The organism is Streptococcus sp. 2154, assembly GCF_013277255.1.
GTDB lineage: Bacteria > Bacillota > Bacilli > Lactobacillales > Streptococcaceae > Streptococcus > Streptococcus pseudopneumoniae.
Window position 1 is genome coordinate 8990 of the sequence record NZ_VMMK01000042.1, and the last position, 48547, is coordinate 57536.

General features: G+C 40.3%; 44 protein-coding genes, 3 tRNA genes, 1 other RNA gene and 1 pseudogene. 6 read left to right on the forward strand and 43 right to left on the reverse strand.

All coding sequences use genetic code 11. The features are described from left to right. Positions 1-112 precede the first annotated feature (112 nt). The 5 genes from HT693_RS07885 to HT693_RS07905 form a co-directional block, all read right to left on the reverse strand. On the reverse strand, positions 113-2416 hold the full coding sequence (locus HT693_RS07885; RefSeq protein ID WP_138704863.1) for a DNA translocase FtsK: 2304 nt from the start codon (positions 2414-2416) through the stop codon (positions 113-115). A 138-nt stretch (positions 2417-2554) separates the two neighbouring features. Continuing rightward, positions 2555-3334 carry a hypothetical protein gene (locus HT693_RS07890; RefSeq protein WP_001021165.1) on the reverse strand — a complete coding sequence of 260 codons (780 nt, stop codon included), beginning with the start codon at positions 3332-3334 and terminating at the stop codon, positions 2555-2557. A gap of 131 nt (positions 3335-3465) precedes the next feature. Beyond that, positions 3466-5418 carry a fructose-specific PTS transporter subunit EIIC gene (locus HT693_RS07895; protein ID WP_138704278.1) on the reverse strand — a complete coding sequence of 651 codons (1953 nt, stop codon included), beginning with the start codon at positions 5416-5418 and terminating at the stop codon, positions 3466-3468. After that, the gene (gene pfkB / locus HT693_RS07900) at positions 5415-6326 is read right to left on the reverse strand and encodes a 1-phosphofructokinase (protein WP_138704279.1); all 912 of its coding nucleotides are present in this window, start codon (positions 6324-6326) and stop codon (positions 5415-5417) included. The genes HT693_RS07895 and pfkB overlap by 4 nt, the downstream gene beginning before the upstream one ends. Beyond that, positions 6323-7063 (reverse strand): DeoR/GlpR family DNA-binding transcription regulator, encoded by a 741-nt coding sequence (locus tag HT693_RS07905; RefSeq protein WP_000920625.1) that lies wholly within the window; start codon positions 7061-7063, stop codon positions 6323-6325. The genes pfkB and HT693_RS07905 overlap by 4 nt, the downstream gene beginning before the upstream one ends. A 161-nt stretch (positions 7064-7224) precedes the next feature. Between HT693_RS07905 and HT693_RS07910 the strand changes: the two genes are divergently transcribed. Next, a tRNA-Ser gene (locus tag HT693_RS07910) sits at positions 7225-7312 on the forward strand. Between the two features lie 171 nt (positions 7313-7483). On the opposite strand, the gene ssrA is transcribed toward HT693_RS07910, so the two are convergent. Together ssrA and cozE are read right to left on the reverse strand one after the other, a co-directional pair. Then, positions 7484-7831: a transfer-messenger RNA gene (gene ssrA / locus HT693_RS07915) on the reverse strand. Between the two features lie 645 nt (positions 7832-8476). Then, positions 8477-9586, reverse strand: coding sequence for a cell elongation protein CozE (gene cozE, locus HT693_RS07920; RefSeq protein WP_050276847.1), 1110 nt, complete (start codon positions 9584-9586; stop codon positions 8477-8479). Positions 9587-9688: 102 nt separating this feature from the next. On the opposite strand from cozE, the gene pbp3 reads away from it, so the two are divergent. Further along, positions 9689-10930, forward strand: coding sequence for a D-alanyl-D-alanine carboxypeptidase PBP3 (gene pbp3 / locus HT693_RS07925; RefSeq protein ID WP_000719169.1), 1242 nt, complete (start codon positions 9689-9691; stop codon positions 10928-10930). Positions 10931-11156: 226 nt separating this feature from the next. Here pbp3 and sufB read toward each other — a convergent pair whose 3' ends face one another. The 26 genes and pseudogenes from sufB to parE all read right to left on the reverse strand — a co-directional run bounded on the left by sufB (position 11157) and on the right by parE (position 35877). Beyond that, positions 11157-12569, reverse strand: coding sequence for a Fe-S cluster assembly protein SufB (sufB, locus tag HT693_RS07930; protein ID WP_000797052.1), 1413 nt, complete (start codon positions 12567-12569; stop codon positions 11157-11159). A 57-nt stretch (positions 12570-12626) separates the two neighbouring features. Beyond that, the gene (sufU, locus tag HT693_RS07935; protein WP_138704864.1) at positions 12627-13067 is read right to left on the reverse strand and encodes a Fe-S cluster assembly sulfur transfer protein SufU; all 441 of its coding nucleotides are present in this window, start codon (positions 13065-13067) and stop codon (positions 12627-12629) included. Next, positions 13054-14280 carry a cysteine desulfurase gene (locus HT693_RS07940; protein ID WP_050207857.1) on the reverse strand — a complete coding sequence of 409 codons (1227 nt, stop codon included), beginning with the start codon at positions 14278-14280 and terminating at the stop codon, positions 13054-13056. Before HT693_RS07940 ends, sufU begins: the two co-directional genes overlap by 14 nt. Before the next feature lie 10 nt (positions 14281-14290). Further along, positions 14291-15553, reverse strand: coding sequence for a Fe-S cluster assembly protein SufD (gene sufD, locus HT693_RS07945; RefSeq protein WP_100104063.1), 1263 nt, complete (start codon positions 15551-15553; stop codon positions 14291-14293). A gap of 27 nt (positions 15554-15580) precedes the next feature. Then, a complete protein-coding gene (sufC, locus tag HT693_RS07950) occupies positions 15581-16351 on the reverse strand; it encodes a Fe-S cluster assembly ATPase SufC (protein WP_000114489.1) in 771 nt (256 codons plus the stop codon). Positions 16352-16615: 264 nt separating this feature from the next. Beyond that, on the reverse strand, positions 16616-16810 hold the full coding sequence (locus HT693_RS07955; RefSeq protein ID WP_001041547.1) for a DUF3272 domain-containing protein: 195 nt from the start codon (positions 16808-16810) through the stop codon (positions 16616-16618). Between the two features lie 27 nt (positions 16811-16837). Then, positions 16838-18493 (reverse strand): DNA polymerase III subunit gamma/tau, encoded by a 1656-nt coding sequence (gene dnaX / locus HT693_RS07960; protein ID WP_100104062.1) that lies wholly within the window; start codon positions 18491-18493, stop codon positions 16838-16840. Next, positions 18493-18990, reverse strand: coding sequence for a GAF domain-containing protein (locus HT693_RS07965; protein ID WP_023940982.1), 498 nt, complete (start codon positions 18988-18990; stop codon positions 18493-18495). Before HT693_RS07965 ends, dnaX begins: the two co-directional genes overlap by 1 nt. An 86-nt stretch (positions 18991-19076) precedes the next feature. Next, the gene (gene rpsA / locus HT693_RS07970; protein ID WP_001001629.1) at positions 19077-20279 is read right to left on the reverse strand and encodes a 30S ribosomal protein S1; all 1203 of its coding nucleotides are present in this window, start codon (positions 20277-20279) and stop codon (positions 19077-19079) included. A 162-nt stretch (positions 20280-20441) separates the two neighbouring features. Beyond that, positions 20442-20513 (reverse strand) — tRNA-Gln (locus HT693_RS07975). A gap of 9 nt (positions 20514-20522) precedes the next feature. Continuing rightward, positions 20523-20603: transfer RNA gene (locus tag HT693_RS07980), tRNA-Tyr, on the reverse strand. 49 nt (positions 20604-20652) lie between these two features. Beyond that, entirely contained in the window at positions 20653-20883 is a 231-nt protein-coding gene (locus HT693_RS07985) for a DUF2969 domain-containing protein (protein ID WP_033683467.1), read from the reverse strand. A 167-nt stretch (positions 20884-21050) separates the two neighbouring features. Next, on the reverse strand, positions 21051-21695 hold the full coding sequence (pcp, locus tag HT693_RS07990) for a pyroglutamyl-peptidase I (protein ID WP_000699369.1): 645 nt from the start codon (positions 21693-21695) through the stop codon (positions 21051-21053). Between the two features lie 14 nt (positions 21696-21709). Then, on the reverse strand, positions 21710-22633 hold the full coding sequence (locus tag HT693_RS07995) for a DUF979 domain-containing protein (protein WP_172925096.1): 924 nt from the start codon (positions 22631-22633) through the stop codon (positions 21710-21712). Further along, complete coding sequence (locus tag HT693_RS08000; RefSeq protein WP_000454773.1) at positions 22630-23319, reverse strand: DUF969 domain-containing protein; 690 nt, start codon at positions 23317-23319, stop codon at positions 22630-22632. The genes HT693_RS07995 and HT693_RS08000 overlap by 4 nt, the downstream gene beginning before the upstream one ends. Positions 23320-23383: 64 nt before the next feature. Beyond that, positions 23384-24088, reverse strand: a complete 705-nt coding sequence (locus HT693_RS08005; protein ID WP_138704865.1) for a peptide ABC transporter substrate-binding protein — start codon at positions 24086-24088, stop codon at positions 23384-23386. A gap of 55 nt (positions 24089-24143) precedes the next feature. Then, entirely contained in the window at positions 24144-25166 is a 1023-nt protein-coding gene (locus HT693_RS08010; RefSeq protein ID WP_000219014.1) for a branched-chain amino acid aminotransferase, read from the reverse strand. A 129-nt stretch (positions 25167-25295) separates the two neighbouring features. Continuing rightward, entirely contained in the window at positions 25296-27767 is a 2472-nt protein-coding gene (gene parC / locus HT693_RS08015; RefSeq protein WP_138704866.1) for a DNA topoisomerase IV subunit A, read from the reverse strand. A gap of 378 nt (positions 27768-28145) precedes the next feature. After that, entirely contained in the window at positions 28146-28706 is a 561-nt protein-coding gene (locus HT693_RS08020) for a GTP pyrophosphokinase (protein ID WP_138704867.1), read from the reverse strand. Next, positions 28703-29563 (reverse strand): aminoglycoside 6-adenylyltransferase, encoded by an 861-nt coding sequence (locus tag HT693_RS08025; protein ID WP_138704868.1) that lies wholly within the window; start codon positions 29561-29563, stop codon positions 28703-28705. Before HT693_RS08025 ends, HT693_RS08020 begins: the two co-directional genes overlap by 4 nt. 64 nt (positions 29564-29627) lie before the next feature. Continuing rightward, complete coding sequence (locus tag HT693_RS08030; RefSeq protein WP_050261457.1) at positions 29628-30230, reverse strand: Fic family protein; 603 nt, start codon at positions 30228-30230, stop codon at positions 29628-29630. A 12-nt stretch (positions 30231-30242) separates the two neighbouring features. Continuing rightward, positions 30243-30584 (reverse strand): hypothetical protein, encoded by a 342-nt coding sequence (locus HT693_RS08035; protein ID WP_000428283.1) that lies wholly within the window; start codon positions 30582-30584, stop codon positions 30243-30245. A 149-nt stretch (positions 30585-30733) separates the two neighbouring features. Then, on the reverse strand, positions 30734-31273 hold the full coding sequence (locus HT693_RS08040) for a restriction endonuclease subunit S (protein WP_237701467.1): 540 nt from the start codon (positions 31271-31273) through the stop codon (positions 30734-30736). Further along, the gene (locus tag HT693_RS08045) at positions 31224-31874 is read right to left on the reverse strand and encodes a restriction endonuclease subunit S (RefSeq protein ID WP_172925097.1); all 651 of its coding nucleotides are present in this window, start codon (positions 31872-31874) and stop codon (positions 31224-31226) included. Before HT693_RS08045 ends, HT693_RS08040 begins: the two co-directional genes overlap by 50 nt. Before the next feature lie 17 nt (positions 31875-31891). Then, positions 31892-33919: pseudogene (locus HT693_RS08050) on the reverse strand (N-6 DNA methylase). A 14-nt stretch (positions 33920-33933) separates the two neighbouring features. After that, the gene (gene parE / locus HT693_RS08055; RefSeq protein ID WP_138704869.1) at positions 33934-35877 is read right to left on the reverse strand and encodes a DNA topoisomerase IV subunit B; all 1944 of its coding nucleotides are present in this window, start codon (positions 35875-35877) and stop codon (positions 33934-33936) included. 135 nt (positions 35878-36012) lie between these two features. Here parE and plsY point away from each other — a divergent pair, with 135 nt between their 5' ends. Further along, the gene (gene plsY, locus HT693_RS08060; RefSeq protein WP_138704870.1) at positions 36013-36654 is read left to right on the forward strand and encodes a glycerol-3-phosphate 1-O-acyltransferase PlsY; all 642 of its coding nucleotides are present in this window, start codon (positions 36013-36015) and stop codon (positions 36652-36654) included. 33 nt (positions 36655-36687) lie between these two features. Here plsY and HT693_RS08065 read toward each other — a convergent pair whose 3' ends face one another. The 9 genes from HT693_RS08065 to HT693_RS08105 form a co-directional block, all read right to left on the reverse strand. Next, a complete protein-coding gene (locus HT693_RS08065; protein WP_050261461.1) occupies positions 36688-37644 on the reverse strand; it encodes an ABC transporter permease in 957 nt (318 codons plus the stop codon). A gap of 2 nt (positions 37645-37646) precedes the next feature. Then, positions 37647-38705, reverse strand: a complete 1059-nt coding sequence (locus tag HT693_RS08070; RefSeq protein ID WP_138704871.1) for an ABC transporter permease — start codon at positions 38703-38705, stop codon at positions 37647-37649. Then, positions 38698-40233, reverse strand: a complete 1536-nt coding sequence (locus HT693_RS08075; RefSeq protein ID WP_172925098.1) for an ABC transporter ATP-binding protein — start codon at positions 40231-40233, stop codon at positions 38698-38700. The genes HT693_RS08070 and HT693_RS08075 overlap by 8 nt, the downstream gene beginning before the upstream one ends. Before the next feature lie 143 nt (positions 40234-40376). Continuing rightward, entirely contained in the window at positions 40377-41429 is a 1053-nt protein-coding gene (locus tag HT693_RS08080) for a BMP family protein (protein ID WP_055387419.1), read from the reverse strand. A gap of 89 nt (positions 41430-41518) precedes the next feature. Then, the gene (locus HT693_RS08085; protein ID WP_000246089.1) at positions 41519-41908 is read right to left on the reverse strand and encodes a cytidine deaminase; all 390 of its coding nucleotides are present in this window, start codon (positions 41906-41908) and stop codon (positions 41519-41521) included. After that, positions 41895-42557, reverse strand: coding sequence for a deoxyribose-phosphate aldolase (gene deoC / locus HT693_RS08090; protein WP_119943141.1), 663 nt, complete (start codon positions 42555-42557; stop codon positions 41895-41897). Before deoC ends, HT693_RS08085 begins: the two co-directional genes overlap by 14 nt. 19 nt (positions 42558-42576) lie before the next feature. Next, positions 42577-43854: a pyrimidine-nucleoside phosphorylase gene (locus HT693_RS08095; RefSeq protein ID WP_119943139.1), complete on the reverse strand. Its 1278-nt coding sequence runs from the start codon at positions 43852-43854 to the stop codon at positions 42577-42579. Then, positions 43851-44441: a class I SAM-dependent methyltransferase gene (locus HT693_RS08100; RefSeq protein ID WP_119943137.1), complete on the reverse strand. Its 591-nt coding sequence runs from the start codon at positions 44439-44441 to the stop codon at positions 43851-43853. Before HT693_RS08100 ends, HT693_RS08095 begins: the two co-directional genes overlap by 4 nt. Before the next feature lie 215 nt (positions 44442-44656). Next, positions 44657-45046, reverse strand: coding sequence for a hypothetical protein (locus HT693_RS08105; protein WP_119919808.1), 390 nt, complete (start codon positions 45044-45046; stop codon positions 44657-44659). A gap of 199 nt (positions 45047-45245) precedes the next feature. Here HT693_RS08105 and coaA point away from each other — a divergent pair, with 199 nt between their 5' ends. From coaA to HT693_RS08120, 3 genes are all read left to right on the forward strand, one after another. Further along, positions 45246-46166, forward strand: coding sequence for a type I pantothenate kinase (coaA, locus tag HT693_RS08110; RefSeq protein ID WP_119943135.1), 921 nt, complete (start codon positions 45246-45248; stop codon positions 46164-46166). Between the two features lie 67 nt (positions 46167-46233). Continuing rightward, a complete protein-coding gene (gene rpsT / locus HT693_RS08115) occupies positions 46234-46470 on the forward strand; it encodes a 30S ribosomal protein S20 (RefSeq protein ID WP_001274000.1) in 237 nt (78 codons plus the stop codon). Between the two features lie 52 nt (positions 46471-46522). Then, complete coding sequence (locus HT693_RS08120; protein ID WP_000684199.1) at positions 46523-47035, forward strand: DNA topology modulation protein; 513 nt, start codon at positions 46523-46525, stop codon at positions 47033-47035. Between the two features lie 94 nt (positions 47036-47129). Here HT693_RS08120 and deoD read toward each other — a convergent pair whose 3' ends face one another. Continuing rightward, complete coding sequence (gene deoD / locus HT693_RS08125) at positions 47130-47840, reverse strand: purine-nucleoside phosphorylase (RefSeq protein ID WP_031243322.1); 711 nt, start codon at positions 47838-47840, stop codon at positions 47130-47132. Positions 47841-48547: the final 707 nt, after the last annotated feature.

Consider the following 48547-nt stretch of genomic DNA (forward strand, 5'->3'; position numbering starts at 1 on the left):
CATATATACGGCAAGGCGAAGCTGACGTGGTTTGAAGAGATTTTCGAAGAGTATAAAAGTAATCAATAGCCAATAAAATAGCTCCCTCCAAACTTGGAAAGAAGCTATTTTTTTATTGTTGCAATACTTTTCTTGGCTTGGTACCTTCAGCTGGACCAATGACACCTGCCATCTCAAGCTCTTCCATGAGACGGGTCGCACGGTTAAATCCAACTGATAAACGACGCTGAATCATAGATGCACTGGCTTTCTGGGTCTCAATGACTAGAGCTTTAGCTTCTTCAAAGAGCGGATCACCACCAGATTCACCATCTGAAAATTCTCCGTCATTTTCAGAAACTTCTCCCGGATCAAAACTCTCATCGTAGTCCGCATCAGCCTGAGCCTTGATGAAGTTTACGATGCGTTCAACATCATCATCCGAGATAAAGGAGCCTTGGAGACGAACAGGGTGATTTTCATCGATTGGTTTAAAGAGCATATCTCCACGTCCAAGCAGCTTCTCAGCTCCATTTTCATCCAAGATAGTACGGGAGTCTGTCCCTGATGAAACCGCAAATGCGACACGAGATGGGACATTGGCTTTGATTAGACCAGAGATGACATCAACAGATGGACGCTGGGTTGCAAGAATCATGTGGATACCTGCAGCACGTGCCTTCTGTCCAAGACGAATAATGGTATCTTCCACTTCCTTGCTGGCCACCATCATAAGGTCAGCCAGCTCATCAACAATCACGACAATGAGCGGTAGCGGAATCTGCTTGTACTCAGACTGGGCATTGAACTCTTCTACCTTGGCATTAAAGCCTGCAATATTCCGAACTCCCACCTTGGCAAAGAGTTCATAACGATTTTCCATTTCATCCACAACCTTTTGCAGGGCCTTGCTAGCCTTGCGTGGATTGGTCACAACTGGAATCAAGAGATGAGGAATGTCATTGTAAACAGACAACTCAACCATCTTAGGGTCCACCATCATAAATTTAACTTGATCAGGTCTCGCCTTCATGAGGATGCTAGCGATAATGCCGTTAACAGCTACTGACTTCCCAGAACCCGTTGAACCTGCGACGAGCAAGTGGGGCATTTTAGAAAGGTCAAAAGCTCTTGCGGTGCCATTAACCGCCTTTCCTAGAGGAATTTCCAAGAGATTTTCTGCTTTCGTTTGAGATTGTTCCCATAGTTCGCGGAAAGAAACTGTCGCAATCTCAGAGTTAGGTACCTCAATTCCCACTAAAGATTTCCCTGGGATAGGTGCTTCGATTCGGACATCCTTAGCAGCCAAGGCTAGAGCGAGGTCATCTGCTAGATTGGAAATGCGGTTGACCCTTACACCTACTGCTGGCTTAACTTCATACTTGGTCACTGATGGCCCAATTTCGGCTCGTTCAACCGTTACCTTGATACCAAAGCTAGCAAAGGTTTCTTCTAGGATTTTGATGTTTTCACGAACGATTTTCTTCTCTTTAGACTGGTCTTTAGGTTTATCAGGGGCAAAGAGTTGTAAGCTTGGAAGTTTGTATTCGAGGGCTTCCTTTGCTGAAAAATCGACCTGAACATCTTCGTCATCAGAGCCATCTTCCTGTTCAGGGAATTCAAGTTCAGGTTGAGGCAGGATGATTTCTGGTTCCACCCGCTCTTCTTCTGAAAAAGGTGAAACGTCAAGCACAACATCTGCTGTCAGAATTTCACCCGTTTCCATATCAACAGGAGGCATATCGAGTAAAGCTTTTTCAGCCTCTTCTTTTTCTAATCTAGCCTCTTCCTCAGCCTTTTGGCGAGCTTTTTCTTCTTGTTTAACAAAGCATTCCTCTTTTCGACGCTCATGTCCTTCCCTCCATTTTGCAAATCCTCTACTGAAAAATTCAGCAATATCGTAAACAGACCAAGGACTGACTAGGAGGGCACCCACTAAAATCAAGATAGAACCAATAAAGTAAGTGCCGATATTTGAAAAGAGAAAGGCGGTTGGAATATAAAGAGCGACCCCGATCAAGCCCCCTCCAGCAAAACTGGTCGTTCGAAAACCAGTCAAATCCGTCACAACCTGAGCCATGGTTCCTTTTAGAACGGACTTATCCAAACCATATTTCCAAACCAAGTAGGCCTCAAAAATCAAGAGCAAGCCAGCAAATATGGTGAAAAATCCTGATAAGAGTCCTTCCTGTTTTCGTATCCACTTGAAAAAGAAGAGATAGATCAATAGGGCAAATATTGCCAGATAAGCTAGACTACCCACCAACAAGCGAATTAAATTGTAAAGAGTGATACCTGCAGCTCCTAATTTAAAAGCTGCGAAAATCAATAAAATCGCGATTCCCAACGAAATCAACATCCGTTGGATCGCTTCTTTTCTCTCGAGTTCTGCTTTAGACGGTCTCCGTCTTGTTTTACTTGTATTCTTGTTTGCCATTTTTCTATTATACCATATTTCACAGGCATTTCGAAAAGAGAAAAAGACTGCACCAAACGGTCCAATCTTCTTTATCATGATTATATTCAAAGTAATTGTTATTATATTTAAATAAGCAAAGTCTCAAAGTTTAGATTTTTAAGATTTCACTTCGAAATTTGTATTTTTTATTTCTTGTTTTCTATCTATTTCCCTATCCGCAACTTCCCAAACACAATCGAAATGTTTTTCCATCATAGAAATGAAATCTATTTCATCATTATTAGTTTTAAAAAAGTCATCTTTTTTAGTAGTTTTACGTTCACCTATCAACACAAAATTGGTCTCCCAATTATATGGAGGCAGAGTAACTCTTAAAAAAGCCTTTGTCATCTTCATATTTTTCTTTTTTTTATAAACCAACATAAACGGCAAACGATATTGTGTTGAATAATAGCGAATTTCCATTTGTCCACTTTCTACATATTTACTATATTTTTTAGTCACATCTTCAATTTCGATACTAATATTTGTGTCAGACTTTCGCAACCCTTCTTTATCCTCAAGTTTCTCTAAATCTGATAAAAAATTGGTATAGATCTGAGAACACAAAAAACGAATTTTCATTCCATTATTCATAGCATTCTCTAATACAGTTCTATTTTCCGAAAAAAAATCAATACCTGATATAAAAAGTAAATCCAATCTTTTAGTATTTTTACATAACTTTTTAATCTCTCTAGTCGAATGCTTTTTCTTTGCCACTACACCTTTAAATCCATACGATTTCATTTCTTCTGCAATACGAAAATCTCTTGTAATTTTTTTCGTCACTAAGTAACCAAAACCACCGATTATTCCAGAAGCTAATAGAGCTGATAAAATTGATTCTACTATCTTCTTCCAATCCAAATCCAGAATAAATTCAATTATATTCATTTAAAATACTCTCATTATGTTTTTTCATTTCTATGAGTTTTATTTTAGAATATCATTCAAAAACTTGTTTGTCAAATTCTTTAAAAAAGACTGCACCAAACGGTCCAATCTTTTTATTTTCTATCTAATTTTTATGCTTGTGGTTTGCGTAGGTAACCATAAACCACACCACTTACGATTGCTCCTACCAAGACAGCAACGAGGTAAAGGAGGGCATTTGAAGTAAGGGCAATAACGAAGATTCCTCCGTGTGGCGCCATGAGTTTGATACCAGTAAGACCAACGAGACCTCCTGCTACTGCTGAACCAAGAATGAAACTTGGAATCGCACGAGCTGGGTCAGCTGCACCAAACGGAATCGCTCCCTCAGTGATAAATGACAAGCCCATGATGATATTCGTCAAACCAGAGTTGCGTTCTTCCTTGGTAAATTTATCTTTGAAAAGAAGCGTTGCGACAAAGATTGCAAGTGGTGGCACCATTCCTCCAGCCATAACTGCTGCCATGGCTACAGAACCACCTGAAGAAACAGTCGCTGCAAGCGTACCTGTACCAAAGACATAAGCCGCTTTGTTAACTGGTCCACCCATGTCAACAGCCATCATTCCACCAAGGACGATACCAAGAAGGACAGCTGAACCGCCTCCAAGACCGCCTAGGAAGTCATTCATAGCAGTGTTGATTGCCGCCATCGGGATATTCACAGCTAGCATGACAAATCCAGTCAAGATCGTTCCAAGAAGTGGCAAGAGAAGGATTGATTTAGCACCTTCAAGTGAACGAGGAACTTTAACGTATTTCTTGATAGCAAGAACCAATGCACCTGCGATAAATCCTCCCACAAGGGCACCTAGGAAACCAGATGATACACCTGCAAGAGTTGAAGTTGCTTCACCACCTGCGGCATAAGGGATCTTACCAAAGGCAAACCCTTCTTTGGCAATAGCACCAGCCACGAAACCAGCTACCAAACCTGGTTTTTCAGCAATAGAATAGGCAACATAACCTGCAAAGACTGGAAGCATCAAACCAAAGGCAGCTCCACCAATTTTCATGAACATAGAAGCTAGTTCATGGTAGGAACCAAGATTACCAAGGTTTTCATTTGGAACGCCCAAAGCACCGTCAATCAAGAAGGCAAGGGCAATCATGATACCACCACCAATAACGAATGGCAACATTTGAGATACACCACTCATCAAGTGTTTGTAGAAGGCACCACCAAGGCTTTGTTTTTCGTTAGAGGCTGTTGCGGCTTTGGCACCATTAGCGGCACGGTAGATTTCAGCATCCCCAGAAAGAGCCAAGTTAATCAGCTCTTCTGTTTTACGGATACCGTCAGCAACTGGACGATTGATCAATGGTTTGCCATCGAAACGATCCATTTCAACTGCCTTGTCTGCTGCGATGATAACAGCTTTAGCCTTACGGATGTCCTCTGATGTTAGTTGGTTCCCAACACCGCTGGCACCGTTGGTTTCGACCTTGATACCAACCCCCATTTCAGCAGCCACTTTTTGAAGGGCTTCTTGGGCCATGTAAGTGTGGGCAATACCTGTCGTACAAGCTGTAACAGCCACGATAAAGTCACCAGAGTTATTGGCAGGTACTTGAACAGGTTCCTCAGTTTTTTCTGAAGCTTTGTCAAAAAGTTCGATGACTTGATCAGCTGATGTTGCTTGACGAAGTTTGTCAGCAAAACCGTCTTTCATCAAGTATTGAGACAATTCTGCCAAGGCTGCCAAGTGAGTGTCATTGGCACCTTCTGGAGCCGCAATCATGAAGAAGAGGTCTGTTGGTTGTCCGTCCAAGCTCTCATAATCAACACCCTTATTTGACTTAGCAAATAGAACTGTCGCTTCTTTGACAGCAGCGTTTTTGCTGTGAGGCATTGCGATACCGTCACCCAAACCAGTAGAAGTCAAGGCTTCACGCGCCAAAATGCCTTCTTTAAAAGTTTCAAAATCTGTTACATAACCGTGGTCTGTCAAATTTTTAATCATCTCGTCGATGACAGCTGTTTTTTCAGTTGCCTGCAAATCCAGCAACATGACATCTTTTCTCAATAAGTCTTGAATTTTCATCGTTTTTCTACCTCAACTTTTTCATATGTTTCTTTAATAAATTCTGCTGTTGCCAAATCATCTGAGAAGGTGGTTGCCGTTCCGCAAGCCACTCCCCATTTGAAGGCTTCTACTGCGTCTTTGGATTTGACAAATTCACCTGTGAATCCGGCAACCATTGAATCACCAGCTCCAACTGAATTTTTAACTGTTCCCTTGATAGGTTTGGCAAAGTAAGCTCCCCCAGATGTTACCAGAAGGGCACCATCACCAGCCATAGAGATAATGACGTTTTGAGCACCTTTAGCCAGTAACTCACGAGCATATTTCTCAATTTGGTCCAAACTTTCGAGTTTAACCCCAAAAATCGCTCCAAGTTCATGATTGTTTGGTTTAACCAAAAGTGGCTGATAGTCCAAACTATCAATCAAGGTCTGTCCTTCAAAATCGCAAACCACCTGCGCACCAGTCTGACGGGTCAAGGAAATCAAATCCTTATAGATAACATTGCCTAGATTTTTAGCACTTGAACCAGCAAAGACAACTGTATCATCTGCAGTCAAGCTAGATAAAATAGCTTTCAATTCTTCTAGCTGAGCTGGTTCAACAGTTGGACCCCTTCCGTTGATTTCTGTTTCCTGGTCTGCTTTTATCTTAACATTGATACGAGTATCTTCTGCCACTTGGACAAAACGTGTCTCAATTTTTTCCTCTGCCAAAGTATCTGTGATAAATTTACCAGTAAAGCCACCGATAAATCCAGTCGCAGTATTGGGAATATCCAAGCGTTTCAAGACACGGCTAACATTGATTCCTTTCCCACCAGCAAACTTATCATCACTGTCCATACGATTGACACTACCGACTTGAACTTGGTCCAAACGCACAATATAGTCAATAGATGGATTGAGTGTGACTGTATAAATCATACTTCTATTACCTCCGTTTTTTCCTTAATAGCCTGCAAAAGCTCATGCCCTTGACTTGTGATAACGATAGCTCGTTTGAGCGGTGCTACCTTGGCAAAGCAAGTTTGTCCAATTTTTGACGAATCCACCAAGACGTAGGTCTGCTTGGCATTCTCCAAAATAGCTCTTTTCACAGCTCCCTCCTCCATATCAGGAGTCGTATAATAGCCATCGTCAACACCATTCATTCCGATAAAGGCACGGTCAAAGTGCAATTGGTTAATCTGGTTAAGAGCAACGCCCCCGATACTAGCATCTGTCGCCGTCTTGACGTTTCCTCCAACCATGACAATTGGAATCTGCTTTTCAACCAACTGAGCGGCATGGTGAATGGAGTTGGTCACAACTGTAACATTCTTATTGACCAATTCATGAATCAAAAAAGCAGTTGTTGTTCCAGCATCGATAAAGATGACATCTTTTTCTTTAATGAGAGAGGCTGCTTTCTGAGCCAGCAACTTCTTTTCTTGAAGGTTTTTGACAGATTTTTCTTGAATGGTTTCTTCTTCCTGTAAGGAGTGGGGGAGTTCTGCTCCACCATGCACACGACGAAGCTTGTTTTCCGCTTCCAACTCATCCAAGTCTCTTCGAACCGTTGATTCTGACGTTTCTAGCAAACTAACTAATTTTTCAAGAGCAACTACATGATGTTGATTTAACTCCTCTAAAATCAGTTGCTTACGCTCTGTTTTTAACACTGAATCACCTCCTGTTATCGTTTACACCATTCATTCTATCATACTTTTTTTCAAAGTCAAGCACTTTTTATCATTTTCCTTCAAATTCTGTCATTTTTCTTATTTACAGAATTTTTATTGCAAGATAAGGACCTTTATGGTAGACTATTTAAGTAAGTATTGGAAGATTACTCAAGAGGCTTAAGAGGCCGTGTTGGAAACGCGGTAGGCGTGTAATAGCGTGCGTGGGTTCGAATCCCATGTCTTCCGTGGAAAAAAGATTATTTTTAGGATGCGACAAATGTTGTATCCTTTTTTCTATCCTTTTTTAAAATAGGGTCTGTTTGTGACTCCCTTTTTAGCAAAAGAATGCAAAGGAATACCAAAGATAAAAATAAAAAACGTTGATTTAACAACGTTTTACCAAGGAATGCAAAGGAATAATGGAGCCGGTGGGAGTCGAACCCACGTCCAAACACCTGCCAACATATTTGTCTACAACCATAGGTTATGTATTATTTTAACAGCCCCTCGACACATAACTCAAGTCTAGAAACTGCGAGTCTATCAATCTCTTATCAAGCCGCTAGACAAGGCTTAATCGTATCTCGCTAATAATAAGACCTGTCATTGAACACGAGCAATCCAAATCGGGTCACGCCTGCTGGTTTTTAGGCAGCTAGAGCGTAAGAAGTGTTATTTTTTGCAGTTATATTTAACTGAGCGTTTACGTCGCCACACGAGTCGCAAAATATGCCTCATAATGCCTGTCGAATCCGTAACGACCCCAAAAGACAATAAAACTATTATACCTTATCTAACACAAAAATGCAAAAAGAAATCACATACCTAAAAAAGATACTATTCGAGAAATTTAGCAAACTGGGAGACTAACTACAACTTTCTCAGTGCATAACTTTACGATTATGAATAGAACTTACGAAATCCAATTAACACATACCTAAGATGAAGCTATCTGTTTTGAAGAAATTCACGAAGAGAATTATTCTAAAATACTTTCAGATGAGAATTTTCCTACTCTCTTTGTTTCAATTCATTTGAGTTTAAAAACAATAAAATCAATCCTTATATTATTCGGACTACTTTTCACTTATTGCACCAAAATATAGTAAAATGAAATAAGAATAGGACGAATAGATCAGGACAGTCAAATCGATTTCTAACAATGTTTTAGAATTAGAGGTGTACTATTCTAGTTTCAATCTACTATAAATAGGTTTCATTCGAACTTTAATAGACTATGAAAACCAGTGGAACTTACCCTGACACGGAATTCCACTGGTTTTTTCGATTTTTACCAGATTAACTTCTACTATTTTTAGCTGTGAAAATTAGTTTAGGACTTTAACTTATTTTCAATCTTCTAATCTAAAGGCCACTTCTAGTAAAGAAAAATCAGGGTTCTCCTGACTTTTACTTAGCTAATTCTCTTTCTCGTTCTTTCATTATTTTATGATTTTCATACAAACGGGATAAGAACTTAGAAATTTCTTTTAAGATAGAATAGGTTGGCACTGCGACAATCATTCCAACTACACCATAGATATTGCTTGACAACAAAAGTAAAACTAAAATCGTGATTGGATGAACCTTCATAACACTTCCTACGATTCGAGGATATAAGATATTGCCATCTACCTGCTGAACAACAAGCATATAAATCACTGCAATCAGCATTCTATGGGGATCAGTGAATATATTTGCAATAATCATAGGAATCAAACCAATACTTGGCCCCACATAAGGAATTAAATTGGCTACACCAGAAAAAATAGCAAAAACTAAAGCATATTTTAAACCAATAATACTATAGCCAATATAAGCCAAACAACCTATAATGATTGCGTCAATCGAAACTCCACTAATATAGCGAGCAATCGTCGCATTCAAATTCTTTAATAAGCCTGCAATATGCAAGCGATCCCTCTTTAGAATCGTTCTTTCAAGCATGGGCAAGAATTTATGTCCATCTAGTAAGAAATAAACCAAAAAAACTGGAGTCATAATCAAAATCAAAACAGTACTGATAAGAGCTGACAAGACGCTCCCCACACTATTTGATACGCTATTTAGGATATTTTGAAGAATATCAACATAGGATAAGTTTAACTGCTGAATTGTAGCTTCTACATCCAAATTCTGGAGCGCAGGATAATTAGATAAGTCTATGATTAAGTCTTGTACTCGACTATAAATAGTTTGACTAGATATAATCAAACTAGATAACTGATTAATCAAAATAGGTAAAAGATAGACAACACCTACGACCATTCCCCAGACCAAAGCACACAAGGTAATTAAAATACCAAGCAAACGATTGAGTTTACAGACTTTATTTAAGAAAGTAACAATAGGGTTTGTCAAATAATAAAGAAACCCCCCTAATAAAAATGGAATCATAATTGTATTAAGCACGCTAACAAAAGGGTTAATCAAAGACCCCATCTGTCTCCATAGGTAAAATATGATTGTTAAGAGTAAAATTTCTGTGGTCCAAAAAAATAATTTATTTCTACGAAACATGAGTTACCTCCCTCACTCTATTTTACCATATTTTCAAAAAGCTTAACGGATGAATTATTAAAGCAAGAATATTTTTTTTCTTTATGATAGAATAAGACTACTATGAAAAAAATATTTTTAACTTTATTAACTGTCTCCCTTTTAGGAGGTGCTTCTACTGCTGTTGCTCAAGATTTTACCATTGCCGCTAAACATGCGATTGCTGTTGAGGCAAATACTGGTAAAATTCTCTATGAGAAGGATGCAACGCAACCTGTCGAAATTGCTTCCATAACAAAATTGATTACTGTTTATCTAGTCTATGAAGCTCTGGAAAATGGAAGTATCACACTATCCACCCCAGTAGATATTTCTGATTATCCTTATCAATTGACGACAAATTCTGAAGCCAGTAATGTTCCTATGGAGGCCCGTAATTATACTGTCGAAGAGTTGCTTGAAGCAACTCTGGTATCTAGTGCCAACAGCGCCGCTATTGCCCTAGCTGAGAAAATTGCTGGCTCTGAAAAAAACTTCGTTGATATGATGCGAGCAAAACTCTTGGAATGGGGAATCAAAGATGCCACTGTTGTCAATACAACTGGTCTGAACAACGAGACTCTAGGAGATAATATTTACCCGGGCTCAAAAAAAGATGATGAAAACAAGCTCAGTGCTTATGATGTCGCTATCGTTGCCCGCAACCTCATCAAAAAATACCCACAAGTTTTGGAAATCACCAAAAAACCTTCTTCTACTTTTGATGGGATAACAATCACTTCAACCAACTACATGTTAGAAGGTATGCCTGCTTACCGTGGTGGTTTTGATGGACTGAAAACAGGAACAACAGATAAGGCTGGAGAGTCTTTTGTTGGTACTACTGTCGAAAAAGGCATGAGAGTCATCACAGTTGTTTTAAATGCAGACCATCAAGACAATAATCCTTACGCTCGGTTTACAGCTACATCTTCACTAATGGATTATATTTCTTCTACATTTACACTTCGCAAAATCGTTCAGCAAGGCGATGCCTATCAAGATAGCAAAACCCCTGTACAAGATGGAAAAGAAGATACGGTCACTGCAGTGGCCCCAGAGGATATCTATCTAATTGAACGTGTTGGGAATCAATCTTCCCAATCTGTTCAATTCACACCTGATTCCAAAGCAATCCCAGCACCACTTGAAGCTGGAACAGTGGTTGGCCATTTAACTTACGAAGACAAGGACTTGATCGGTCAAGGTTACATCACCACAGAGCGCCCTAGTTTCGAAATGGTTGCAGACAAGAAAATTGAAAAAGCCTTCTTCTTAAAAGTTTGGTGGAATCAGTTTGTCCGCTTTGTTAACGAGAAATTATAAAAAAATCGCGATTTAAACCGCGATTTTTTTTATTACAAATTCATCTTCAAAGTTCTTGATTTTGAGTAGATCTAATGCTCAATGAAAATCAAAGAGTAAACTAGGAAGCTAGCCGTAGGTTGCTCAAAGCACCGCTTTGAGGTTGTAGATAAAGCTGACGTGGTTTACACTTTGATTTTCGAATAGTATCAAAGTCCTTGATTTTGAGTATATCTAAAATCAAATTTTACCCAACTGACCCTTCCATCTCATAGCTAATCAAACGGTTCAGCTCAACAGCATACTCCATTGGAAGCTCTTTTGTGAAGGGCTCCACAAATCCCATAACAATCATTTCTGTCGCTTCTGATTCTGACAATCCACGACTCATGAGGTAATACAATTGTTCTTCTGAAATCTTAGAAACCTTAGCTTCGTGTTCCAAAGCAACTTGCGAGTTGTGGATTTCATTAAATGGAATAGTATCTGATGCCGACAAGTCATCCATGATAATGGTATCACATTCAATGTGAGAAACAGATTTCTTAGAGTTCTTGTTAAAGGTTACTTGACCACGGTAGTCAACCTTTCCTCCGCCTTTAGCGATGGATTTAGACACGATAGACGAACTGGTATGTGGAGCATTGTGAATCATCTTGGCACCAGTGTCCTGGTGTTGCCCTGCATTAGCAAAGGCAATAGAAAGCATAGTACCACGCGCCCCTTCTCCATCTAGGCAAACAGATGGGTATTTCATGGTTGTTTTGGCACCCAAGTTTCCATCAATCCACTCAACAGTCGCATCTTTCAAGGCTTTGGCACGTTTCGTTACCAAGTTATAGACGTTGTCAGACCAGTTTTGAATGGTTGTATAACGCATATAAGCTCCTTTTAAGGAAAAGATTTCTACAATGGCAGCATGCAAGCTGTTACTTGAATATGTTGGCGCTGTACAACCTTCAACGTAGTGGACACTTGCTCCCTCATCAACGATAATCAAGGTACGTTCAAACTGACCTGTATTTTCGTTGTTGATACGGAAGTAAGTTTGAAGTGGAATATCCACTTTGACCCCTTTTGGTACATAGATAAAGGTTCCACCTGACCATACTGCCGAATTGAGGGCAGCCAACTTATTATCTGTTGGTGGTACCAACTTAGCAAAGTATTGTTTAAACAAATCTGGGTATTCCTTGAGAGCAGAATCCGTATCTGTAAAGATAATACCTAACTTCTCAAATTCTTCCTTCATGTTATGGTAAACTACTTCGGACTCATACTGGGCAGAAGCTCCAGCAAGATAAGCACGTTCAGCTTCTGGAATCCCAATACGTTCAAAGGTTTCTTTAATTTTTTCAGGAACCTCATCCCAGGAACGAGCTGGTTTATCAGATGGTTTTTGGTAGTAGATTAAGTCATCAAAATCAATCTCTGATAAGTCTGCTCCCCAAGTTTGCATGGGCATTTTTTTGAAGGTTTCATAAGACTTCAAACGGAATTCTAACATCCACTCAGGTTCTCCCTTGGCAGCTGATAGTTCACGAATGACATCCTCATTCAATCCTTTTCCTGTCGATAGGACAGGCTCTACATCATCATGGAAACCAAATTTATATTCACCAAGATCAATTGGTTTTGGTTCTACTCTTTCTTCAGCCATAATATCCTTTCTTTCATTCTTCATTTCTACTGATTCATAAGACAAAAGAAGATCGTCTTATTTGTTATCTTGATTTTCAATTGTTTTCTTAAGGGCATTCCAAGCTAGGGTTGCACACTTGATTCGTTGAGGGAATTTAGCAACACCTGACAAGAAGGCTGCGTCTCCAAGACTATCTTGTCTGTCATCTTTTTGCCCTTGAACCATTTCAGAAAAAATGGTCGCAAGTTCTAAAATTTCTTGTTTGGTTTTTCCTAAAACTGCATCTGTCATCATGCTGGCAGAGGCAGTTGAGATGGTACAACCTGAGTTTAGAAAAGCGATATCTTCCAAACGGTCCTCTGCATCAAACTTGACAGAGAGATTGATAACATCCCCACAGGTTGGATTGTTGAGACTGATTTGCTCAGCATCTTCCAAATTCCCTTGGTGATGTGGATTTTTCGAATGGTCCGCTACCACTGCCATATAAAGGCTATCTAGTTTAGAAAGTGCCATTGAAAAACTCCTTTGTCTTTTGTAAGGAATCGACTAGCTTGTCGCAATCTGCCTTGGTATTGTAGATATAAAAACTTGCACGAGCTGTTGCTGAAACTTCCAAATACTGGAGCAAGGGTTGCGCACAATGGTGACCTGCTCGAACAGCAACTCCTTCATAATCCAGAGCCGTCGCGATGTCGTGCGGATGAAGGTCGCCTAGGTTAAAGGCAATGACACCTGAACGTTGAGCCAAGTCCTGCGAACCGTAAATGGTCAATCCTTCAATCGCCTGTAATTTTGGATAGACATATGCAATCAGTTCCTGTTCATGGGCTTCGATGGCATCCATACCAATCTTTTCCAGATAATCCACTGCTGCTGCCAGTCCGATAGCACCTGCCATGTTAGGAGTTCCAGCCTCGAATTTCCAAGGCAATTCCTTCCAACTAGCCGATTGTTCGTAGACGAAATCAATCATCTCGCCGCCAAATTCTATTGGAGACATTTGCTCCAGATACTTTTCTTTGCCGTAAAGGACACCTATCCCAGTCGGACCAGCCATCTTGTGACCTGAAAAGGCAAAGAAGTCCACATCCAAGTCCTGAACATCAATCTTCATATGAGGCGTAGATTGAGCACCATCCACCACCATGATAGCTCCAACTTGGTGGGCCATTTTAGTGATTTCTTTGATCGGATTGACCACACCAAGGACATTTGATGCATGAGCTAGGGAGACAAACTTGACTCTATCAGTCAATTTAGCTCGCAAATCATCCATATCCAGAGCTCCATCCTTGAGATAGACATAGACAAGCTCCGCTCCAGTCTTACGGCAGGCTTCCTGCCAAGGAATGATATTGGAATGGTGTTCCATGACGGAAATCAAAACCTGGTCTCCCTCAGTCAAGACTTCCTCAGCATAACGCGCTACCCAGTTAAGACTGGTTGTCGTTCCTCTGGTAAAGAGAACTTCCTTTGTAGAGTCTGCATTGATAAACTTACGAATGGTTTCACGAGCCGCCTCATAAGAAGCTGTCGCCCTTTCTGCCAAGATATGAACACCACGGTGAACATTGGCATTGTCGTTCTCATAGTAGCGGTTAATCGTTTCAAGAACAGCTAGTGGTTTTTGTGTCGTTGCAGCATTGTCTAAATAGACCAATGGTTCATCGTTGACAATCTGGTCTAAAATTGGAAAATCCTTGCGAATCGCTTCTACATCTAACATAGGCTTCCCCTTAGCGTTTTGACAATTTTTCTTCGATAGTCGCAATCATTTCATCACGAACCTCCTTGACTGGAATCTCAACGATAACGGATCCAAGGAAACCACGAACAACCAAACGCTCTGCAGTTGCCTTATCCAAGCCACGACTCATGAGGTAGTACATGTCTTCTGGATCTACCTGACCGATAGAAGCCGCATGTCCTGCAGTTACGTCATTTTCATCAATCAAAAGAATTGGATTGGCATCTGAACGCGCTTGGTCTGAAAGCATGAGCACACGGCTCTCTTGTTGGGCATCTGCTCCCTTAGCACCCTTGATGATGTGGCCGATACCATTGAAAGTCAAAGTGGCTTTTTCAAGGATAACCCCATGTTGGAGGATATTTCCGATTGAGTTGCAGCCATAGTTCGTTACTCGGGTATCAATCCCTTGTACCTGACGACCACTTGAAAGAGCTACAACTTTCAGGTCAGCATGGCTACCGTTACCAAGCAAGTCACTATCAAAGTCTGCAACGACACTTCCTTCGTTCATGACACCGATTGCCCAGTCAATACTTGCATCGTTGCCTAATTTACCACGACGGCTAATATAGGCAGTAACGTTTTCACCTAGACGGTCGATAGCCGCAAACTTGACTTGAGCACCAGAACGTGCAATGACTTCTACTGTGATATTAGCAGTTGCTTTGGCACTTCCTTCACCGCGTGACTCTAAACGCTCCAGATAACTAATCTTAGAATTTTTACCAGCGATAATCATAATATGCTTGTTAAACGGCACATCGCTATCGCTGTCTTGATAGAAAATCCCTTCGATTGGTTCAGCAATTTCCACGTTATCAGGAATATAGAGAACAGCACCACTATTGAAATAAGCTGTATGGTAGGCTGCCAACTTATCATCGTCATACTTGACAGATGACATGAAGAATTCCTCAACAAGCTCTGGAATTTCTTCTAAAGCTGAGTGGAAGTCTGTAAAGATGATACCCTGTTCAGCCAACTCAACTGGAATTTGCTCAAAAACAGTTTGCGTTCCTACTTGCACCAACTTCAAGTGGTTATCTAGTGCAGTGAAATCTGGAACATTTGCTGATGGCTCGCTTTCTGTAATCGTCCCATCCCCCAGATTCCAACGGTGGAATTTGACACGCTCAATAACTGGTAATTCTAGACTCTCAATCTTATCAAAAGCTTTTTGACGGAGGTCAGCCAACCAGCTTGGTTCAGCGTGCATTTCTGAAAAAAGTTTAATATTTTCTTTAGTCATTTACTTCTCCTAAAAGATACGAGGGAATTACAATTCTTCCTTGTAGTCGTAGCCAAGTTCTTCAGCTAGTTTTGCGTATCCTTCACGCTCCAAACGCGCAGCCAATTCTGGACCACCAGAAAGGACAACACGACCTTCCATCATGACGTGTACCACGTCTGGTGTGATGTAGTTCAAAAGACGTTGGTAGTGAGTGATAATCATAGCACCAAAGCCTTCACCACGCATAGCATTGACACCTTTTGATACGACTTTAAGAGCGTCAATATCAAGACCAGAGTCAATCTCATCCAAAAGGGCAAAAGTTGGTTCCAACATCAAAAGTTGAAGAATTTCATTTCGTTTTTTCTCACCACCAGAGAAACCTTCATTGAGATAACGTTCAGCCATTTCTTCTTTCATGTTGAGCAATTCCATTTTCTCGTCCAACTTAGTGATAAACTCACGAACTGAAATCTTTTCATCATCTTCTTTACCAGCATTCATAGCGGCACGAAGAAACTCAGCATTGGTAATTCCAGGAATTTCAGATGGGTATTGCATAGCAAGGAAAAGTCCCATACGCGCACGCTCATCCACTTCCAACTCAAGGATGTTTACGCCATCAAACAAAACTTCACCTTTGGTTACTTCATAGTTTGGATTTCCCATGATAGCGGCAGAAAGAGTCGATTTACCTGTACCATTTGGTCCCATGATAGCGGCAATTTCTCCTGTTTTCAGGGTCAGGTTCACCCCTTTTAAAATTTCTTTTCCTTCAATCTCAACGTGAAGATCTTTGATTTCTAATACTGACATGATAGTTCCTTTCTTTTTCAAGACCTTTACAGTGCTTACTAGAAACATACTAGTTGTCTCTAGAAAATACGGTAATACTCAATGAAAATCAAAGAGCAAACTAGGAAGCTAGCCGCAGGTTGCTCAAAGTACCGCTTTGAGGTTGCAGATAAAGCTGACGTGGTTTGAAGAGATTTTCGAAGAGTATAAAAGGTCAATAAATATACTTTTATAGTATAACAAAAAAAAGCCTAAAAGGCTTTGATTTTGTCTGGAAGCTGAGGGCTAGTCTTTCCTATTAAAATGCTGATCGATGACATCAACGATTTTGCCCATCACATAACTGACTCGGAAATTTCTGAAGAGTAAAATTGCCCAAAAGGCTGCCATAATATAGCGACCAGTCATCCAAGCTTCATTGAAAAAATAGGTCTCAGCAGCTGTAAACAGCGCCATAATAATAAATTGTTGTTTATTCATAAACTTATTGTATCATGAAATCTTTCTTTAGTCTTCCTCTACCTTCACTTTATCAGCCAAAAATTCAAATCCTTCTGGAATCAGACTTTCTTCTGCTTCTTTTTCAGTTTGAGAAGATTTGGCTTTAGCTGAAAAGGCTGCGCGAACTTCTTTCCATTCCTCCATGGAAATGGCTAAAATCTCAGGTGAAAAACCTGCTGCCTGACTGAGGATGTTACCAAACATGGTGTTAAGATTATCTCGTTTCATGGTTTGACCAGCATTGAAGTTAGACTCAAAAGCAAGAATAGCATGGTGTTCATTGGCCGCAACCGGTTGAGAACCAACTAGCAAAGCCTTATCAGGGCCTCCTAGACTTTCAATTACCTCTCCCCAGGCATTCTGCAAACGAATCAGGTTTTGACGTGCCAAATCAGGATTTTCGACAGCCTCTTGTAAGATAGATTGCACTTTATTGCGATCAACACGATAGACTGTTTTGCCCGTAGCTGGTCGACTAGGAGCCGGTGCAACTTGTTTAGGAACCGCACCTACATTAGAAAGCTCTTGTTTGAGACGTGCAATTTCCTGTCTCAGTGCAGAAATTTCACTTTCAACTGCACCAGAAAGAGCTGGTTCGGGCTTGATTTCCGCCAAACGGATGGTCATCATTTCAGCATAAATCTTGGGCTGCAAACTAGACTTAATATCTGCTAAACTCACTGTCGCTAAGCGAATCATTTCAAACAGATTTTCTTGAGGAAGTGCCAAATTTTCTACAAAGACTGGACTATGATGAGTATTTTCTCCCCCTGTTTGAACAATTAACAAGTCTCTTAAATAGTGCAAAAGGTCGGTCACAAAACGAGTCATGCTCTTACCATTGTCAAAGAGAAGATTTAAGCAAGCTAATGCTTTGGGAACATCCTGCTGGGACAAGGCAGCCACATAATCATCTAAGGCTGATAGGCTAATAGTGCCAGTAATTTCTTCAGAGATGGCAGTCGTCAGCTCATTTCCCTGTGTCAAACTCAGGGCTTGATCCAAAATAGACAAGGCGTCTCGCATTCCACCTTCAGCCCGTCTGGCAATGATTTCCACAGCCTCTGGCTCAGAACTGATATTTTCTTTTTCTAAGATATAGCGGATATGTTCCTTAATATCCTGTGTTTTAATCGATTTAAATTCAAAACGTTGGACACGGGATAGAATAGTCGCAGGAATCTTGTGCAATTCAGTAGTAGCCAAAATAAAGACCACATTCTGTGTTGGCTCTTCCAACGTCTTTAGAAGGGCATTAAAAGCCCCTGTAGACAGCATGTGAACCTCATCTATGATGTAAACCTTATAACGAGCAAGGCTAGGCGCATAGGTAGATTTATCACGAATTTCGCGAATTTCATCCACCCCATTATTAGAGGCTGCATCCATTTCAATGACATCTTCTAAACTACCGTCCGTCACTGCCTGACAAATATAGCAGTTATTACAAGGTTCACCACCCACTTGATTGGGACAGTTCATAGCTTTGGCAAAAATCTTAGCTACACTGGTTTTTCCCGTTCCACGTGGACCAGAAAAAAGATAGGCATGACTTATTTTCTCTTGTTCTACTGCTTGTTTAAGAGTCTTAGCCACAACTTCTTGACCAACCAACTGGGAGAAGTTTTGACTTCTATATTTTCGATAAAGTGCTTGATACATTAAGATTTTTCCCCAAACATTGTAAAGTCCCATGCTGTCTTTTCAAGCAAAATAGCGACAAATTGTTCCAAATAATCTCGATCCATTGCATCGTAATCCTCAATCTCTGAAGAATCCAGATCCAGAACTCCAAGTAGTTGGCCATTCTTCATCATCGGCACCACAATTTCACTTTTAGCTAGACTATCACAAGAAATATAGTTGGGATAGGTCCTTACATCACCAACCAGGACTGTTTCCTGAAAGTGAGCTGCCTCACCACAAACACCCTTACCTAGTGCAATACGGATGCAGGAAACACCTCCTTGGAAGGGACCTAAAACCAATTCCTTTCCATCGAACAGATAAAAGCCTGCAAATACGGTATTAGGAAAACGTGATTTTATGAGAGCACTGGCGTTGGAAAGATTAGCCAAAACATTGGTTTCGCCTTCCAATAGGAAGGACAATTCTTCATTTAACATTTGATAACGTGATTGTTTTTCTGATTTTAACATAGAACTATTATATCAAAAAAGGAGCAGAGACAAAAGAAAAAATCCCTTGTTTAGTAAACAAAGGATTTTGTGAATTTTCAATTTGATTAAAGTTCGATATCACCAAACAAATCAGCCATTGAAAATCCTGTTTGTGTTTCTGGAAGTTCGAAATCACGCTTCTCTTGACGTCTTGGACGACGTGGACGAGCAGCACGTTTTTCTTCTTTTTGTCCTTCTTCTTGAGCTGGACGTTCTTCAAGAGCTTTAATAGAAAGTGATACACGCTCTGCATCTGCGTTAACTTCAAGAACTTTAACTTGAACTTCTTGACCAACTTTAAGAGCTTCTTTTGGATTTTCAATACGTTTGTGTGAAATTTGTGATACGTGAACAAGTCCATCGATACCTGGCAATACTTCAACAAATGCACCGAAGTCAGTCAAACGTTTAACTGTTCCTTCTACTACATCACCTTTAGCCAATTTTTGCTCAACACCATCCCATGGTCCTGGTACTGTTGCTTTAAGTGAAAGTGATACACGTCCTTCTTCTTCGTTAAGATCAAGGATTTTCACTTCAATTTCTTCACCAACAGTTACAACTGATTTTGGTGAAACGTTACGTTCATGTGACAATTCAGTCAAGTGAACCAATCCGTCAACACCACCAAGGTCGATGAAAGCACCGAAACTTGTGATACGAGCAACTTTACCAGTTACAACATCACCAACAGCAAATTTACCAAATACTTCAGCGCGAGCTGCTGCTGTAGCTGCTTCAACAACTTCACGACGTGAAAGGATGAAGCGGTTTTCTTTAGCATCAACTTCTTTGATTTTAGCATCAAATTCTTGACCTACAAAACGCTCAGTGTTACGTACGAAACGAGTATCCAACATTGAAGCTGGGATAAATCCACGAACACCTTCAAATTCTACTGAAAGTCCACCTTTAACGGCACGAGTTCCTTTAACAGTAACAACTTCTTCTTCGCGACCAACAAGTTTGTCCCATGCTTTGCGAGCTTCAAGGCGTTTTTTAGATACAAGGTATGTAACTGTATCAGTATCTTTACCAACTACTTGACGAAGTACAAGAACATCCAATACTTCTCCTACTTTAACAAAGTCATTGATATCTGCATCGCGATCGTTTGTCAATTCGCGAAGAGTCAAGACACCTTCAACACCAGTTCCAGAGATTGCAACGTTAGCTTGAGTCGCATCAACTGTCAATACTTCAGCACTAACAACATCACCAGTCTCAACTTGGCTAACGCTATTTAGCAAATCTTCAAATTCGTTCATCTAAAAAATCCTCCAACAATCAAGTTTTTTCTTAAACTTGACATACTTATAATTTTTTTCCTAAGCACTCGCAAGGACATGTTCATATCATTCACGTCTTTCAATTATAAAAATAAAATACCCTAAGATATTTTGCTTTTTATCTTGATTATTACCTAAGAACTGGGGTAGCTGGATTCGAACCAACGCATGAGGGAGTCAAAGTCCCTTGCCTTACCGCTTGGCTATACCCCATTGATAAAATGGAGAGAGAGGGATTCGAACCCCCGAACCCGAAGGAGCGGATTTACAGTCCGCCGCGTTTAGCCTCTTCGCTATCTCTCCTACAATCAACATGGACTATTATATCATGAAAATTTCAAAAAAACAAGACTTATTTTGCTAAATTATAATTTTCAATCAAAATTTCCACAGCTTTTTCCAATTTTTTATAAAAACTATCGACATTCCCATTCTTTATGATGGCAAATTGTCCATCTAATTCGGCAATTTCTCCGATAATTTTTTTACCAATGGTCAAGGTATAGCCTTCAAAACTGTCTTTTCCTACATTAACTTTGGCATCTGCTACTTGAATTTCAATTTTTTTATCTTTCTTGCTCATTTCATACCTCTCTTCACTTTTTCTATTTTACAAGAAAATCCTAAAACTAGCAAGAAAAAACTCTATATCAGGCTTGTCTGACATAGAGTTTTATGTAAACAACCTTAATCGATTTAGCATAGCTAATAGTTAGTAAACAAGCATAAGTGACTATCCTTTTTAGATTATCAGTGAGTCTCACCACCTACTAACTGCAAATCCTTATCTTTGTAGTCTACAATAGCTTCAATAGCTACCTCTATGCCTCTTACAATATCACATAGACTCATTCCTGCAGTATTCGGCTTATTTACTACTTGTTCCATCATATATGGAATATGCATGAAACCTGCTCTCATATTAGGGAATTTTTTATCCACTAAATAAAGAGCTTGGTACATCAAATGATTGCAAACAAAGGTTCCTGCACTATTGGACACAACTGCTGGAAGTCCCTGTTTTTTAATAGCTTGTACCATCGCTTTGATAGGTAAACTACTAAAATAGGCCGATGCTCCATCAATACGAATCGGTGTATCAATTGGTTGATTGCCTTCGTTATCAGGTATGCGAGCATCATCTTGATTAATAGCCACTCGTTCAGGTGTTAAGCCGGTCCTGCCGCCTGCTTGTCCAATACAAAGTACAGCATCTGGTTGATATCGTAATATTTCTGCCTCTAAAACTTCTGACGACTTATAAAAAACCGTTGGAATTTCTACCCAGCGAACTTCGGCCCCATTAATCTCAGATGGTAATAATTTTACAGCCTCCAAAGCTGGATTAATCTTTTCACCTCCAAAAGGATTAAAACCTGTAACCAATATTTTCATTTTATTTTCCTTTACTAAAATGCGAGAAAGTACATTAAGAATATGTGAATAACAATCATTACTAGAGCAACACCTGCTTGAGCCTTTATAACGCCATTCTGATCTTTCATATCCATCAATGCTGCTGGTAGAGCGTTAAAATTAGCAGCCATTGGGGTCAATAAGGTCCCACAATAACCTGCTGTCATGGCAAGAGCACCAGCCACAATTGGATTAGCTCCCAGAGCAAATACAAAGGGAACTCCAACACCTGCTGTAATAACGGTGAATGCTGCAAAAGCATTTCCCATAATCATTGTGAATAGAACCATTCCAAGAACATAGGCCAAAACTCCTATAAAGCGACTATCTGAAGGAACAATACCGCTAATCAGATGAGAGATAACATCACCAACACCTGCTACAGTAAAAATAGCCCCCAAAGCCCCTAATAATTGGGGAACAATCCCACTTGTTGAAACTTGCTGAGTCATTCGATTGTTTTCTGATAACAGACTCTTAGGGTGACTATTGGTAATCACAAGAACAGAAATTGTAGCAAACGAGGCGGCAAGGCTAATCGAAATCTTGCTAAATTCTGGAATCATTTGCGCTAAGACCAACGCAAGTATTGCCATCAGCATAACTGGAATAAAAATTTTATTTTTCAATCTGTTAGATTCAATATTGGCTTTCATTTCATCTAAGGATGGCAAGGTTCCGATACGGACTTGCTTAAACAATGTTAACAGCGATAATAGGATTACAATAATACCAATACTCATATTTGGCATATAGGAACCACCTATAAACGTAATAGCCAATAGAGTCCAAAATGCAGATGTTCCAAATCGGACTGGGTTTGTTTTATCTTTATAACTACAATAGGCTGTATGGAGAAATTGACAACCAATCACAATATAGGTCAACTCTAATAGTTGCTTTGCCAACTCTGTCATTTTTGTTCTCCTCCCCTAGTCTTTTCTGATGTCAATTTTTTATCAAATAAATAATTATAAATCCCCACTACAATAAGTGTTATAACAGCAACAATAATAGATGCAGAAGCAATCCCTGCATAATTGCTTTCATAGCCTAACTGATCTAATGTTCCCCCTATCAAGAGGACTCCCCCAGCACCTACAAACGTATTTTGAGCAAAGAAATTTCCAAAATTTTCATTCGCAGCTGCACGCGCTTTTATTGTCTCATCTTCAACCTCTGTTAACTTTCTACCTAATTGAGACTCTGCTGCTGCTTCTCCCATAGGTTGAACCAAAGGTCTGACAAACTGAGGGTGTCCTCCTAGACGAATTGAAAAGAAACCAGCTAACTCTCGAATAAAGAAATAAACTGTATAGAAGTTTCCAACTGTCAGACCTTTAATCTTTCGAATCAAATCAATTGATCGTTGCTTGAGTCCAAAGGTTTCTGACAGCCCCACAAGAGGCAAGGTAACCATAAAAATCGTGAGCACTCGCTGATTGCTAAATTCTTTTCCCAAAATCTCCAAAAATTCAACAAGAGAAACACCTGAAACTAAAGCTGTAACCAAACCAGCTAAGACTACTGTTGCAATTGTATCAAACTTTAAAATAAAACCCACAACAATGATTGCTATTCCTATTAGCTTAATCCACTCCATATCAAACTCCTTTATATCCAAAATGACAGTATTTTTAAAATTTTATCAAGAGCAATACCATTCCTTATTTAATGTGTTTTTCTAGTTCTTTTTGGTATTTGCTATTAGATTCCAATTTGTCTTTTTGCCATTTTTTAAGAGCTTCGTCATATTCTTTTGTTGTGACAATATCTTTTTGCAATCTCATTCCTTTAAAGATATATGGATCTCCCTTAATACCAACTTGTGAGTATGGTTTTGAGAATGGCACGACATTACTTACAACTGGAGAACCACCAGATGAAGCTGTTGGCATCAATAATGAACTATCTGTCAACCAAGCTTGAGCTTTAGCATATTTTTCATATCTCTTCTCTAGGTCAGTGGTCTCAGAAACAGCATCTTCTAACAATTTCTTATATTGATCCAAACCAAGTTTAGCGACAACATCCTTATCTTTTCCTTTCGTAATACCAAGGTGTTTCATGGCAGAACCAGATTTTGGATCCATAATATTCAAGTAAGACGCTGGATCTTGATAGCTTGGAGCCCATCCTGTACTGTTCAAATCATAGTCTTTTTGAGAAGGAGCAACATTGCCGTATTTATCATTTTCCATCAAACCATCAATAACATTTCCAATAACGTCTGTCCTCGATGTTCGAGTCGCTATACTGTAGCCCAATGATGCTGGATCCACTGCATATACATAAGAAAATGTTGTCGGTGCATCTGCTTCTTTATCAGTTTTTCCACAAGCCACTAAAATAGCTGACGTGCTCAGGACCACTCCTGCTGTTAAGAGCCACTTTTTCTATTTCATAAAAAATCTCCTTTGGTTTATTTTAATCTACTTTTACAATCCAACCTTCTGGCGCTTCAATATCGCCAAACTGAATACCCGTCAATTCATTATATAATTTACGCGTCACAGGACCTACTTCTGTTTCACTATAGAATACATGGAAATCATCACCATGTTGAATACCTCCAATTGGAGAAATAACCGCTGCTGTACCACAGGCACCTGCCTCTACAAAACGGTCAAGATTATCAATTGGAACATCACCCTCAATAGGAGTTAATCCCAAGCGATGTTCTGCCAAATAAAGCAAGGAATACTTGGTAATAGATGGCAAGATAGATGGACTCAATGGTGTTACAAATTCATTATCAGCTGTAATTCCAAAGAAATTAGCTGATCCGACTTCTTCAATCTTTGTATGAGTTGATGGGTCCAGATAGATAACATCTGAGAAATGGCGTGACTTGGCCATTTTTCCTGGTAAGAGACTTGCAGCATAGTTTCCACCAACCTTAGCCGCACCTGTACCATTTGGTGCTGCACGGTCGTACTCATCCTGAATCAAGAAGTTGGTTGGGACCAAACCACCTTTAAAGTAATTTCCAACTGGCATAGCAAAGATGGTGAAAATGTACTCTTCTGCCGGTTTTACCCCGATAATATCTCCGACACCAATCAAAAGAGGGCGAAGATATAAGGTTCCACCTATTCCGTATGGTGGTACGTATTCTTCATTCGCACGGACAACTGCTTTACAAGCTTCTACAAACATGTCTGTCGGAACTTGTGGCATCAAGAGACGGTCACATGTCCGTTGCAGGCGTTTAGCATTTTCATCAGGACGGAACAGTTGAACACTGCCATCCTTAGTACGATAAGCTTTCAAACCTTCAAATGCTTGTTGTCCATAGTGAAGACTTGGAGAAGACTCTGAAATATGCAAAGTTGCATCCTCTGTAAGCTCTCCTTGATCCCATTGTCCATTTTTGAAATGAGCAAGATAGCGATAAGGTAATTTCATATAGGAAAAACCGAGGTTTTCCCAATCAATCGTTACTGTCATATTCCACTCCTTATTCTAAAAACCTATTTCTTATATTCTACACTATTTTTCTAAAATAGCAAGTATATTTTGTAATTTTCAGAAAATTCCTCCAATAAAAACCATCTTAGAACTGATTCTTCATTTCACTTATTTATCTTCAGTAACTACTTCCTGAAGATAAGCGTCAAAAACTTCTTCATCTGAAATGGTATCGGATATGAAGCTACCGTTGCTGGTTCGTTCTGACAGATTCAAGTCTTGCAATCGGATTTCATAGATTGTTCCTTTGTTGGATTGAACAAGCAGAGTTTGGTCGTTCTCTTCTACCTCTGTACTGAAGAGATCACCTACAAATTCTTGCTCTGCAACTGCACCAGCCAAGAAGACACGATGCGGTTTGTTTTTCAATTCACGCAAGACTTGTAATCCTCGTTTGGCACGGCTGGTTGCTGGAATTTCCTCAATGGAAACACGTTTCAAACTTCCACGCTGGGTCAAGAGGTAGAAGGACGAGGTATTACAGATAAAGGCCGATTGGAGGACATCATCTTCTTTCAGGTTCATAGCCTTGACACCTGCTGCCTTGGCACCAACAACCGGAACCTCTTCAATATTGAAACGCAGTGCATAACCATTTTGACTAACCAAGACAACATCATCTAGTTTAATCGGAGCCACTGCTACAATCTGATCTGTATCGTCTTTGAGCTTAGCATACTTGACAGACTTAGATCTATAGGTCCGCCATGGAGTAAATTCTTTTCGCTCTACCCGTTTGATTTGACCAAGGCGAGTCGCTGCAAAGTAGGTTGTCGCATCGTCAAACTGATCCAGTACTTCCACATAAAGTATTTCTTCATTCGTTTCAAAGTTTGTGATGGTTTGGCTCAGATGCTCTCCGATGTCCTTCCAACGAATATCTGCCAACTCATGGATTGGTCTGTAGATGACATTTCCAAGACTTGTGAACATCAAGAGGTGCTGGGTTGTCTTGGCAGATTGAACAAAAATCAAACGGTCATCATCACGCTTGCCAATTTCTTCCAAGGTGGAAGCCGCAAAGGAACGTGGACTGGTACGCTTGATGTAACCTGCCTTGGTCACGCTGACGTAGGTATCTTCCTCAGCGATAAGACTAGCTGTATCAATCTCAATTGCTTTCGCAGTATCTTCTAAAGAACTCAAACGAGGAGTTGCAAATTTCTTCTTGACCTCACGAAGTTCTTTCTTCATGAGATTGTACATAGTCCTTTCATCACCGATAATAGCCGCCAGCATAGCAATCTTCTCACGAAGCTCTGCTTCTTCTTCCTGCAAGACAACCACATCGGTATTGGTCAAACGGTACAGTTGCAAAGTTACGATAGCCTCAGCCTGTTCTTCCGTAAAATCATAGCTAACTTTGAGGTTTTCCTTGGCGTCCGCCTTATTCTCAGAAGCACGGATAAGAGCAATGACTTCATCCAAAATCGAAATCACACGAATCAAACCTTCGACGATATGGAGACGTTTCTCAGCCTTTTCTTTGTCAAAGCGTGAACGCGCCAAAATCACTTCACGACGGTGGGCGATGTAGCTAGACAAGATTGGAACAATCCCAACCTGACGAGGTGTGAAATTGTCAATCGCCACCATATTAAAGTTGTAGTTGATTTGTAGGTCGGTGTACTTAAATAAGTAGTTGAGAACAAGCTCAGTATTAGCGTCTTTCTTAAGTTCGATAGCGATACGAAGACCATCACGGTCAGACTCATCACGAACCTCAGCAATCCCAGCTACCTTGTTATTAACACGAACATCATCGATTTTCTTGACTAGATTGGCCTTATTGATTTCATAAGGAATCTCAGTAATAACGATTTGTTCCTTACCACCTTTTAGCTTTTCAATTTCAGTCTTGGAACGAACAACCACGCGCCCTTTCCCAGTCTCATAAGCTTTCTTGATTTCATCACGACCCTGAATAATAGCCCCTGTAGGGAAGTCTGGTCCAGGCAAGAATTCCATGAGTTTATCAATCTTTGCAGTTGGGTGGTCAATCATGTAAACTGCAACATCTATGACCTCAGCTAAATTATGGGGAGGAATGTCTGTGGCATAACCAGCCGAAATCCCAGTCGAACCATTGACCAAGAGGTTTGGAAAGGCTGCTGGCAAGACCGTTGGTTCTTTCTCCGTATCGTCAAAGTTCCATGCAAAAGGAACTGTCTTTTTCTCGATATCCTGAAGAAGGTAGCCTGCAATTTCAGACAAACGTGCCTCAGTATAACGCATAGCCGCAGGAGGATCTCCGTCCATAGAACCGTTATTACCGTGCATTTCAACTAGAATCTCACGATTTTTCCAGTTCTGTGACATACGAACCATGGCATCATAGATAGAAGAATCCCCGTGTGGGTGGAAATTCCCCATGATGTTCCCGACTGACTTGGCCGACTTACGGTAGCTCTTGTCAAAAGTATTGCTATCCTTATTCATAGAATAAAGAATACGGCGCTGAACCGGCTTCAACCCATCACGAATATCTGGCAAAGCCCGGTCTTGAATAATATACTTGGAGTAGCGACCAAAGCGCTCTCCCATGATGTCCTCCAGGGACATGTTTTGAATGTTAGACATAGGATATAAAGCCCGTAAAATACCAATTGAAAATAGAAAATTCTTGCAGTTAGCGATGCTCACAAGAGAATTTATCTTTTTCACACAGTATCTAGGGCGTGTTCAACTCCTTTCAAAGAATGTAGAGTAGGTTTTGTAGAATAAAGGATATTTTACGGAAATTAGTCCCGTGTTCAGTTACTACAAATAACCAAACGACCCTTTCTGTAGTTTAATGTGTTTAAAATGCGTTGCTTCAGTTAATAAGAAATTTCACATAGCATTCAGGGCGCGTTTAACTCCTTTCGAAGAATGTAGAGTAAATACTATGGAAAAAGAAAAAATATAGAGTAAGTCACTTCCATCCAATTCCTGTATCGTCATTTCCACTTAAAATGTCTACTTCACAAATCCTCGTTTATACTTGATATGACTGGCGATATTGCTATCTACATCTTTCCTATCCCAAAGTTGAAGTTCCCATGGATAGTAAAAATTACTTTTATTTTTAAAATAGATATGAATACCGACATAGCCATCTTTATCACGTAAATACCAGTTTTTTAGTCCGTAAATCTCTTGCCAATCATCTAATTTATCCATGACTTGAGCTATCTCTTTGGAACTTAAAATCATACGAGCACCAAAAATATCATTAAGAATTGAATTCACAGGATAGCCCTCTTGACGCTCTGAAAAACGTGTAATTTTATCTAAAATAGACTCAGAAGTTTTGACACGATAAACATAGGCAATATCTTGGACATCCGCTTTCATCAGATAATCATTAATTGACTCATGTAAATTCAGACGGTAGGACAAAATCGCTTTAGTCGGAACTTTTGAAAAGGTATGCTTGAGATTTATTTTTTCCACCTTACCCGTTTCAAAATAATCTTTAGAATATTCTCGATGAATACGATTAATCTCTGTAATGAGGCGTTCCACTTTTTCAATCATGAGTCTTCTCCTCTCGCTTTTTCATTTTTCCAGTTATTCCCAAACTTCTTCACTCTTTCCTCAGCATACTCAATCATCTTCTCAGCCACTTCTTTATCGTAGTCAAAGCCCAGCTTTTGAGCAAGTCTTTGAGCTTCTCTATGGAAAAGTTGCATCGTAGTCAATAAAGACTGAGTGATTTTATCTATACTTGAAAAATCAAGCAAATCTGAGAATTCCTTCTTTTGCTCAGCAGGTAAATAGTTAAAAAGATGCTTATAATTCTTGCCGACGTCTACTTTCCCCCTATCACTTGCTACCTGCCAAGCCAAAATTTTCAAGAATTCTTGCTGACAAATGCCGTAAAGATGGTCAATCGCGTAGATGAGCTGATTCCGACAAATCCCTTTAACCACGTAAGATGACACCCACCAAAATTCATTGCAGGAATTTTTAAAATCTGTCTCAGTAGCTGGATGTATCCAGAAACGCTTTGGACTGGGAGAATAGGACTCAAACAAGCCCTTCTTATCTTCTAAAACAGTGAATCCTGCTTCACTGTCCACCCATTCTTGAATGTGTTCTTTAGGACAAAGAGTCAAATCGATACGATTGCCATCTTCAAAGAGCATGAGGTAGAGACGACGATGGTCAAGCTGGACATGCTGTTCAATCAGGCGTTTGCCAAACTGATCTAGCCAAGAAAGGTCACTCGTCAGATTATCTAAATCATCCACGATATAGACCACGTCATAGTCTTGAAATTCATCTGTTTGAACCTTTTGGTTTGTCCGTGAACCAGACATGGCGATAGCTTTAACTTGTAAAGTTTTGGCAGTTTGTAAAATCAGATCTAGCATTTCTGTTTCAATTCTCATGTCAGCACCTTCTCATTTTATAGGTTACCAAGCGTCTGATTCTTCTTACTGGATAGTTTTTATACTATAATTCCCCTGTCTTGTAAAGACTGTATCCTTCGTAGTAGTATGAAGCATCTACTCTCTTAAAGAAACTGGTCTGAGTAAGGTCATCCGTCAAGTTATTGAGGAGCAAATACTTGAGTTCTCCAGTCGATACTGCACTACGCTTCATGGCATTCAGGTATTCATCCTTATCTATAGCATTCCAGTCTACCACTTTGCCCAGTTTCTGACGAAGCATACAATCTAGCCAAATCCGCATTGCGCGTCCATTCCCCTCACGGAAAGGATGGGCAATATTCATATCCGCATACTTATCAACTACTTGATCAAAATTATCATGAGGAAGTTTGTCAATATACTGCAAGGATTGCTCTAAAAAAATACGGGGGGCAAATTGAAAGTTATCCTTTGCAATATTGACATCACGGATTTTTCCAGCGAAATCATAGATACCTGAAAAAAGATAGTGGTGAATAGCTGACAGCCCTGCAAATGTCCCAACTTCCATCTTGAACAAGTCTCCTGTCTGAAAAAGCAGGGCGGCTTGTTTTTTTGTCAGTTTTTCTTCTGCATCTGCCAGCTGGGCTGAGTTTGTAATGCCTAGTTTATTTTCCAATACCATATCTTCCCCTTATTAACGCCATTTTGTATAGAAAACAGGGTGCCCTTTAGCAATATGTTCTTTCAGTTCATCTGGCAACTTAAACTCTACAATGTCTGTAGTAACCCTTGGTAAGTAAGCAAAATCTCCGTTGAGTCCGCTAAAATAGAAACCATTTTCCTTAGCCTCTTTGTCCAATGAAAATATCACTTTTGGAATAAAATACTCATAATCAGGCTCTCTATTACAAATCATATTTCTTACATCCAAAATAGATGTTTTCGCATCCAACACATCAAGTACTTTCCCATACTCTGCATGACTTATTTTGAACAATCTAATCTTTGCAGCTCCTTTAGGTTTCTTATTCTCCATTTACTGGATCCTCCTTCTTACTTTTTTCAATGTAAACTTTTTGTAAGGTGTAAATAAATAGCTATTATCAAAACTCAACTTGTCCTTTTTAGGGAAAAACTGCCTAAAAATTAGGACAGCTACTCCCTAAAAAGGACAGATATACTGAACTATCTTGCTACTACTTCCTTAGTCGCAGCAATTTTTTTGTCAGCCCAGATGACTAAATCCTTGATAACTAATTTCTCCACTGCTCGAACAAAGTCAGACATAAATGTATAGTCGATTTGATTATTTTTGATAGGAAGCTTAACATCTGTCTCTTTTAATACTTTTTCATTAAAAGAGCTACTTCCCCAACTAAATGTAGAGAAACTCTTTCTTAATGAAGTAATTAAATAAAGAGCTTTATACCTATCCAATTCTACTTCTTTAGTGCGCAATACCTTAATTTTATCTCCTGTGAAATAGGGTTCTTTTTGATAAAACATCGTTGCCGTATCTTGACCAAAACTAATTGTGTTGGCAGGATTGAGAAATTCTTCACTCTCTGTAATATAACCTCGAATCCCATTGTTACTATCTCCACGAGCTACATAAGGAAACTTTCCTCCAAACTCAATCATATTTGCATTGAATTTCTTTTTACTACTGGATAAGTTAAAGACCTGAGAAAGTTGGAATACCTCCGACTCCTCTACTCTTAGTATCGGAAAGTTTTGCAAACTTGTCAAGTACTTTTTCATCATTTTTTGTAAGATGATAATCCCTAAGATTTGTTACAGTTAGATAAGACTCGAGCGTCTCGATGCGTTCAGACTCGAGCGTCTCGATGCGTTCAGACTCGAGCGCTTTGATGTAGCTTTCCATGTATGAAAATGCTAATTTGTTATTGAGAGTTGGAAGTTTAACTAGGAGGTCATGAGATTTAGAAGAGCGTAGCTTATTTCCAAAATCAAATTTACCAACTAAAGATTTTTGAATTGAAGATGCTAAAAATAACATGGAGTGTTCACTATACTCTTCGTCATTCCAGTAGACACCCACATCATCTGATGCGCTAAATTCATAATTTCGATAAAAAACATTTCCAAAAATATCAATAGTCAGAGAATTTTTTGGAAAAATAGTCATCTTATTCCCAATATGTCTAACGACACCCGTATTAGTCACTCCTGCCATCACAAATGGTAAAAGGCCATCTATCTGATCTGCTTTCGTTAGACGGGAACCCTGAACAATATTACCAAATAAATCTCCTATCCGATACTCTCTCCACTCGCCCCCACTTGCTTCAAATTCCTCTTCCAATTTTTGAAGGCGAGGGCTTAGGCTTTTTTTGAGCTATCTTCCCCCTTGTTTTTCAGGAGTTGTTCCACTTCCCAAGCTAAGTAGTCAGTAACAGTCTTTTTAAAATCATCCAAGGTTGGTTTTGTATCAATGATCTAGTGCTGTTCGAAATTCCAATCATTACCCTTGTCAGTGATAAAGTCCTCAATAAAGATAGCATCTAAATCCCAAAGTTCTTTACTCACTTCCGCTCTCTTTCCAGCCTTATAAATTTTAATCACATCTTGGTAACGCTGGATAGGATTATCAACCTCTGAAATACCTCGCTTAGCACGTTTAAAACCGTCATTTCTAAAGTCAATAAATTTAACCGTCTGGTCGTAATCGTGTGCCTCATGAGCCTTAAAAATGTAGATAGAAGTCTGGACTCCTGCCATGGGAACAAAAAGGTCAACAGGCATTTTGATAGAAGCAAGTAGGGTATGCTTTTTCAAAATAGCTTTAGCTGTCTTTGTTGCCTTACCAGAACCAGCACTATCTTGAATGATAATGGCACCTAGGCCACCACGCTCCATCTTATCCAAACCATAGGCTATAAAAGGAAGACCATTTTCTTCATAAGAGAAAGGGGGATTCAGCAAGACACGATTAGCTTTAAAATCCGTAAACAGACTCTCAGGACGATTGAATGCAGAACCTTTTTCAATTCGACTAGATCCATCTCAACGAAGAATCATATTGGTTGTCGCTAAGGTATACATCTCTGCATTAAGTTCTATTCCTAGCAGGTTATCTTTCTTGAGCTTCGCAATCTCCTCGTTGGCTCGAGAAGTCCCCTTCCCAAAACTGATATTTGCATGATCTATCATCAACTCCATCGCTGAAATGAGGAAACCAGCTGAACCAGTCGCCAAATCCATAACCTTGCTCTCACTTGTTATCCCCAGAATTTGCGCCATCATTTTGGTAACATAAGGAGGGGTCAGAACAATACCAATTTCTTTTCCATCTCCCAAAGCATACTTTAGAAATTCGGAGTACATCTCCCCCATAATATCGATATGTCCACCCAAACCATCAATGGACTTGAAAATATTCTCATAGATAAAAGTGAAGATTTGCTTGGTAACAGAATTTTCCTTTTGAGGGAGAAGTTGTGCTACTTCTTTGTCATTGGTAATCAACTCGTCACGCTGGCTATCTTTGGAAATTTCTCCAAAAGAAGCCAACATGAGAGTTTTCTTATCTTCATTGATTTCACGTTCATCTAGGAAAGCCTTGATTTGATCAACAACTTTCTTACCATCACGCTTGGTTTCAGACTGCACACCTTTTAAATCGTCAGGTATTAAGCCCTCATCAACCTTTTTGCCCTTACAATCTACGATATCCTGCATAGATAATAGCATACCAGACACATAAAGCACCCGTTGAGGAGCTGTGATATTATGGTTGTGCATCAATTTATTGAGCTTTTTAGCATAGCCTTGCAAGGTCGCTTGACTATCAATCAGAATTTGGTGTTTTTCTTCTTCGCTCAAAACAGCATCTTTGTAGAATATCTCAAAGGTGGACTCATTTTCCAAAAAATCAAAAGTCGTTACCTTTGATAGCTCTTTATAGGCATTAGGAGCAGAACCAAAGACATAATAAACTTTGATAGTCACATTTTCTTCGTTATCACCTGCAACACCAACTGCGACGGCTTCATGATATTTACCACTATCAATAACTGCCCTCGCATAATGCAAAACCCCATTCACCGCAAAATCACTAATTGATTTATCATCAAACTTAATACCGTCCTTTGTTTGAGCAACTAGCTTAGATAATTTGAGTTTGTTTTCAATCAAGATAGGAACTTGTTTGTATTTTTCAATATGAAAATCTGGTTTTCCAAAATTAGTCTTAGTTTGCGTCTTAGCCGCTCCCTTAAGCGCCTCTTTGAGATAAGCACTCATAGCAGATTCTTCATTATAATCCTGCAATTTTTTCAAACCAAGATTTTCAAACTGCTTTTTCACATAGTCATTCACATCCGACTCTAATTTCCAGTTTACTAACATATTATTTTCTTTCATTAAAACACTGTCGCTTCTTCCAGCGTAAACTTGACATTGTCCTCAATCCACTTACGTCGTGGTTCGACTTTATCCCCCATGAGGACATTGACGCGGCGTTCTGCGCGTGCTAGGTCTTCGATAGTGACACGGATGAGGGTGCGAGTTTCTGGATTCATAGTTGTTTCCCAGAGCTGGTCTGCATTCATCTCACCAAGACCTTTATATCGTTGGAGTGTTGCTCCTTTACCGAACTGCTTGCGGAGTTCTTCAAGTTCTCCGTCTGTCCATGCGTAGGCTACTTCTTCTTTCTTGCCTTTGCCTTTGGACATCTTGTAAAGAGGCGGAAGGGCGATATAAACGTGTCCTGCCTCAACTAGGGGACGCATGTAACGATAGAAAAATGTCAAGAGCAAGGTCTGGATATGGGCACCATCGGTGTCCGCATCGGTCATGATAATGATCTTGTCATAGTTGACATCTTCAATAGAGAAGTCTGCTCCAACACCCGCACCGATGGTATAAATCATGGTATTGATTTCTTCATTTTTGAGAATATCCGCCATCTTGGCCTTGGCTGTATTGATAACCTTACCACGAAGGGGCAAGATTGCCTGGAACTTGCGGTCACGGCCTTGTTTGGCAGAACCACCGGCAGAGTCCCCCTCGACTAGATAGAGTTCATTCTTAGCAGGATTCTTAGACTGGGCTGGTGTTAATTTACCAGACAACAAGCCCTTGTCTTTTTTATTTTTCTTCCCATTTCGGCTCTCATCACGCGCCTTACGTGCCGCTTCGCGAGCATCACGGGCCTTGATAGCCTTGCGGATGAGGTTAGAAGCCAATTCCCCATTTTCCATAAGGAAAAAGGTCAACTTATCAGCCACAATGCCATCCACAACAGGACGCGCTAGTGGACTTCCAAGTTTGTCCTTGGTCTGGCCCTCAAACTGCAAATGTTCTTCAGGAACTAAGATAGAAAGAACGGCCGCTAGTCCCTCACGATAGTCGGAACCTTCAAGATTTTTATCTTTTTCCTTGAGAAGTCCCGTCTTACGCGCGTAGTCGTTCATAACCTTGGTAATGGCAGACTTAAGTCCAGTCTCATGTGTTCCACCGTCCTTGGTACGAACGTTATTAACAAAGGACAGAATGTTATCTGAAAATCCATCATTATACTGGAGGGCCACTTCCACTTGAAAACCATTGTCTTCCCCTTCAAAGTAAAGAACTGGCGTCAAGATTTCCTTGTCTTCGTTCAGATAAGAAACAAAGTCTTGTACCCCATTCTCATAGTGGAATTCAATCGCTTCATCTGTTCGCTTATCTGTCAAAGACAAGGTCACATTTTTCAAGAGAAAGGCTGACTCATTGAGGCGTTCTGAAATGGTATTGTACTTGAAGTCTATCGTAGAAAAGATAGTCGCGTCAGGCATAAACGTAACCTTGGTACCTGTTTTAGACTTGGGAGCTGTACCGATTTTCTTCAGAGTCGTGACAGGTTTTCCCCCATTTTCAAAACGTTGCTTATAGATTGCCCCATCACGGGTAATTTCTACTTCTAACCAGCTAGAAAGAGCATTGACGACAGAAGAGCCTACCCCGTGAAGTCCACCTGATGTCTTATAGCCTCCTTGACCGAATTTCCCTCCTGCGTGGAGAATGGTAAAGATAACCTCAACGGTTGGAATTCCCATAGCGTGCATACCTGTCGGCATCCCACGACCATGGTCTTGTACAGTCAAACTCCCATCTTTATTGATGGTCACATCAATACGGTCACCAAATCCAGACAAGGCCTCATCAACTGCATTATCGACGATTTCCCAGACTAGGTGGTGGAGCCCAGCGCCATCGGTCGATCCGATATACATCCCTGGACGTTTTCGGACCGCATCCAACCCTTCTAGCACCTGAATGGCATCATCATTATAATTATTAATATTGATTTCCTTTTTTGACACAAGGAACCTCCTATTCGTTCATCTTTACTATTCTACAGGTTTTCCAAGGATTTTGCAAAATTTTTCTTTCTCCGCTGTGACAATTTCAGAAGAGATTCTCTGCCTTTCTTCTCCATTTCATGATATAATAGGAGTATGATTACAATAGTTTTATTAATCCTAGCCTATTTGCTGGGTTCGATTCCGTCTGGTCTCTGGATTGGACAAGTATTCTTTCAAATCAATCTACGTGAGCATGGTTCTGGTAACACTGGAACGACCAATACCTTCCGCATTTTAGGTAAGAAAGCTGGTATGGCAACCTTTGTGATTGACTTTTTCAAAGGAACCCTAGCAACGCTTCTTCCGATTATGTTTCATCTGCAAGGCGTTTCTCCTCTCATCTTTGGACTTTTGGCTGTTATCGGCCATACCTTCCCTATCTTTGCAGGATTTAAGGGTGGCAAGGCTGTCGCAACCAGTGCTGGAGTGATTTTTGGATTTGCGCCTGTCTTCTGTCTCTACCTAGCAGTTGTTTTCTTTGGAACCCTCTATCTAGGCAGTATGATTTCACTTTCCAGTGTCACAGCATCTATCGCAGCTGTTATCGGAGTTCTACTCTTTCCACTTTTTGGTTTTATCCTGAGTCACTATGACCCTCTCTTCATCGCTATTATCCTAGCACTTGCTAGTTTGATTATCATTCGACATAAGGATAATATCACACGCATCCAAAATAAAACTGAAAATTTAGTCCCTTGGGGATTGAACTTAACCAACCAACATCCTAAAAAATAAAACGCCAGTTCTGTACTGACGTTTTTTGTATGCTTATTTTGATTTGATATAGTTAATACCATCTGCTTTTGGTGCAACTGCTTTTCCAAAGAAGGCTGCCAAGACAAGAATGGTCAAAACATAAGGTGCGATTTGAAGATAAACCGTAGGCACTCCTTGTAGGAACGGCAATTGAGAACCGATAACAGCCAAACTTTGTGAAAGCCCAAAGAAGAGACTAGATAGCATGGCTCCGATTGGATTCCATTTCCCAAAAATCATCGCAGCAAGAGCGATAAATCCAGGTCCAACAATAGTTGTCACTGAGAAGTTAACTGAGATGGATTGAGCATAAATCGCTCCGCCAATTCCACCTAGGAAACCTGAAATGATAACCCCTAAATATCTCATCTTGTAGACATTGATTCCCAAGGTATCCGCTGCTTGAGGATGTTCACCGACAGAGCGAAGACGAAGACCAAAGCGAGTCTTAAAGAGAATAAACCAAGCAAGGAATGAGAAGGCAATCGCCAGATAACCAAGTAAACTAGTTGACTTGAAGAAGATATCACCGATAACTGGGATATTTGCCAAGACTGGGAAATCAAAGCGTCCAAAAGTCTGACTTAGGTTGTCGGTTTGTCCTTTGTTATAAAGAACTTTAACCAAGAAAACAGCTAAGGCAGGCGCCATCAAGTTCAATACCGTACCGCTGACAACATGGTCTGCACGGAAATGAACCGTCGCTGCTGCGTGGATGATAGAGAAGACACCACCAACCAATCCTGCAACTAGCAAAGATAGCCATGGAGTTGCTGCTCCAAATTGTTCTGCAAATTCAAGGTTAAAGACAACTCCAGAAAAGGCACCCATAACCATAATTCCTTCAAGACCGACGTTTACCACACCACCACGTTCAGAGAAAACACCGCCGATACTTGTAAAGATGAGGGGTGCTGAGTAAATCAGCATAGAAGACACCAAGAGGGTGAGCAAGGTTGTAATAGACATCTTTACTTACCTCCTTTAACTTGTTTTTTCGGTTTGACAAAGCGTTCGATAAGGTAATGAACACTGACAAAGAAGATAATAGACGCTGTTACAATGCTGACAAGCTCAGACGGTACCTGCGCCGCATTCATACCTGGGGCTCCAACTTGTAGAACGCCAAATAGGAAGGCTGCAAAGAGAATACCGATTGGTGAGTTAGCCGCAAGCAGACTAACCGCCATCCCGTTAAATCCGACAGCTAATGATGCCCCTTGAACATAGACGTTCTGGAAGGTTCCTAGTCCTTCAACAGCTCCACCAAGACCTGCCAAGGCACCTGAGATAATCATTGAGAGGATAATTGTTCGTTTGGCAGAAATACCAGCATATTCTGAAGCATGTGGATTAAGACCAACTGCACGGATTTCAAAACCAAGAGTCGTTTTCTTGAGCATAAACCAAATAACTGCAACGGCAATGATGGCAAAGAAAATACCAATATTCATCCGTGAGTTACCAGTCAATTCAGATAACCAAGGTGTCTGATAGGTTGCATTAGCCCCGACACGAATGGTCGAATCTGTACTTTGCATGAATTCTTTAGGAAAGGCATGGATAAAGGCATTCCCTACATACAAGACAATGTAGTTCATCATGATGGTGACGATAACCTCTGACGTCCCTAGATAAGCTCTCAGAATACCCGGAATCGCTCCGACAATCCCACCAGCAATCAAGGCAATCACGATGGTTGCTAGAATCATCAAGGGACGGGGCATATCTGGATGCGACAAGGCAAACCAACCACTTAAAATCCAACCTGCCAAAGCCTGACCAGGAAGCCCAACGTTAAAGAAACCTGCACGACTGGCAACAGCAAATCCAAGACCAATCAAGACCAAAGGCCCCATTGCACGGAAGATTTCTCCAATCCCACGCAGGCTACCAAAGGCTGTATAGAACAATTCTTCGTAGCCCCAAATAGCATCATAGCCGAAGATCCACATGACAATGGCTCCAAGTAAAATTCCAAGGAAGACAGAGATCAAGGGAACCGAAATTTGTTGTAATTTTTTAGACATCACTCTTCTCCTTTCCCAAGTTTCCACCAGCCATCAAGACACCAAGTTCTTGTTTATTGGTTGTTTCTGGTGATACAATACCTTGAATCTTACCATCGTGGATAACGGCAATACGGTCTGAGACGTTTAAAATCTCATCTAGTTCAAAGCTGACAACAAGGACAGCCTTCCCATTATCACGCTCTTCAATCAAGCGTTTGTGGATATACTCAATGGCACCGACATCCAACCCACGAGTTGGCTGGCTGACGATAAGGAGATCAGGATCTCGATCAATTTCACGAGCAATAATTGCTTTTTGTTGATTTCCTCCTGAGAGTGCAGCTGCAGGAACAAATTCACTGGCAGCACGAACATCAAACTCTTCCATTAGCTTTTTAGCATAAGAAGTAATATTTGAATAGTTCAAAATTCCATTTTTACTATGTGGTTCTTTATAGTAGGTTTGAAGGGCAATATTTTCAGAAATCATCATTTCCAAAATCAAACCATCACGGTGACGGTCTTCTGGAACATGCCCAACACTCAACTCTGTAATTTGTCGTGAGTGCAAGCCTACAGTTGAATTTCCTTTTAGCTCGATGCTCCCAGATTCAACCTTGCGAAGACCTGTGATGGCTTGAATCAGTTCAGACTGACCATTTCCATCAATCCCCGCAATCCCAACAATCTCTCCAGCACGAACATCCAAGGATAGATTTTTCACAGCCGGGACACCGCGGTTTTCATTAACCACCAAGTCTTTGATAGACAAAACCACTTCTTTTGGTTTAGAGGCTTGCTTCTCTGTTTTAAAGGAAACAGAACGTCCTACCATCATTTCCGCCAAATCAGCATTAGTAGCCCCTGCAATTTTGACGGTTTCAATTGATTTCCCACGACGGATAACTGTAACGCGGTCAGAAACTGCGCGAATCTCGTCCAACTTGTGGGTAATCAAGATAATTGATTTTCCTTCTTTGACAAGATTTTTCATAATAGCCATCAATTCATCAATTTCTGATGGAGTCAAAACAGCCGTTGGTTCGTCAAAAATAAGAATATCAGCTCCCCGATAAAGGGTTTTTAAAATTTCTACACGTTGTTGGGCTCCAACTGAGATATCTGCCACCTTGGCAGAAGGGTCCACAGCTAAGCCATAACGTTCAGAAAGAGCCTTGATTTCTTTGCTAGCTCCAGCAATATCTAGTACACCATTTTTAGTCAATTCACTTCCTAAAATGATGTTTTCAGCCACCGTGAAAGCTTCTAGCAACATAAAGTGCTGGTGAACCATTCCGATTCCCAAGCCAGCTGCTTTAGATGGGGAGTCGAGGTTGACAACTTGACCGTTGACCGCGATTTCACCACTAGTTGGTTCAAGAAGTCCTGCTAACATGTTCATGAGCGTGGACTTTCCAGCCCCATTTTCTCCTAAAAGTGCATGAATTTCACCCTTTCGTAGGTGCAGGTTGATGTTGTCGTTGGCAACAAATTCGCCAAACACCTTGGTAATATCACGCATCTCTATGACATTTTCGTGTGCCATGTGCTCTTCCTTTCAGAGTCTTATTTTATTTCAATAAAACTTGCTATTTTATCTAGTAGCAAGCTTTACTGAGACAAAATGACTTTGTCTCAACTCTTAAAAAAGCGGCCGAGGGCCGCTTCCTAAGAAATGACTTCCATCCATTATTTTGCAGGAACTTTTACGCTTCCATCAAGGATTTTAGCTTTAGCATCTTCGACAGCTTTTTTACCTTCTTCTGAAAGGTTTGTTACTGCCAAGTCAACCCCTTTATCTTTCAATGAGTAAACGATCACTTGACCGCCAGGGAATTCACCTTTTTCTGCCTTGTTAGAAATATCTTTTACAGTTGTACCAACTTGTTTCAAAGTAGATACAAGAACAAAGTTTGATTCTTTACCATCTTTAGAAGTGTATTTACCTTCTGCTTCTTGGTCACGGTCAACACCGATAACCCAAACTTTTTCATTTTCAGGACGGCTTTCGTTAAGTGATTTTGCTTCTGCAAAGACACCAGCACCTGTACCACCAGCTACTTGGTAAACAATATCTGCACCGGCTGCGTATTGTGCGGCTGCAATTGTTTTACCTTTAGCAGCATCACCAAATGAACCAGCGTAGTCAACTTGTACTTTGATAGATGGGTCTACTGACGCAACACCAGCCTTGAATCCTGCTTCAAAACGAGAGATAACTTCTGACTCCTGCCCACCTACAAAACCAACTTGTTTTGTTTTAGTTGTTTTTGCTGCAGCTACACCTGCAAGGTAACCTGACTCATTATCAGCGAAAGTTACGCTCGCAACATTCTTTTGATCTTTAATCACATCATCAATCAAGACATAGTTCAAGTCAGAATGTTCTTTAGCTGCTTCTTCAACCGCATTGTGAAGGGCAAAACCAACACCGAAGATTAGGTTGTAACTTCCAGCCGCTTGTTGCAAGTTGTTAGCGTAGTCAGCTTCACTTGTTGATTGGAAGTAAGTGAAACCGTTATCTTTTGAAAGATTGTGTTCTTTACCCCAAGCCTGCAAACCTTCCCAAGCTGATTGGTTGAATGATTTGTCATCAACACCACCAGTATCAGTGACGATTGCTGCTTTTGTCTTCACATCAGAAGATGAATCTGCCTTACGAGAAGAGCGGTTACCACATGCAGCAAGTCCAACTGCTGCCACTGCTACTAGGCCAAGACCTAGCCATTGTTTCTTGTTCATTACTGAACCTCCTAAATAAGATGTGCAACGATGTTGCAAGTATGGATTGGTTGGCCGCAAGGACCGTGCCACTCAGAGAGCGACTCAGACTAATTTAAGTCTGTAAAAGAGTATGGAAGTAATTCCCCGACCGTCATCTCGACCGTCGATTTATCTTTTGCGACTAAGGTCACTTTTAGATCTTGTTCAAAAAATTCGACCATTACTTGGCGACAAGCACCACATGGTGAAATCGGTTTTTCAGTTTGACCATAAACAATCAGCTCTGAAAATTCTCTTTGCCCTTCAGATACAGCCTTAAAAATGGCTGTTCTCTCACCGCAATTGGTCAAAGGATAGCTAGCATTTTCGATATTCACTCCCGTGTAAACACTTCCGTCTTTGGCTACTAAAACTGCTCCGATAGGAAAGTGAGAATAGGGGACATAGGCATGTTTGCTGGTTTCAATTGCCAGTTCAATCAACTCAGTAGTCGCCATCTGCCAATTCTCCTTTTAGAATGGCTACCCCAGCTGACGTTCCGATACGGGTCGCCCCTGCTTCTACAAAGGCTAGAGCATCTGCATAAGAACGAGCTCCACCAGCAGCCTTGACACCCATCTCAGTTCCAACTGTTTCACGCATTAGTTGAACATCTGCTATCGTAGCACCACCAGTTGAAAAGCCAGTAGATGTTTTGACAAAGTCAGCTCCAGCTTTTTGGGCTAATTGGCAAGCCACAACTTTTTCTTGGTCTGTCAGAAGGCACGCTTCAATAATGACTTTCACTAACTTGTCACCACTTGCTTCTACAACAGCACGGATGTCCGATTCAACCAAGGCTAAATTACCTGATTTGAGAGCCCCAACATTGATCACCATATCAATCTCATCTGCACCATTTTGGATAGCTTCTTTTGTCTCAAAAGCTTTCACAGTTGAAGTTGTTGCCCCCAAAGGGAAACCTACTACTGTGCAGACCTTGACATCTGTGCCTTCAAGCCCTTTTTTGGCATGTTCAACCCAGGTCGGATTAACGCAAACACTGGCAAAATCATACTCTCTAGCCTCAGACAACAAACTATCAATTTGTTTTTCCTTTGCATCTTGCTTTAAAAGCGTATGATCGATATATTTATTTAATTTCATATTCGGATTCTCCTGCGGTTTATGAGATAATTTCTATAATTTCTCGTAAACTTTGCACCCTATCATTTATTTTAACATATTTTTGAAAATCTGTAACTAGCTGAGGAGAAATTTTTCCATTTGTGTATACTTTTGCAACAATTTCTCCCTTTTGAACGGAATCTCCCACCTTCTTTTCAAAAACAATTCCTGTTTCATAGTCCAAGGCATCAGACTTGACTGCACGGCCTGCCCCCAGTCTCATGGCATAAAGCCCAAATTCCATTGCTGGAAGAGCTGAAATGACACCCGTTTCCTGAGCAGGGATTTCCACCACATGGGTAACATTGACAGGACGATAGAGGTCTTCCAAGTCTCCACCTTGGGCTTGGACCATCTCCTCAAACTTAGCCAGTGCTTGACCATTTTCAAGATGTTGGCGAACTTCTTCAACTGTTTTATTTACATTTGCCAAACCAAGCATAATTTGAGCCAACTCACATATGAAGTGAGTAATATCCTGACGGCCTTGCCCTTGTAAAATCTCCAGTGCTTCAAGGATCTCCAGACGATTTCCAATCGCTCGTCCCAAGGGCTGACTCATATCCGTAATCACTGCTACCGTCTTTCGACCAACTGCCTTACCAAGTTCCACCATGGTTTGAGCCAATTCACGCGCCTCATCAACCGTCTTCATGAAGGCACCCTCACCGACAGTCACGTCTAGCAAAATAGCATCCGCTCCTGCCGCGATTTTCTTGCTCATCACCGAACTAGCAATCAAAGGAATCGTGTCAACAGTTGCGGTCACATCACGAAGGGCGTAGAGAAGCTTGTCAGCTTTAACCAGCTGGTCTGATTGCCCAATGACAGATACTCCAATATCCTGAACCTGACGAATAAAATCCTCTTGACTGCGTTCTACTTGATAGCCCTTAATGGACTCCAATTTATCAATTGTTCCACCAGTATGGCCGAGACCACGACCACTCATTTTTGCCACAGGTACACCGAAGCTAACAACAAGGGGAGCCAAAATCAAGGTCACCTTATCACCAACACCACCCGTAGAATGCTTGTCTACCTTAACCCCATCAATAGCTGATAAATCAAACTCTTGACCAGTCTTAACCATCTTCATAGTCAAATCTGAGATTTCTCGTGTCGTCATTCCTTTGAAATAAACAGCCATAGCAAAGGCAGACATCTGATAATCAGGAACAGTTCCTGACACATAGCCTTCAACTAGCCATTCAATTTCACTCGAAGTCAGTTCTTGACCATCTCGTTTTTTTTGGATTAAATCAACTGCTCTCATTCTTTCACACTTCTAAGGATATAGTATCCCTTATCTTTTTTGACGACTTCACAGTTGCCAAAGACATCTTCCATCTTGGACTTAGCACTTGGGGCCCCTTGTTTTTTCTGGATAACGATTGTTAAATCTCCACCAGTTTCCAAAAAATCTTTGCTTTTCTCAATGATTTCATGAACCACTTGCTTACCCGCACGGATAGGGGGATTTGAAATGACATGGTCAAATTTCCCTTTAACTTGTTCATAGATGTTGGACTGGAAAATCGTCGCTTCTACTTTATTTCGTTCAGCATTTTGTCGTGCCAAATCCAAAGCACGATTGTTGATATCGACCATGGTCGCCTGAACTCCATAAGCCTTTGCTAAAGACAAGCCCAAAGGTCCGTAACCACAGCCTACATCAAGGACAGTTTCTCCTTGATTGACCTCAAGACACTTGAGCAATAGTTGACTTCCAAAGTCAATCATTTTCTTGCTAAAAACACCCGCATCCGTTAAAAAGGTCATTTTTTCTCCCAACAAGTCCACTCTCAACTCATGAATGTCGTGAGCAGCGTCAGGATTTTCTGCATAGTACATTTTATTCATAACCCTATTCTATCATATTTTGGATCGAATTGTAAATCGTTTACATATCCAGAATAAAACAAAAAGATTGAAGGAAGGTGCGTTACAATAGCTCCCCTTCAATCTCTTTCAACTTTTATAAGCAACTTGTATTTCATCTAGGACTACAGCTATCATTGCCATGATAAAACACATAACACAAGATTTATTGTCTATCATCAGACGCATTTTGATTACTATTGCTTAATCATCAACAAAATTCCCAACAAAATGTTTAGATAAAAGCCCAACTGATAAGTTTGTGTCAGGATTTCCAAACTTGTCCAAAATCGTATCAAATCTTCTAGCGATCTTCTAGCGAAATAACCCTCTGTCGCAATCCATAGAACTAAAAAGAAATAACTACCAGCAGCAAGCCATTTCGTCCACCGTTTTTTTAGGAAGAAAGCAATCAAAAGCGAACAGATAAAGACAGCTGTTACAATGGCATGTTCCATCAAAAAAGTAAAACCGTAATAGATTTCCACAAAGCGTCTACCATTATCCGCATTGACTCCTTTTATAAAAGGTAAGGCAAAACTTAAAATAAAACAGAGTTCCAATAGGTAACGTTTCAAGATTTTCATAGTACACCTCCTATAAGTTATAAACCCCAAAGCCCCCTTTATAGCTGATAAGTCAGTAGAAAGCAGCTCCTACTTCATCAATAAATTGTTCATCCTCTATCTACTTATATTATATACTATTGACTTACCACATTCAAGAAACCGCTTTATTTTTTTAACTTTTTATGGTATGATAGACAAAATATCTAGGGGAAAACAAATGACCAACGAATTTTTACATTTTGAAAAAATCAGTCGCCAGACTTGGCAATCTTTACATCGAAAGACGACACCTCCTTTGACAGAAGAGGAATTAGAATCCATCAAGAGTTTTAATGACCAGATTAGCTTGCAGGATGTTACCGATGTCTATCTCCCCCTAGCCCATCTCATCCAGATTTACAAGCGTACCAAGGATGATTTGGCCTTTTCAAAAGGGATTTTCCTTCAACGTGAAAGCAAATCCCAGCCTTTTATCATTGGGGTTTCTGGGAGTGTTGCCGTTGGAAAATCCACAACCAGTCGCCTACTTCAAATCCTACTGTCCCGTACACTTACAGATGCTACGGTTGAGTTGGTAACAACTGACGGCTTTCTCTATCCCAACCAGACCTTGATTGAACAAGGGATTTTAAATCGTAAGGGATTTCCTGAAAGCTATGATATGGAAGCTCTTCTCAACTTCTTGGACTGCATCAAAAATGGACAAGATGTGGATATTCCTGTCTATTCTCATGAAATCTACGACATCGTACCTGAAGAGAAACAAAGTGTCAAAGCTGCTGATTTTGTGATTGTTGAAGGAATCAATGTCTTTCAAAATCCACAAAACGATCGTCTCTATATCACTGACTTCTTTGACTTTTCCATCTATGTAGATGCTGGAGTGGATGATATTGAGAGTTGGTATCTGGACCGTTTCTTGAAAATGCTGAGCCTAGCCCAAAACGACCCTAATAGCTACTATTATCGTTTTACACAAATGCCGATTGGGGAAGTGGAATCCTTTGCCCATCAGGTCTGGACCAGTATCAATCTCACAAATCTACAAAATTATATTGAACCAACCAGAAATCGTGCGGAAGTGATTCTTCATAAAAGCAAGAACCATGAAATCGATGAAATTTACTTAAAAAAGTAATTTTCCCTTGTCAAAACGTAAGTTTTCAGATATAATGGTATAGTTAGTAAATATGGAGGTAAGAACATTGGCAAACATTAAATCAGCTATCAAACGCGCTGAATTGAACGTTAAACAAAACGAAAAGAACTCAGCTCAAAAATCAGCTATGCGTACTGCTATCAAAGCTTTCGAAGCAAACCCATCTGAAGAACTTTTCCGTGCTGCTAGCTCAGCTATCGATAAAGCAGAAACTAAAGGTTTGATTCACAAAAACAAAGCAAGCCGCGATAAAGCTCGTCTTTCAGCTAAACTTGCTAAATAAGAAACAGTCCATAGAGGCTGTTTTTTTGTCTCCAAATTGGAAAAGGTAGAAAATGAAAATCGCAATTATCGGATATTCTGGTGCTGGTAAGTCAACGCTAGCTGAAAAGTTATCTCTCTACTACTCCATCCCAAAACTTCATATGGACACACTCCAATTTCAACCTGGTTGGCAAGACAGTGACCGTGATTGGATGTTAACCGAGATGAAAAATTTTCTCACCAAGCATGAAGCTTGGGTCATCGATGGTAATTATTCTTGGTGTTATTACGAAGAAAGAATGCAGGAAGCTAACCAGATCATCTTTTTAAACTTCTCTGCTTGGAATTGTTTGCTAAGAGCCTTTAAGCGCTATTTAAAATACAGAGGAAAAGTGAGAGAAAGCATGGCTAAGGGATGCCCCGAGCAATTCAACTGGGAATTTATTCGTTGGATTCTCTGGGATGGTCGAACAAAAAATGCTAAGGATAGATACCAATATTTAAACAATACTTACCCAGAAAAGATGCGTATTCTCCATTCTCAAGCAGAGATTGATTGTTTTTTGCAATCTCTTAAAAAATAGACGGTAGAGCAACATTTCATTAAGGTCACAGTATGGACTGAATGACTAAAAAAGGAAGATTTTCATCCAGAAAGTCTTCCTTTTGTGTTCTCTTTTATTCAGCAATCAAGGTTTCTAATCCAACCTTCATCATATCGGTGAAGGTATTTTGACGTTCTTCTGCAGTCGTGTCCTCATCTGGATTAACCAAGCTATCAGAGATTGTCATAATAGCTAGCGCATCAACATGGTGCTGAGCAGCCAGATAGTAAAGAGCTGCTGCTTCCATTTCCACAGCCTTGACCCCCCATTTACCAAGCTCAATGTTCTTTTCAAAGTAGTTTGAATAAAAGACATCAGATGACAAAACGTTCCCAACGTGGGTTGTCATACCGAGATTTTTGGCAATATGATAAGCCTTATCAAGCAAATCAAAGCTAGCGATTTGTGGGAAATCATACTGTGGCCAGTCATTACGGACGATGTTTGAGTTAGTTGCAGCTGCCTGAGCCAAAACCAATTCACGGACGTGAACATCTTCATTCAAAGAACCTGCTGTTCCCACACGGATCAATTTTTTCACACCGTAGTCAACAATCAACTCACGCGCATAAATCGAAATAGATGGCATTCCCATCCCAGTTCCCATAACAGATACACGGTGGCCCTTGTAAGTACCAGTGTAACCAAACATGTTACGCACTTCGTTAAAACAAACAGCATCTTCAAGGAAATTCTCCGCAATAAACTTAGCACGAAGAGGATCCCCAGGAAGAAGAATTTTATCAGCAATTTCACCCTGCTGAGCAGCAATATGGATAGACATAATTTATGATACAAAGAGCGACAAGAAAACGACTGAAAATTAGGAATCTGACGAGAAATCCTGATTTTTCAGTCAGATTATCTATTTTCCAAGTTTTCCGCTCGTGTTCAAATCAGAACACACGCTCTACCTTTCTTTATTTTATATTGAGAAAGATACCAAACCCGTCAAAAAGCAAAGGGAAAATAGGAGTTGAGTGCAGTGAGCGATGCTCGCTAGACCAACTATCTTTTTCCCACTGCTTTTAGGGTGGGGTCAATTCCTTTCTTTCTTAACTTTGATGATATTGAGAAGATTAGACCGGATTCAATTCAAACCCGAACTCCCCTTCTCTTCTGAGTTTTTAGAAAAGTTTTCCGCTCGTGTTCAAATCAAAACACATGCTCTACCTTTCTTTTTTATATTTTATATTGAGAAAGATACCAAACTCGTTAAAAAGCCAAAGGGAAAATAGGAGTGGGGCGCAGTGAGCGATGCTCGCTAGACCAACTATCTTTTCCCACTGCTTTTATGATGGGGTCAATTCCTTTCTTAATTTTGATAATATTGAGAAGAGTAGATCGGATTCAATTCAAACCCGAACTCCCCTTCCTTTCTAAGTTTTTCCGCTCATGTTCAAATTAGAACACGCGCTCTACCTTTCTGTTTATACTCTTTGAAAATCTCTTCAAATCACGCCAACGTCGCCTTGCCGTAGGTATGGTTAC

Coding starts and splice junctions, on each gene's coding strand:
- HT693_RS07885 (WP_138704863.1), bottom strand. CDS start 2,416: ATGGCAAACAAGAATACAAGTAAAACAAGACGGAGACCGTCTAAAGCA.
- HT693_RS07890 (WP_001021165.1), bottom strand. CDS start 3,334: ATGAATATAATTGAATTTATTCTGGATTTGGATTGGAAGAAGATAGTA.
- HT693_RS07895 (WP_138704278.1), bottom strand. CDS start 5,418: ATGAAAATTCAAGACTTATTGAGAAAAGATGTCATGTTGCTGGATTTG.
- pfkB (WP_138704279.1), bottom strand. CDS start 6,326: ATGATTTATACAGTCACACTCAATCCATCTATTGACTATATTGTGCGT.
- cozE (WP_050276847.1), bottom strand. CDS start 9,586: ATGTTTCGTAGAAATAAATTATTTTTTTGGACCACAGAAATTTTACTC.
- pbp3 (WP_000719169.1), top strand. CDS start 9,689: ATGAAAAAAATATTTTTAACTTTATTAACTGTCTCCCTTTTAGGAGGT.
- sufB (WP_000797052.1), bottom strand. CDS start 12,569: ATGGCTGAAGAAAGAGTAGAACCAAAACCAATTGATCTTGGTGAATAT.
- sufU (WP_138704864.1), bottom strand. CDS start 13,067: ATGGCACTTTCTAAACTAGATAGCCTTTATATGGCAGTGGTAGCGGAC.
- HT693_RS07940 (WP_050207857.1), bottom strand. CDS start 14,280: ATGTTAGATGTAGAAGCGATTCGCAAGGATTTTCCAATTTTAGACCAG.
- sufD (WP_100104063.1), bottom strand. CDS start 15,553: ATGACTAAAGAAAATATTAAACTTTTTTCAGAAATGCACGCTGAACCA.
- sufC (WP_000114489.1), bottom strand. CDS start 16,351: ATGTCAGTATTAGAAATCAAAGATCTTCACGTTGAGATTGAAGGAAAA.
- HT693_RS07955 (WP_001041547.1), bottom strand. CDS start 16,810: ATGAATAAACAACAATTTATTATTATGGCGCTGTTTACAGCTGCTGAG.
- dnaX (WP_100104062.1), bottom strand. CDS start 18,493: ATGTATCAAGCACTTTATCGAAAATATAGAAGTCAAAACTTCTCCCAG.
- HT693_RS07965 (WP_023940982.1), bottom strand. CDS start 18,990: ATGTTAAAATCAGAAAAACAATCACGTTATCAAATGTTAAATGAAGAA.
- rpsA (WP_001001629.1), bottom strand. CDS start 20,279: ATGAACGAATTTGAAGATTTGCTAAATAGCGTTAGCCAAGTTGAGACT.
- HT693_RS07985 (WP_033683467.1), bottom strand. CDS start 20,883: ATGAGCAAGAAAGATAAAAAAATTGAAATTCAAGTAGCAGATGCCAAA.
- pcp (WP_000699369.1), bottom strand. CDS start 21,695: ATGAAAATATTGGTTACAGGTTTTAATCCTTTTGGAGGTGAAAAGATT.
- HT693_RS07995 (WP_172925096.1), bottom strand. CDS start 22,633: ATGACAGAGTTGGCAAAGCAACTATTAGAGTTGACCTATATTGTGATT.
- HT693_RS08000 (WP_000454773.1), bottom strand. CDS start 23,319: ATGGAGTGGATTAAGCTAATAGGAATAGCAATCATTGTTGTGGGTTTT.
- HT693_RS08010 (WP_000219014.1), bottom strand. CDS start 25,166: ATGACAGTAACGATTGATTGGGAAAACCTCGGTTTTTCCTATATGAAA.
- parC (WP_138704866.1), bottom strand. CDS start 27,767: ATGTCTAACATTCAAAACATGTCCCTGGAGGACATCATGGGAGAGCGC.
- HT693_RS08020 (WP_138704867.1), bottom strand. CDS start 28,706: ATGATTGAAAAAGTGGAACGCCTCATTACAGAGATTAATCGTATTCAT.
- HT693_RS08025 (WP_138704868.1), bottom strand. CDS start 29,563: ATGAGAATTGAAACAGAAATGCTAGATCTGATTTTACAAACTGCCAAA.
- HT693_RS08030 (WP_050261457.1), bottom strand. CDS start 30,230: ATGGTATTGGAAAATAAACTAGGCATTACAAACTCAGCCCAGCTGGCA.
- HT693_RS08035 (WP_000428283.1), bottom strand. CDS start 30,584: ATGGAGAATAAGAAACCTAAAGGAGCTGCAAAGATTAGATTGTTCAAA.
- plsY (WP_138704870.1), top strand. CDS start 36,013: ATGATTACAATAGTTTTATTAATCCTAGCCTATTTGCTGGGTTCGATT.
- HT693_RS08065 (WP_050261461.1), bottom strand. CDS start 37,644: ATGTCTATTACAACCTTGCTCACCCTCTTGGTGTCTTCTATGCTGATT.
- HT693_RS08070 (WP_138704871.1), bottom strand. CDS start 38,705: ATGTCTAAAAAATTACAACAAATTTCGGTTCCCTTGATCTCTGTCTTC.
- HT693_RS08075 (WP_172925098.1), bottom strand. CDS start 40,233: ATGGCACACGAAAATGTCATAGAGATGCGTGATATTACCAAGGTGTTT.
- HT693_RS08080 (WP_055387419.1), bottom strand. CDS start 41,429: ATGAACAAGAAACAATGGCTAGGTCTTGGCCTAGTAGCAGTGGCAGCA.
- HT693_RS08085 (WP_000246089.1), bottom strand. CDS start 41,908: ATGGCGACTACTGAGTTGATTGAACTGGCAATTGAAACCAGCAAACAT.
- deoC (WP_119943141.1), bottom strand. CDS start 42,557: ATGAAATTAAATAAATATATCGATCATACGCTTTTAAAGCAAGATGCA.
- HT693_RS08095 (WP_119943139.1), bottom strand. CDS start 43,854: ATGAGAGCAGTTGATTTAATCCAAAAAAAACGAGATGGTCAAGAACTG.
- HT693_RS08100 (WP_119943137.1), bottom strand. CDS start 44,441: ATGAATAAAATGTACTATGCAGAAAATCCTGACGCTGCTCACGACATT.
- HT693_RS08105 (WP_119919808.1), bottom strand. CDS start 45,046: ATGAAAATCTTGAAACGTTACCTATTGGAACTCTGTTTTATTTTAAGT.
- coaA (WP_119943135.1), top strand. CDS start 45,246: ATGACCAACGAATTTTTACATTTTGAAAAAATCAGTCGCCAGACTTGG.
- HT693_RS08120 (WP_000684199.1), top strand. CDS start 46,523: ATGAAAATCGCAATTATCGGATATTCTGGTGCTGGTAAGTCAACGCTA.
- deoD (WP_031243322.1), bottom strand. CDS start 47,840: ATGTCTATCCATATTGCTGCTCAGCAGGGTGAAATTGCTGATAAAATT.